This window comes from Ulvibacter sp. MAR_2010_11 (assembly GCF_002813135.1).
GTDB lineage: Bacteria > Bacteroidota > Bacteroidia > Flavobacteriales > Flavobacteriaceae > Altibacter.
In genome coordinates this window covers 576,545-634,215 of sequence record NZ_PHTY01000001.1, presented here as the reverse complement: position 1 = coordinate 634,215, position 57,671 = coordinate 576,545, and the positions used below count along the sequence as shown (strand labels likewise).

The 57,671-nt window shown below is 39.0% G+C and carries 49 protein-coding genes and 1 tRNA gene (1 of these 50 cut by a window edge); 21 read left to right on the top strand and 29 right to left on the bottom strand.

Annotated elements, in window-relative coordinates:
• The 4 genes from ATE92_RS03030 to ATE92_RS03015 form a co-directional block, all read left to right on the top strand.
• Nucleotides 1-853 carry the end of a heavy metal translocating P-type ATPase gene (locus ATE92_RS03030; RefSeq protein WP_100802293.1) on the top strand. 1,655 nt of this gene lie to the left of the window's left edge, so only the last 853 of its 2,508 coding nucleotides appear in the window; the start codon falls outside the window, past its left edge; it ends in the stop codon at nucleotides 851-853.
• A 13-nt stretch (nucleotides 854-866) separates the two neighbouring features.
• Nucleotides 867-3,152 carry a carboxypeptidase-like regulatory domain-containing protein gene (locus ATE92_RS03025; protein WP_100804336.1) on the top strand — a complete coding sequence of 762 codons (2,286 nt, stop codon included), beginning with the start codon at nucleotides 867-869 and terminating at the stop codon, nucleotides 3,150-3,152.
• A gap of 6 nt (nucleotides 3,153-3,158) precedes the next feature.
• Nucleotides 3,159-3,524, top strand: a complete 366-nt coding sequence (locus tag ATE92_RS03020) for a heavy-metal-associated domain-containing protein (RefSeq protein ID WP_100802292.1) — start codon at nucleotides 3,159-3,161, stop codon at nucleotides 3,522-3,524.
• 300 nt (nucleotides 3,525-3,824) lie between these two features.
• Complete coding sequence (locus tag ATE92_RS03015; protein ID WP_100802291.1) at nucleotides 3,825-4,037, top strand: hypothetical protein; 213 nt, start codon at nucleotides 3,825-3,827, stop codon at nucleotides 4,035-4,037.
• Nucleotides 4,038-4,051: 14 nt separating this feature from the next.
• Here the strand turns inward: ATE92_RS03015 and ATE92_RS03010 are convergent, their stop codons facing one another.
• The 9 genes from ATE92_RS03010 to miaB form a co-directional block, all read right to left on the bottom strand.
• Nucleotides 4,052-4,291 carry a hypothetical protein gene (locus ATE92_RS03010; protein ID WP_157809542.1) on the bottom strand — a complete coding sequence of 80 codons (240 nt, stop codon included), beginning with the start codon at nucleotides 4,289-4,291 and terminating at the stop codon, nucleotides 4,052-4,054.
• A gap of 261 nt (nucleotides 4,292-4,552) precedes the next feature.
• Nucleotides 4,553-6,181 (bottom strand): chaperonin GroEL, encoded by a 1,629-nt coding sequence (gene groL, locus ATE92_RS03005; RefSeq protein WP_100802289.1) that lies wholly within the window; start codon nucleotides 6,179-6,181, stop codon nucleotides 4,553-4,555.
• A gap of 42 nt (nucleotides 6,182-6,223) precedes the next feature.
• Nucleotides 6,224-6,574: a four helix bundle protein gene (locus ATE92_RS03000; protein ID WP_100802288.1), complete on the bottom strand. Its 351-nt coding sequence runs from the start codon at nucleotides 6,572-6,574 to the stop codon at nucleotides 6,224-6,226.
• A gap of 33 nt (nucleotides 6,575-6,607) precedes the next feature.
• Nucleotides 6,608-6,883: a co-chaperone GroES gene (groES, locus tag ATE92_RS02995; protein ID WP_100802287.1), complete on the bottom strand. Its 276-nt coding sequence runs from the start codon at nucleotides 6,881-6,883 to the stop codon at nucleotides 6,608-6,610.
• Nucleotides 6,884-7,033: 150 nt separating this feature from the next.
• Nucleotides 7,034-7,387 (bottom strand): preprotein translocase subunit SecG, encoded by a 354-nt coding sequence (gene secG, locus ATE92_RS02990; RefSeq protein WP_232729105.1) that lies wholly within the window; start codon nucleotides 7,385-7,387, stop codon nucleotides 7,034-7,036.
• Nucleotides 7,384-8,271, bottom strand: a complete 888-nt coding sequence (locus ATE92_RS02985) for a hypothetical protein (protein WP_100802286.1) — start codon at nucleotides 8,269-8,271, stop codon at nucleotides 7,384-7,386. Before ATE92_RS02985 ends, secG begins: the two co-directional genes overlap by 4 nt.
• A gap of 3 nt (nucleotides 8,272-8,274) precedes the next feature.
• Nucleotides 8,275-8,787 carry an LptE family protein gene (locus ATE92_RS02980; RefSeq protein ID WP_100802285.1) on the bottom strand — a complete coding sequence of 171 codons (513 nt, stop codon included), beginning with the start codon at nucleotides 8,785-8,787 and terminating at the stop codon, nucleotides 8,275-8,277.
• The gene (locus ATE92_RS02975) at nucleotides 8,787-10,058 is read right to left on the bottom strand and encodes a sigma-54-dependent Fis family transcriptional regulator (protein WP_100802284.1); all 1,272 of its coding nucleotides are present in this window, start codon (nucleotides 10,056-10,058) and stop codon (nucleotides 8,787-8,789) included. Before ATE92_RS02975 ends, ATE92_RS02980 begins: the two co-directional genes overlap by 1 nt.
• Before the next feature lie 63 nt (nucleotides 10,059-10,121).
• Nucleotides 10,122-11,570, bottom strand: a complete 1,449-nt coding sequence (gene miaB, locus ATE92_RS02970; protein WP_100804335.1) for a tRNA (N6-isopentenyl adenosine(37)-C2)-methylthiotransferase MiaB — start codon at nucleotides 11,568-11,570, stop codon at nucleotides 10,122-10,124.
• Nucleotides 11,571-11,825: 255 nt separating this feature from the next.
• Between miaB and ATE92_RS02965 the strand changes: the two genes are divergently transcribed.
• The 8 genes from ATE92_RS02965 (at nucleotide 11,826) to ATE92_RS02930 (ending at nucleotide 22,212) form a co-directional block, all read left to right on the top strand.
• A complete protein-coding gene (locus ATE92_RS02965) occupies nucleotides 11,826-12,605 on the top strand; it encodes a hypothetical protein (RefSeq protein ID WP_100802283.1) in 780 nt (259 codons plus the stop codon).
• Nucleotides 12,606-12,703: 98 nt separating this feature from the next.
• Nucleotides 12,704-15,202 (top strand): type I DNA topoisomerase, encoded by a 2,499-nt coding sequence (gene topA, locus ATE92_RS02960; protein WP_100802282.1) that lies wholly within the window; start codon nucleotides 12,704-12,706, stop codon nucleotides 15,200-15,202.
• A complete protein-coding gene (locus ATE92_RS02955; RefSeq protein WP_100802281.1) occupies nucleotides 15,202-16,365 on the top strand; it encodes a formimidoylglutamase in 1,164 nt (387 codons plus the stop codon). Before topA ends, ATE92_RS02955 begins: the two co-directional genes overlap by 1 nt.
• A gap of 114 nt (nucleotides 16,366-16,479) precedes the next feature.
• Nucleotides 16,480-17,853, top strand: coding sequence for a gliding motility lipoprotein GldK (gldK, locus tag ATE92_RS02950; protein WP_100802280.1), 1,374 nt, complete (start codon nucleotides 16,480-16,482; stop codon nucleotides 17,851-17,853).
• Between the two features lie 55 nt (nucleotides 17,854-17,908).
• The gene (gene gldL / locus ATE92_RS02945) at nucleotides 17,909-18,550 is read left to right on the top strand and encodes a gliding motility protein GldL (protein WP_100802279.1); all 642 of its coding nucleotides are present in this window, start codon (nucleotides 17,909-17,911) and stop codon (nucleotides 18,548-18,550) included.
• A 46-nt stretch (nucleotides 18,551-18,596) separates the two neighbouring features.
• Nucleotides 18,597-20,156 carry a gliding motility protein GldM gene (gene gldM / locus ATE92_RS02940; RefSeq protein ID WP_100802278.1) on the top strand — a complete coding sequence of 520 codons (1,560 nt, stop codon included), beginning with the start codon at nucleotides 18,597-18,599 and terminating at the stop codon, nucleotides 20,154-20,156.
• A 17-nt stretch (nucleotides 20,157-20,173) separates the two neighbouring features.
• Complete coding sequence (gldN, locus tag ATE92_RS02935; RefSeq protein ID WP_100802277.1) at nucleotides 20,174-21,073, top strand: gliding motility protein GldN; 900 nt, start codon at nucleotides 20,174-20,176, stop codon at nucleotides 21,071-21,073.
• Between the two features lie 98 nt (nucleotides 21,074-21,171).
• A complete protein-coding gene (locus ATE92_RS02930) occupies nucleotides 21,172-22,212 on the top strand; it encodes an FAD-binding oxidoreductase (RefSeq protein ID WP_157809541.1) in 1,041 nt (346 codons plus the stop codon).
• A gap of 9 nt (nucleotides 22,213-22,221) precedes the next feature.
• On the opposite strand, the gene ATE92_RS02925 is transcribed toward ATE92_RS02930, so the two are convergent.
• Nucleotides 22,222-22,593, bottom strand: coding sequence for a DUF983 domain-containing protein (locus ATE92_RS02925; protein ID WP_100802275.1), 372 nt, complete (start codon nucleotides 22,591-22,593; stop codon nucleotides 22,222-22,224).
• A 79-nt stretch (nucleotides 22,594-22,672) separates the two neighbouring features.
• Between ATE92_RS02925 and ATE92_RS02920 the strand changes: the two genes are divergently transcribed.
• From ATE92_RS02920 to ATE92_RS02900, 5 genes are all read left to right on the top strand, one after another.
• Nucleotides 22,673-24,589: an ABC-F family ATP-binding cassette domain-containing protein gene (locus ATE92_RS02920; protein WP_100802274.1), complete on the top strand. Its 1,917-nt coding sequence runs from the start codon at nucleotides 22,673-22,675 to the stop codon at nucleotides 24,587-24,589.
• A gap of 85 nt (nucleotides 24,590-24,674) precedes the next feature.
• Entirely contained in the window at nucleotides 24,675-25,814 is a 1,140-nt protein-coding gene (locus ATE92_RS02915; RefSeq protein WP_100802273.1) for an efflux RND transporter periplasmic adaptor subunit, read from the top strand.
• A 2-nt stretch (nucleotides 25,815-25,816) separates the two neighbouring features.
• Entirely contained in the window at nucleotides 25,817-29,011 is a 3,195-nt protein-coding gene (locus tag ATE92_RS02910; protein WP_100802272.1) for an efflux RND transporter permease subunit, read from the top strand.
• The gene (locus ATE92_RS02905) at nucleotides 28,998-30,320 is read left to right on the top strand and encodes a TolC family protein (protein WP_100802271.1); all 1,323 of its coding nucleotides are present in this window, start codon (nucleotides 28,998-29,000) and stop codon (nucleotides 30,318-30,320) included. Before ATE92_RS02910 ends, ATE92_RS02905 begins: the two co-directional genes overlap by 14 nt.
• Nucleotides 30,320-30,502 (top strand): CPXCG motif-containing cysteine-rich protein, encoded by a 183-nt coding sequence (locus ATE92_RS02900; RefSeq protein WP_100802270.1) that lies wholly within the window; start codon nucleotides 30,320-30,322, stop codon nucleotides 30,500-30,502. The genes ATE92_RS02905 and ATE92_RS02900 overlap by 1 nt, the downstream gene beginning before the upstream one ends.
• Here ATE92_RS02900 and ATE92_RS02895 read toward each other — a convergent pair whose 3' ends face one another.
• Entirely contained in the window at nucleotides 30,503-32,056 is a 1,554-nt protein-coding gene (locus tag ATE92_RS02895) for a hypothetical protein (protein WP_100802269.1), read from the bottom strand.
• Nucleotides 32,057-32,278: 222 nt separating this feature from the next.
• Between ATE92_RS02895 and ATE92_RS02890 the strand changes: the two genes are divergently transcribed.
• Together ATE92_RS02890 and ATE92_RS02885 are read left to right on the top strand one after the other, a co-directional pair.
• A tRNA-Met gene (locus ATE92_RS02890) sits at nucleotides 32,279-32,351 on the top strand.
• A gap of 1,246 nt (nucleotides 32,352-33,597) precedes the next feature.
• Nucleotides 33,598-33,879, top strand: a complete 282-nt coding sequence (locus ATE92_RS02885; protein ID WP_100802268.1) for a DUF2188 domain-containing protein — start codon at nucleotides 33,598-33,600, stop codon at nucleotides 33,877-33,879.
• A gap of 125 nt (nucleotides 33,880-34,004) precedes the next feature.
• On the opposite strand, the gene ATE92_RS02880 is transcribed toward ATE92_RS02885, so the two are convergent.
• The 8 genes from ATE92_RS02880 to ATE92_RS02850 form a co-directional block, all read right to left on the bottom strand.
• Nucleotides 34,005-34,487: a hypothetical protein gene (locus tag ATE92_RS02880; protein ID WP_100802267.1), complete on the bottom strand. Its 483-nt coding sequence runs from the start codon at nucleotides 34,485-34,487 to the stop codon at nucleotides 34,005-34,007.
• Between the two features lie 5 nt (nucleotides 34,488-34,492).
• On the bottom strand, nucleotides 34,493-35,386 hold the full coding sequence (locus tag ATE92_RS02875; RefSeq protein ID WP_100802266.1) for a hypothetical protein: 894 nt from the start codon (nucleotides 35,384-35,386) through the stop codon (nucleotides 34,493-34,495).
• A 1-nt stretch (nucleotide 35,387) separates the two neighbouring features.
• The gene (locus ATE92_RS02870) at nucleotides 35,388-35,768 is read right to left on the bottom strand and encodes a hypothetical protein (RefSeq protein ID WP_100802265.1); all 381 of its coding nucleotides are present in this window, start codon (nucleotides 35,766-35,768) and stop codon (nucleotides 35,388-35,390) included.
• Nucleotides 35,768-37,603 carry a DNA adenine methylase gene (locus ATE92_RS02865; protein WP_100802264.1) on the bottom strand — a complete coding sequence of 612 codons (1,836 nt, stop codon included), beginning with the start codon at nucleotides 37,601-37,603 and terminating at the stop codon, nucleotides 35,768-35,770. Before ATE92_RS02865 ends, ATE92_RS02870 begins: the two co-directional genes overlap by 1 nt.
• Nucleotides 37,604-37,817: 214 nt before the next feature.
• Nucleotides 37,818-38,564 (bottom strand): hypothetical protein, encoded by a 747-nt coding sequence (locus ATE92_RS02860; protein ID WP_100802263.1) that lies wholly within the window; start codon nucleotides 38,562-38,564, stop codon nucleotides 37,818-37,820.
• Nucleotides 38,565-38,715: 151 nt separating this feature from the next.
• Nucleotides 38,716-38,892, bottom strand: coding sequence for a hypothetical protein (locus ATE92_RS13960; protein WP_157809540.1), 177 nt, complete (start codon nucleotides 38,890-38,892; stop codon nucleotides 38,716-38,718).
• A gap of 232 nt (nucleotides 38,893-39,124) precedes the next feature.
• Complete coding sequence (locus ATE92_RS02855) at nucleotides 39,125-41,326, bottom strand: DUF262 domain-containing protein (protein WP_100802262.1); 2,202 nt, start codon at nucleotides 41,324-41,326, stop codon at nucleotides 39,125-39,127.
• A gap of 278 nt (nucleotides 41,327-41,604) precedes the next feature.
• Nucleotides 41,605-42,051: a hypothetical protein gene (locus ATE92_RS02850; protein ID WP_100802261.1), complete on the bottom strand. Its 447-nt coding sequence runs from the start codon at nucleotides 42,049-42,051 to the stop codon at nucleotides 41,605-41,607.
• 19 nt (nucleotides 42,052-42,070) lie between these two features.
• Here ATE92_RS02850 and ATE92_RS13955 point away from each other — a divergent pair, with 19 nt between their 5' ends.
• Nucleotides 42,071-42,271, top strand: a complete 201-nt coding sequence (locus ATE92_RS13955) for a hypothetical protein (protein ID WP_157809539.1) — start codon at nucleotides 42,071-42,073, stop codon at nucleotides 42,269-42,271.
• Between the two features lie 69 nt (nucleotides 42,272-42,340).
• On the opposite strand, the gene ATE92_RS02840 is transcribed toward ATE92_RS13955, so the two are convergent.
• The 8 genes from ATE92_RS02840 to ATE92_RS13950 all read right to left on the bottom strand — a co-directional run bounded on the left by ATE92_RS02840 (nucleotide 42,341) and on the right by ATE92_RS13950 (nucleotide 49,078).
• Nucleotides 42,341-42,877, bottom strand: a complete 537-nt coding sequence (locus ATE92_RS02840; protein ID WP_100802259.1) for a thermonuclease family protein — start codon at nucleotides 42,875-42,877, stop codon at nucleotides 42,341-42,343.
• 10 nt (nucleotides 42,878-42,887) lie between these two features.
• On the bottom strand, nucleotides 42,888-43,796 hold the full coding sequence (locus tag ATE92_RS02835) for a hypothetical protein (protein WP_100802258.1): 909 nt from the start codon (nucleotides 43,794-43,796) through the stop codon (nucleotides 42,888-42,890).
• Between the two features lie 10 nt (nucleotides 43,797-43,806).
• Nucleotides 43,807-45,147 carry a hypothetical protein gene (locus ATE92_RS02830; RefSeq protein WP_100802257.1) on the bottom strand — a complete coding sequence of 447 codons (1,341 nt, stop codon included), beginning with the start codon at nucleotides 45,145-45,147 and terminating at the stop codon, nucleotides 43,807-43,809.
• A complete protein-coding gene (locus ATE92_RS02825) occupies nucleotides 45,137-45,529 on the bottom strand; it encodes a TerB family tellurite resistance protein (protein ID WP_100802256.1) in 393 nt (130 codons plus the stop codon). Before ATE92_RS02825 ends, ATE92_RS02830 begins: the two co-directional genes overlap by 11 nt.
• 75 nt (nucleotides 45,530-45,604) lie before the next feature.
• Nucleotides 45,605-46,327 (bottom strand): hypothetical protein, encoded by a 723-nt coding sequence (locus ATE92_RS02820; protein WP_100802255.1) that lies wholly within the window; start codon nucleotides 46,325-46,327, stop codon nucleotides 45,605-45,607.
• Between the two features lie 212 nt (nucleotides 46,328-46,539).
• Nucleotides 46,540-47,205 carry a response regulator transcription factor gene (locus tag ATE92_RS02815; RefSeq protein WP_100802254.1) on the bottom strand — a complete coding sequence of 222 codons (666 nt, stop codon included), beginning with the start codon at nucleotides 47,203-47,205 and terminating at the stop codon, nucleotides 46,540-46,542.
• Nucleotides 47,206-47,208: 3 nt separating this feature from the next.
• Nucleotides 47,209-48,873, bottom strand: coding sequence for an ATP-binding protein (locus tag ATE92_RS02810; protein WP_157809538.1), 1,665 nt, complete (start codon nucleotides 48,871-48,873; stop codon nucleotides 47,209-47,211).
• A gap of 46 nt (nucleotides 48,874-48,919) precedes the next feature.
• Nucleotides 48,920-49,078, bottom strand: coding sequence for a hypothetical protein (locus tag ATE92_RS13950; RefSeq protein ID WP_157809537.1), 159 nt, complete (start codon nucleotides 49,076-49,078; stop codon nucleotides 48,920-48,922).
• Nucleotides 49,079-49,436: 358 nt separating this feature from the next.
• Here ATE92_RS13950 and ATE92_RS02805 point away from each other — a divergent pair, with 358 nt between their 5' ends.
• Nucleotides 49,437-50,090, top strand: coding sequence for a hypothetical protein (locus ATE92_RS02805; RefSeq protein WP_100802252.1), 654 nt, complete (start codon nucleotides 49,437-49,439; stop codon nucleotides 50,088-50,090).
• Nucleotides 50,091-50,834: 744 nt separating this feature from the next.
• On the opposite strand, the gene ATE92_RS02800 is transcribed toward ATE92_RS02805, so the two are convergent.
• Both ATE92_RS02800 and ATE92_RS02795 read right to left on the bottom strand, forming a co-directional pair.
• Nucleotides 50,835-55,304 carry an HYR domain-containing protein gene (locus ATE92_RS02800; RefSeq protein ID WP_198515592.1) on the bottom strand — a complete coding sequence of 1,490 codons (4,470 nt, stop codon included), beginning with the start codon at nucleotides 55,302-55,304 and terminating at the stop codon, nucleotides 50,835-50,837.
• 1,003 nt (nucleotides 55,305-56,307) lie between these two features.
• Nucleotides 56,308-57,036, bottom strand: a complete 729-nt coding sequence (locus tag ATE92_RS02795) for a hypothetical protein (protein WP_100802250.1) — start codon at nucleotides 57,034-57,036, stop codon at nucleotides 56,308-56,310.
• Between the last annotated feature and the right edge of the window lie 635 nt (nucleotides 57,037-57,671).

Genomic DNA, 57,671 nt, shown 5'->3' with positions numbered 1-57,671 from the left:
TGCTTCCGTTAACGAATTGAGTGAACATCCTCTGGCTGAAGCTACGCTGCGATATGCCAAAGAACAAGAAGTTGAAGTTAAGAAGGCTTCAAATTTCAATTCGGTAACCGGAAAGGGTGTGACGGCTATTGTCGACGGAAAGAAGGTTGCAGTAGGCAACGAAAAGTTGATGCAGGAGGTAAAGGCTGAAATTTCAGAAAAGATTCGCAATACGGTTGAAGCAGAGCAGCGAAAGGCGAAGACAGTTCCGTTTGTTTCGGTGGACGGAAAGGTAATAGGATATGTTGTGATTGCCGATAAGATTAAGGAAACCAGTAAGAAGGCTATTTCCGCATTACAGGAAATGGGTATCAATGTGATTATGCTTACCGGGGACAATCATGACACTGCCAAAGCGGTTGCCGCTCAGTTACATATGAAACAATTTAAGGCCGAAATGTTACCGCAAGACAAGCTGGCTGAGGTTGAAAAATTGCAAAATGAAGGACATAAGGTTGCTGTGGCGGGTGATGGTATAAATGATGCTCCGGCGCTTGCAAAAAGTGACGTTGGCATCGCCATGGGAACAGGAACCGATGTGGCCATAGAAAGTGCTGCCATCACACTTTTAAAAGGTGATTTGCAAGGCATTGTAAAAGCGAGAAATTTAAGTAAAAAGGTGATGCGAAACATAAAGCAGAACCTGTTTTTTGCACTGGTATATAATACTTTAGGGATTCCGGTAGCTGCAGGATTGTTATTTCCCTTCTTCGGAATTTTGTTATCACCCATGATTGCTGCCCTTGCCATGAGTTTTAGTTCGGTTTCGGTGATTTTTAATGCGTTGCGACTGCGCAGCGCGAGTATTGATTGATAAAAAAATAAAAATGAAATATATTATATTCTTATTGCTATCTCTTCCAACAATACTGTTCTCACAAGAACAATTAACCGGTGTTATTCTGGAGGTAAACGAAAAGAATGAAAGCATTGGAATTCCGGGAGCAAACGTATATTGGCTGGACACTTCCATAGGAACCATTACCGAAATTGACGGGAATTTTACCATTCCTTATAATGCCGAACATACCAAATTGGTGATTAGTTATGTAGGATATAAGACTGATACATTGACGGTGAAAACACCCAAGCCTATTCGTCATGTGTTGCATTCTAATAATAGCCTTGATGAAGTTACGATTCGAAATCGCCGGAAATCGAGTTCACTATCGTATCTCACTGCCGAAAATGTAACCAATGTTAGCAGCGATGAATTACTGAAAGCTGCCTGTTGCAATCTTTCTGAAAGTTTCGAAACCAATCCGTCTATCGATGTGAATTTTGCAGACGCAGTTTCAGGGGCGCGACAAATTAAGATGTTAGGACTTACGAGTCCGTATATTTTAATTGCTACCGAAAATATCCCTTCCATTCGAGGCGCGGCCCAAACTTACGGACTCAGTTTTATTCCGGGAACCTGGGTAGAAAGTATTCAAATTACAAAGGGCGCCGGAAGTGTCACCAACGGTTTTGAAAGTATCGCGGGGCAAATTAATGCCGAATTGCAAAAACCCACCACCGACGATAAGTTGTTTGTAAACCTCTACGGTGCAACCAACGAACGTTTCGAAATTAACACCCACCTCAATACAAAAGTGAGTGATAAATGGAGCACCGGATTGTATTTGCATGGCAATAATAATGACGGGAAACACGATGAAAACAACGATGGTTTTTTAGACATGCCCATGGCACAACAGATTAATGTGATGAACCGATGGCAGTACACCAACCTCGAAAAAGGATTTGTAAGTTTTCTTAATTTCAGGTACTTAAATGATGAAAAGGAAACGGGACAGCTTGGTCATATTCTGGAGGATGATGGTGGAAATACCGGTGGACATGGAGTTGATGACGGAAAAATTTCGGGACGGGCAGTCGAGGATCTGTGGATAAGTGAAACTAAGACAGAGCGGTATGACATTTCGGCCAAATTGGGCTATGTAAATCCCGAAATTCCTTATCAAACAGCCGGTTTGCAAGTTGCATTCAGCAATCATGTGCAGGAATCGTATTTCGGATTAAAAACCTATGATATTACACATCGAAGTTTGTATTCGAACGTTGTTTACAACTCCATTATCAGTGATTCGCGTCATAAAGTTAAAACAGGAGTAGGTTATACTCACGATGACTATATTGAGTGGGTAAACGGTACCGAATATTCCCGGGAAGAGAATTCGGTGGGAGGATTTTTTGAATACACCTACGATAATCTTGGGAATCTAAATCTTACTGCCGGAGTACGGCTAGACCACCACAATTTGCTTGGCACATTCTTAACGCCACGACTACATGCGCGTTTTACGCCTTGGGGTAAGTCGGCATTACGGGGTTCGATTGGAAGAGGAAAGCGTAGTGCCAATATTTTTTCTGAAAATCAGTCGATGTTCTCTACAGCCCGAACCATTTCTATTTTAAGTACCGGTGGAAGTATTTACGGGTTAGATCCTGAAATAGCTTGGAATTACGGAGTTTCATTTTTACAAGGGTTTAATTTATTTGAAAGAAAGGCAGATATCACTTTCGATTTTTACAGAACCGATTTTCAAAATCAGGTGGTGGTAGATAGGGAAGACAGAACTCAGGTTCGCTTCTATAATTTAGCGGGAGAAAGTTTTGCCAATAGTTTTCAGGTTGAGTTCAATATCAATGTTTTGGATCGGTTAGATCTTCGAACAGCCTATAAGTTTTACGACATTCAAACCGATTATAGATCGGGCAGATTGGAAAAGCCGTTAACGCCCAGCCATCGTATTTTTGCCAATGTTTTTTATGAAACTGAAATTCAGCCCAACGGCTCGCAGTGGAAATTCGACATGACTTATAATTGGCTCGGAGAACAACGATTTTCAAAAACAAGCGATAACCCTGTTCCCTACCAATTACCCGAATATTCCCCAACAGTTGGCACGCTCAATGCACAAATCACCAATGTGTTGTCTCATAATTTTGAATTATATTTCGGAGGAGAAAACATTACGGATGTAAGACAGAACAACCCTATTATTGCGAGTCAGGATCCGTTTGGACCAAATTTTGATACTACCTTTGTGTACGGCCCAATTTTTGGGAGTATGTATTACGCAGGTTTACGTTTTAGATTAAATTAATTATATATGAAAAAAGGACTTATTATTTTAGCAGTATTACTTACAACTGCCATTACGTATGCACAAGACAAAAATGCAAAAGCTTCTTTTGAAGTTGATGGAATTTGTGGAATGTGTAAGCAACGAATTGAAAGAGCGGCACTCAATACCAAAGGTGTAAAATCGGCAGTATGGAATGTCGACACCCATGAGTTAAAACTTATTTTTGATGAGCGCAAAACTAATTTGACAACCATCAAAACCAGTATTGCCAATGTTGGTCATGACACCGAAGAGATAAAAGCTTCGGAAGAAGCCTATAACAGTGTACACGATTGCTGTAGATACAGGGATGAGGGTGTTATTGATGACCACAATAAGCACGAAAATTAGAAAGGTTTTGCAATAGAATTGGGTAAAAATATTGTTCATAATTCGGTTCATATCTTAGTTAAATATTCGCCAAAAAAAAAGCGGCGAATTGAAATGTGATGTACATTTATCTAAATCTTTAAATCTTATAACTATGGCAACACCTAAAAAAGCTCCTGCTAAAAAAGCACCGGCTAAAAAGGCTCCTGCGAAAGCTCCTGCAAAGAAGAAGTAATTCGCGGATGGTTTATTCAGTTAAACCCAATTTAAAAAAAAGTATTGCCACCCCTAAAAAAGGTGGCTTTTTGTATTTTTATACCTATGAAAAATATTAAATCGTTTTTGTTATACGCTATCACGGTATTCGCTATTGTCGCTTCAATAATCTGGGGATACTATGAAAGACAATGGGAAGCCTCGCTGCCTGAAGGTGGAGAAGCAGTGTTGCGTGTAGACCTGTTTGTAATTTATCCGGTACTAATTACATTAATTGCTTTGTCATTATACCGACTTTTTGGAAAGAAAAGAGAATAGGTGAGACGCCAATCTTAATCGATAGCCATTGTAAGTACTGCAAGTAACGAATCACAACTTTCTATTCCTTTTTTGGTGGCATTCAGTTTCAACTGAAAGGCTCCATGCATACTTTGAATAATATTTTTTAAGAGTTTTTCATCCCGGAAGCCAAATTGCCCGCTCCTCATAGCGTCATAGTCCACATTGTGAATAAAATAATTTCCCAAATACTCCTTGTGGATAATCTCTTGTCGCTCGTAATCTTTCATCATTATTTTGTAGTTGGAGTAATCCAAATAAAGGCAGGTTTTTAACCACCCCTAAGTCCCCTCCTTGATAAGGAGGGGAAATTAAGATCTCGTTAAATAGGAAATCTCTTTTATCCATAGCTGCATTTTTTTAGGATAGTGGCTTTTTTAACCACCCCTTAGTCCCCTCCTTGATAAGGAGGGGAGAAAAAAAAGCCTCAACAAAATGTCGAGGCTTGAGGCTTGAGTAAGAAGTTACTCAAACGTATTTTAAAGCTTTACAGCTTACATCATTCCCGGCATTCCGCCACCCATTGGAGGCATTGACGGACTGTCTTCCTTAATATCTACCAGGGCACATTCGGTGGTAAGGATCATTCCTGCTACCGAAGCTGCATTTTCCAAAGCGATACGGGTTACTTTTTTAGGATCAATTATTCCTGCTTTCAACATGTCTACATAGGTTTCGGTTTTGGCATCGTATCCGAAGTTTTTCTTTCCTTCCAATACCTTGTTAATCACAACCGAACCTTCTCCACCTGCATTTTCAACTATGGTGCGCAAAGGAGCTTCAATGGCGCGAGCCACAATCTGAATTCCGGTTGCTTCGTCCAAAGAAGTGGTAGTTAGCTTTTGCAATACGCTAATTGCACGCACCAAAGCTACACCCCCTCCGGCAACGATTCCTTCTTCTACTGCCGCACGGGTAGCATTAAGGGCATCGTCAACGCGATCTTTCTTCTCTTTCATTTCTACTTCGGAAGCAGCACCTACGTACAATACAGCTACACCTCCGGCAAGTTTTGCCAAACGCTCCTGTAATTTTTCCTTGTCGTAGTCGCTGGTAGTGGTTTCAATTTGTGCTTTTATCTGTCCTACTCTTGCTTTTATGTCGCTTTTGTTTCCGGCGCCATTTACAATGGTAGTATTGTCTTTGTCTATGGTAATTGTTTCGGCAGAGCCTAACATTTCAATCGTTGCATTTTCCAGGGTAAATCCTCTCTCTTCCGAAATAACAGTTCCTCCTGTCAATACTGCAATATCTTCCAACATTGCTTTTCTTCGGTCACCAAATCCCGGAGCTTTTACTGCTGCAATTTTTAACGATCCACGAAGTTTGTTTACCACTAAGGTAGCCAGTGCTTCGCCGTCAACATCTTCAGCAATTATCAACAAAGATTTTCCTTGCTGAGCTACAGGCTCTAACACGGGAAGTAAATCTTTCATAGAAGAGATTTTCTTATCGTACAGCAAAATCATTGGATTTTCCAATTCGGTTTGCATCTTTTCGCTATCGGTAACAAAATATGGAGACAAATAGCCTCTGTCAAATTGCATTCCTTCAACCACGTCTACGTAGGTGTCGGTACCTTTAGATTCTTCAACAGTAATTACACCTTCTTTGCCAACTTTTCCGAAGGCTTTGGCGATTAGCTCCCCAATTACATCGTCGTTATTCGATGAAATGGCAGCTACCTGCTTAATCATTTCGGAAGAATTTCCAACCTTGGTAGATTGCTTGTCCAGATCTTTTACGATAGCCTCAACAGCTTTGTCGATGCCTCGTTTTAAGTCCATGGGGTTTGCACCTGCTGCCACGTTTTTTAGTCCTTCCTTTACGATGGCCTGTGCCAAAACGGTAGCGGTGGTGGTACCATCACCTGCAAGATCATTGGTTCTGGAAGCTACTTCTTTTACCATTTGCGCTCCCATGTTCTCCAGAGCATCTTCCAGTTCAATTTCTTTTGCTACGGTTACCCCGTCTTTGGTTACTTGTGGTGCCCCAAATGATTTACTGATAATTACGTTACGTCCTTTAGGACCTAAGGTTACTTTTACTGCGTTTGCCAATGCATCTACACCGCGCTTAATTGCGTCACGTGCTTCTACATCAAATTTTATATCTTTTGCCATGATTATATGCTTTATGCTTTATGCTTTACGCACTAAGCAGAGTTAATTTAGTTTTTGTTTTAATGAGTATATTTTCATTTTAATAGTATTGATATCGCTATGCAATTTTTCAGATACAGAAGTATCAATATAATTTAAATCCTTTGAAAGTAGAATTAGATATTCTGTCTCTGAAGCTGAGCCTAAAGCTATTGTTAAAAATCTGTTGAATTCGGAATCGGAATCTCTGCCACAACCTTCACTTATGTTTGTTGGAATTGAAAAGGCTGCTCTTCTAATTTGAGCAGAAAGTCCATATAATTCGCTATTCGGGAAATTAGTAGAAAATTTATAAATATCTAATGTAAGTTGGTGACTTAACCTCCACACATCATATTTTTTAAAATCTCTCATAGCTTAAAGCCTATAGCGTATTGCTTAAAGCAGTTATATTATCGCAAGAATATCATCCTCTCGCATGATGAGGTAATCCTTACCATCAAACTTTAATTCACTTCCGGAGTATTTTCCGTACAAAACAATATCACCCACCTTTACGGTCATTTTGTGATCTTCTTTGCCTTTTCCTACGGCAACAACTTTTCCTTGTTGTGGTTTTTCCTTAGCAGAATCCGGGATAAAGAGTCCGGATGCGGTTTTGGTTTCTGCCTCTTGAGGCTGTACCAAAACTCTGTCTGAAAGTGGTTGAATTTTTAACGCCATTTTCAATATAATTTTTAGTTGTTAATTTTATAATTAATGCTTCGGGAGTCTAATAGACAGAAACTGTGCCAGTGCCTAAAAACTGACACATTTAAACAAAAAATGCCAGCTTGTCAGAAGCCGGCATTTGTAATTTATATAACAAAAATTTTAGTTGTTATCTCCGTCGGTAGTTGTACCGTCGGTAGAAGTGTCTGTTGTTGTATTAACAGGAGGTGTTGTGGCATTTTCAATAAGATTCTCATCGAAAGTATCGTTTGCCTCCATTCCTTCCATTATTGGAATGTTCGACAATAATATCAATGCCAATAATAAGGTTGCCAACGTCCAGGTACTTTTGTCCAGGAAATCGGTTGTTTTTTTAACGCCACCCAATTGCTGAGTTCCACCACCTCCGAAAGAAGATGACAATCCGCCTCCTTTTGGGTTTTGAACCATTACAACCACTACTAGCAAGAAGGCTACGAAAATAATTAAAATCAAAAATATTGTAAACGTACTCATTGTTCTTCTGTATTTATCAAATTTTTTACTGCCCGAATTTGGTCTGCAAAGTAACCACTTTTTTCGGGATATTTCAAAATTAATATTTTATAAGCTTGAATGGCTTTAGTATAGTTTTTTTGCTGCACATACACCTTCGCCAAAGTCTCTGTCATTAAGGCATCCGACGATTGTGTGAAGGGTTCGGCAAGATCTTTATTTGCCGAAGAAATTTCTACAGGTTTCATTTTCGGCTTTTGCTGAATAAATTTTTCAATTAATTGAAACTTTTTCTCCTGCAGACTTACTTGTTCACTTTCCTCAGTGCGCTGTATGGGAGCTGCGGTTGTTAGTTTTAACCATTCCCCGAAGGAATGTGTATCGTCTTTGGTAAACTCCAGGGGCTTGTCCATTTCCAACGATACTTCGGAAGCAGGAAGCGCAGTGGGTTCAGATTCCGGTTGGGGAAGCGGAACAATTTCTTTTATTGATTCCAACTTACGCTGAAACAATTCGGGGTTAAATATGGCATCCGCCTTTTTCAATTCCACCTTCATCTGCTTGTCGAGTTCCAAACTTATGGCTTCGGAAACACTTTCGGCAACAACTTCCATTTCCAACACCGACGCATCGTGTTGCTGAATTACCTGCGCTATTTCATTCTGAACAAAGTGCTTGGAAGTAATGTAATCGAACAAAATGTCACGATCGGTAGTATAGGCTGCAGTTACTTTTAAGGCGTCGTTGTACAAAAAACTATTTTCATTTTTCAAACCCTTTAACTGGAGCGCTCTCGCGCTTTGAAAATACGGATACTTTTCAATCACAGTCGACAATTGAGAAAGATTTTCCTTGCTAATTGTCTGTGGATTTGCCAGTAGTTGTATGTAGGTTGCTTTGTCCAATTGTTACCAGTTTGCCAGCGATTTATTAAAAATATCCTGTGTAATACGTTCAAAAATAACATTTACCGCATCGTCCAATCTCGAGCCGGTAAGTTGTGTTCCTCCCGGATAATCGAAGTAAAACGAAAAACGCTGTTCGAAATCTTTCTCTTCGTTCTGGGTATTGAAAAAGCGCACATTTATCGAAATCGTAAGACGGTTTTGCGCTGCCGTACTCTGCGAAGTTGCTGTAATTGGCGCGATGTAGTATTCGGTGATTTCACCTTCGTAGACCAGATTACCATTGGCATTTACCAGATCCAAACTGGTCTGATTTAATAATAAATCCTGTAATTTTTGCGTAAAATCTCTTGCAATACCCGGTTCTACAATAGGCGCATTGTTTTGGAAATAATTTACCTGGAAGGTCTTTGTTTTCGAATAATCGATATCGGCTCCCGTAAGTGAATAAAATTTACAACCCGCCAACAAGGCACATGCAAAAAGCAGAATGAAACTAATTTTTAGGTGGCGCATTAGAGGTTGTATTGTTTAATTTTTCGATACAGTGTTCTTTCCGAAATACCCAGCTCATCTGCTGCATCTTTTCGTTTTCCATGGTATTTTTCAAGGGACTTTTTTATGAGTTCCAGTTCTTTTTCCTGAAGCGACAGATTTTCTTCTTCCTGAATTTCTTCAGCAAAATCGTAATTCCCTTTTTTAACTTCCTGATTATTTTCGGAAAGTCCCAAAACCTCCACATCCTGTGCATCCTGCGCTTCTTCCATTTCAGACAGCATTTCCTCTTGGTTATCGTTTTCTTCCGAATAAATTTTATTGATCAAAGACGATTGTTCTTCCTTTACTTTGGCCGTATTTCCGGTTTTCATCAACTCCAATGTGAGCTTTTTAAGATCGTTTACATCGCGTTGCATATCGAATAATACCTTGTACAAAATTTCACGTTCACTGCTAAAATCTCCCTGCGATTTCTTGGCATTGATTACAGCGGGAAGGTTACTGCCAACATCGGGTAAATAATGTTTTAGGGTAGCATGTGAGATATTTCGATTTTGTTCCAATACCGAGATTTGCTCTGCTACGTTTCGCAACTGACGAATATTTCCGCCCCAGCGGTATTGCAACAAGAGGCTTACGGCATCATCGTCCAACTTAATGGTTGGCATCTTGTATTTCTGTGCAAAATCAGCCGAAAATTTCCGAAACAGCAGGTGAATGTCCTCACTTCGTTTGCGCAAAGGTGGTAAGTTGATTTCGACGGTACTCAAACGATAGTACAAATCTTCCCGAAACCTACCTTTGTCGATGGCATCGTTCATATTTACATTGGTGGCAGCCACAATACGCACATCGGTTTTTTGAGATTTTGAAGAACCTACTTTTAAGAATTCACCATTTTCGAGTACCCGTAATAATCGCACCTGGGTTGGTAGCGGTAATTCCCCAACCTCATCCAGGAAAATTGTGCCGCCGTCTGCGACTTCAAAATAACCGCTTCGGGTTGCGGTAGCTCCTGTAAAAGATCCTTTCTCGTGCCCGAAAAGCTCACTGTCTATGGTTCCTTCGGGAATAGCACCACAGTTTACAGCAATGTATTTCCCGTGTTTTCTATGTGAAAGCGAATGGATTATCTTAGGAATACTTTCCTTTCCCACACCACTTTCACCTGTCACTAACACACTAATATCGGTAGGAGCCACCTGAATGGCTTTTTCTACCGCACGATTGAGTTTGGGGTCGTTCCCTATAATTCCAAATCGTTGTTTTACTGCTTGTATGTTTTCCATATAAACTAAAATAGTTTAAAGTATTTTTTTGCCAACAGCCTAAAGCCTACAGCTTAAAGCCAATCAATTGTATTCACTATAACCAACCGCCTCACCAATAAGGGTAGCACTGGTACAAGCGTTTATTTTTACATTCACAAAATCCCCCGGTTTGTAGTTTCCTTTTGGGAATACTACAACTATACTCTGTTCGTTTCGACCGCTCCATTGGTCTTCATTTTTCTTCGATTCTTTTTCTATCAATACTTCGGTGGTCTTACCAATAAACTGTTGTGTTCTATAGGCGCTATGCGAGCGTTGTGCGTCTACAATTTCCGTAAGCCTTCTTTTCTTGGTTTCTTCCGGGACGTCATCTTCAAACTTTCTGGCAGCCATGGTCCCCGGTCGTTCGGAGTATTTGTACATATACCCGAAAATAAATTTTACTTCGTCCAATAGCTTTAAGGTGGCCCGGTGATCCTCTTCAGTTTCGCCGGGAAAACCTACAATAACATCTTGCGAGATACTGGTGTTTGGCAAGATTTCCCACATTCGGTTTACCAAATCTAAATATTCGGCAGCGGTGTGCTGTCGGTTCATTTCTTTAAGTATCCGGTCACTACCACTTTGAAAAGGCAGGTGGACGTGATTACAAATATTGTTGTATTTCGCCATGACGTGGAATACATCTTCGGTCATATCCTGCGGATTGGAAGTGGAGAACCGAATTCGCATTTTAGGGAAGGCTTGTGCTACCATTTCTAACAACTGTGCAAAATTTGTTGACGTTGCTTGCGCCATCTCGGTGGCATTTTTAAAATCCTTTTTGAGTCCGCCGCCATACCACAAATAACTGTCGACATTCTGCCCTAAAAGTGTAATCTCTTTATAACCTTTTTCAGCTAAATCAAGTACTTCTTTAAGGATACTCTGCGGATCTCTGCTGCGTTCTCTTCCGCGTGTAAAGGGAACCACACAAAACGTACACATATTGTCGCAACCCCGAGTAATACTTACAAGGGCGTTGATGCCGTTGGTGCCTATGCGTACAGGTGAAATATCGCCGTAAGTTTCGTCTTTTGAAAGCAATACGTTTACTGCGTCACGGCCTTCATCCACTTCTCTTACCAAGTTGGGAAGATCCTTATAGGCATCCGGACCTACGACCATGTCTACAATTTTTTCTTCTTCTAAGAATTTTTCCTTTAAGCGTTCTGCCATACAGCCCAAGACGCCCACCTTCATACGGGGGTTGATACGTTTTACGGCATTGTATTTTTCGAGCCGTTTTCGTACGGTTTGTTCGGCCTTATCGCGAATGGAACAGGTGTTCACCAATACCAAATCTGCCTCTTCCAAATTGTTGGTTGTATTAAAACCTTCATTAGCAAGAATGGACGCCACAATTTCGCTGTCACTGAAGTTCATTGCGCAGCCGAAGCTTTCAATAAAAAGCTTACGTGTATTGCCTTCTTTTGCTTCCAGAATTAAGGATTGTCCCTGTTTGGTTTCGTCTATCACTTTCTCTTCCATAAATCGAATAAAATAACCGATGGTGTAATCTATTGTCAATAATAACGCCAGTCTTAGGCGAGCAATTGCAAAGATACAATTAAAATGAAGTTTGTGACAAAGTGGCAGACTTCTTTTTTGTAAATTTGCGTTTAGTGAATGGTGAGCCGTGAGTAGTGAATAGTAATTATTGATTCAACCAACGAATCAACGAATCAACAAAACAACAAATCAACGAACTAACAAATCAACATACTAACCAACCAACACTTTCCTATGGAACATCCTATTTTTCAGAAAATAGAAAACGCCAAAAAACCCGATTTTGGTGATATTCTTTCCAAAAGTTTCGAATTGTTTAAAAAAGTCTGGGAACAGGCGTTGTATCATGTACTCATTACGCTGGCAGCCGTTGTGCCCATGATCCTTTTAGTTTATATTCCATATATCGCCTTTTTTCTATCAATGGGAGCTTTGGATACGCAAGGGAATTACGACTATGTGGAGCCCGATTTAATGGAATACTTGCCGCTTTTAATTGGATATATTATAGTAGTACTTGCACTAATTTTTGTTGTGCAAGCCTTTGTTTACGGAATTACGGCACACTTTATTCGAGTATTGAAAAAGGAAGATTTGGGTACAAACGAAGACGTTGGAGGATATTTGTCGCTACTTAAGGGAAACTATAAAAAACTGATGTTGCTTTCTTTGGCAACATTCGGGATTGCACTATTGGCAACGCTGGCGTGTTATCTGCCTATTTTCTATGTAATGGTACCGTTGCAGTTGTTAGTAGTATTCTTTGCTTTTCATCCCGAACTTACCGTTTCTGAAATTATCAAGGCTTCGTTTAAATTGGGAAATAAGTATTGGTTAATCATTTTCGGACTGGTGATTGTCTCTTCTTTAATCGCACAATTGGGTATTATACTTTGTATTGTAGGAGTATTTTTTACTGCGTATTTTGTGCACATTCCCATGTACTATATCTATAAAGATTGTATTGGTTTTGATACTGTTTCGGAGGAAAATGAATCGCTCATTGTTTCTTAAAAGCAACTGCTTTGCGGTGTTAAGAGAAACCTAATTTTTTGAGGTTCAAAGTCACTATTAAAAAAAAAAGATACTTTTGTACCCCAAACAAATTGAATATGGCAAAGAATTTAGTGATTGTTGAGTCGCCTGCGAAAGCAAAAACCATTGAAAAATTTCTCGGAAAAGATTTTAAGGTAGCGTCCAGTTTCGGGCACATTGCCGATCTGCCTTCCAAGGAGTTGGGCGTAGATGTAGATGGCGATTTTACACCTAAATATATAGTCTCGAGCGATAAGAAAGCACTGGTGAAGGAACTAAAGGCACTCGCCAAAAAAGCCGATATGGTTTGGCTGGCAAGTGATGAGGACAGGGAAGGAGAAGCCATCGCGTGGCACCTTGCCGAAACTTTGGACTTGAAGGAAGACAAAACCAAGCGAATTGTTTTTCACGAAATTACCAAGTCGGCCATTTTAAAGGCCATTGAAAATCCACGTCAGATAGATTACAATCTTGTAAATGCACAACAGGCCCGAAGAGTTCTGGATCGTTTGGTGGGATATGAATTGTCTCCTGTTTTATGGCGTAAGGTAAAGGGTGGCTTGTCTGCCGGGAGAGTGCAATCTGTTGCGGTGCGTTTAATTGTAGAACGCGAACGTGAGATTGAAGCGTTTACTGCTGTAGGTTCGTATAGAATTGATGCCGAATTTATTACTTCGGAAGGGAATAGCTTTAAAGCAAAACTGCCTAAGAATTTTGATACCGAAGCGGAAGCGCGAGAATTCCTTCGGAAAAATATAGGAGCCTCGTATAAGGTTTCAGATTTGGTAAAAAAACCGGCCAAAAAATCTCCGGCACCTCCTTTTACAACCTCAACCCTGCAACAGGAAGCAGCCAGAAAATTATATTTTTCAGTAGGGAAAACCATGACCATCGCACAACGTTTATACGAAGCGGGTCTCATTACCTATATGCGTACCGACAGTGTGAATTTGTCGAACGAAGCAAAAAACGCAGCTCAAAAAGAAATTGAATCTTCCTACGGAAAAGAATACAGCTTCCCGAGAAATTTTAAAGGTAAATCGAAGGGTGCACAGGAGGCTCACGAAGCGATTCGTCCCACCGACATGTCACGACAGTCTATTGAAGGCGAATACGACCAGACCAGATTGTACGATTTAATTTGGAAGCGAACCTTGGCATCCCAAATGAGCGATGCACAACTGGAACGCACCAACGTTAAGATTGCTATAAAAGCTTCGGAAGCGGTTTCGGAACATTTTACTGCCAACGGGGAGATGATAAAATTTGACGGTTTTCTTAAAGTATATCTGGAAGGAACCGATTTTGAAGAAGAAGAACAGGAAGGGATGCTTCCCAAATTATCCAACGGCGATGCTTTGGATAATGAATACATCACGGCAACAGAGCGATTTACACGTCCGCCGTATCGCTATACCGAAGCTTCATTGGTAAAACAACTGGAAGAGCTGGGAATTGGTCGTCCTTCTACCTATGCACCTACCATTTCGACGATTATCAATAGAAATTATGTAGAAAAAGGAAGTATAGAAGGTGTAGAACGAAAATATCTTCAGCTAACGCTAGCTAAGGAAAGCGTAAAAGAAAAGAATTTAAAGGAAACTGTTGGAAGTGATAAAGGGAAACTGGTTCCCACCGATATTGGTCTAATTGTAAACGACTTTTTGGTAGATCACTTCGAAAATATTCTCGATTATAATTTTACCGCCAAAGTCGAGCAGGATTTTGATGATATTGCGGAAGGAAAAGAGGAATGGAAGCAGATGATGAAGGATTTTTACGGCAAGTTCCATCCCCGTGTAGAAGATGTTTCCGAAAATGCCGAACGTGAAAGCGGGGAGCGTATTTTAGGTGACGATCCTGAAACAGGGAGACCTGTTTTGGTGCGTTTGGGTAAATTTGGTCCTATGGCACAAATTGGAGCCCCCGATGACGAGGAGAAAAGATTTGCAAGTCTCCGCCCCGATCAGCAGTTGCATTTGGTGACTTTTGAAGAAGTGATGGATTTGTTTAAACTACCAAAAGACCTGGGAGTGTTTGAAGGAGAAGAAGTAGAGGTGAATAACGGCCGATTTGGACCTTATGTGCGGTTTGGTAAAAAGTTTATCTCCCTGCCAAAAGGAATCGACCCCTTGGATGTGGATATGGCGATGGCAAAAGAATTGATTGCCGAAAAGAAAAAGGCCGATGCACCTATATATGTATATGAAGGATTGCCGGTTCAGAAAGGAACGGGACGTTTCGGACCCTTTATTAAATGGAATGAAATGTTCATTAATGTGAACAAAAAGTATGACTTCGACGATCTTTCCGAAGCAGATATAAAACAGCTTATTGAAGATAAAAAGCAAAAGGAGATTGATAAGTTGATAAACGAATGGCCTGCAGAAGGTATCCGAATTGAAAAGGCACGTTGGGGACGTTTCAATTTAATAAAAGGGAAAACCAAAGTAGAATTACCAAAGTCTACCAAAGCCGAAAAAATTACCTTAGAGGAGGCGCAGGAGTTGTTGGAGAAAAAAGCCCCTAAGAAGAAAAAAGCTGCTAAAAAGAAAACCACAGCCAAGAAAAAATAATGATAGAATTTCTCAATCCTATTTCGAAGTCGGTTCTGGCGCACAGAGAAATCTTGCCCGTTGGTGTATTGGGGAAACAAATTGCAGGACATTATAAGAAAGGAGAGCTTCCCGATCTTACCAATGTAAAATTTGCACTACTGGGAATACGCGAAAATCGTAACGACGTAAATTTTATTGGAGAAGAAATCTCCTTTGAAGCCTTCCGAAAAGCATTTTATGGATTGTATCCGGGCAACTGGTCGCATAAAATTGTGGATTTGGGGGACATTGTAAAAGGTGAGACGGTAAACGATACCTATTTTGCCATGCGAACCGTGGTGGAAGCCTTGCTGAAAAAAAAGATAATTCCCTTACTACTTGGAGGCAGTCAGGATTTGCTATATGCACAGTACAGAGCCTATGATACCATAGGAACTATGGTGAATATGGTGAATGTAGACTGTAATTTCGATTTGGGAGATGCCGATAAGCCTATTTCAAACAAATCGTATGTTGGAAAGATTATCGTAGACAAGCCTTATAATTTATTTAATTATAGTACTATTGGGTATCAGTCTTATTTCAATCCGCCGGAAGAGATTGGACTTATGGAAAAATTGTATTTCGATGCCTACAGGTTGGGGGAAGTAACTGCAGATATTACCTTGGTGGAACCTATACTGCGCAATACCGATATAGTTGCGATAGATGTTACGGCAATAAAAAGTGCAGAATTAAGTTATAAAAATAGTGCGAGCCCCAATGGTTTTGATGGAAGAGAGATTTGTGCCATAGCGCGTTATGCCGGAATAAGCAATAGAGCCACCTCATTTGGAATCTATGAATTGTCCGATTACAGTGGTTCGGAGAGTGCCGCCATGTTGGTGGCGCAGATGCTGTGGTATTTTGTAGAAGGTGTAAATTTCAGAATCGCCGATGAGGCATTCGATAATGAAAAATTGTACACTACTTATAAGGTACCGGTAGACGACGAGGTGTTACTATTTAAAAAAAGTAATAAAACAGGCCGTTGGTGGATAGAATTACCTTTTATTTCAAATGTTAATAATAAATTAAAAAGTAGAACGTTATTACCTTGCACTTATGGCGAATATTTGAGTGCAACAAATCAGGAGATTCCTGAGCGGTGGTATAAAGCCCGCCGAAAGAATGAAGTATAACCAAACGAACTAAGTAAAAGAAGCTTTAAGGGTTTTTTAAGAAAATTGTTGTTTTTTTAAAATTTTATAAATAGGTTTACGCCCTTGAATCTCGAAAATTTAACCTAATTACCTATGAAGAAGTTTATTGCATTAACTGCGATTGTTGCGTTTTTGTTTAGTTGTAACTCTGGAGACAGGGGAGAACTTGTAGGAGCAAAAGGCAAAAAATGGTATCCACAAAAGCCTTACGGAATGACGCTTGTCCCTGGTGGTTCTTTCATCATGGGTAAGGCAGACGATGATTTTGTAGCGGTAAACGATGCCCCCACGAAAACGGTAACGGTTAGGTCTTTCTATATGGACGAGACCGAAATTACGAATGCAGAATACCGCCAGTTTGTAAACTGGGTGCGGGATTCTACGGTTCGACTAAAATTAGCCATTCTGGCCGATGAGGTAGGTGCCACTCCGGGAGACGGAGGTATTGGTGATTTTGCCTTTGTCGATCAAGAGAATGAAGAAATGACCCCATACGACCAATACATGTACGACAACTACTACGGTATGGGTGAAGATTACTATGCCGGTAGAAAAATTAATCGGGATATCGATTTATTTTGGGACACAGCCGAGTATCCCGATGAGTACTATTCTGAAGTAATGGATACTATGTATATCCCTGCCGAAGAAGCCTACAACGGGCAACGTACCATCGATGTGGAAAAATTGAAGTTCCAGTATACGTATATGGACATTCAGGCGGCTGCAAGAGATAAGACTAAAAGAAGAAAAGACTTTATTAAAAAAGAAGAGGTAAGTATCTATCCTGATACTACCGTTTGGATTAAAGATTTTAATTATTCCTATAATGAACCCATGCACAACGATTATTTCTGGCATGAGGCTTATGGGGATTATCCTGTTGTGGGTGTAAACTGGAAGCAGGCCAAGGCATTCTGTGCCTGGAGAACATTATATAAGAACTCATACCAAAAATCGAGAAAGCGTAACCATGTAAATTCATTCCGTCTTCCGGGTGAAGCAGAATGGGAATATGCCGCTCGTGGTGGTCTGGAATCTGCCACCTACCCTTGGGGTGGACCGTATGCTAAAAACGACAGAGGTTGTTTCCTGGCAAACTTTAAACCATTACGAGGTGATTATGCAGCAGATCAGGCACTGTATACTGTTGAAGCAGACGCATACGAACCTAACGATTACAACCTGTACAATATGGCAGGTAACGTAAGCGAATGGGTGGCTTCTTCTTACGATGCTGCATCTTATGAGTATACCTCTACAATGAACCCTAACGTAAACGACGAAGATAACGCTCGTAAAGTAGTACGAGGAGGATCATGGAAGGATGTTGCTTACTTCCTACAGGTAAGTTCTCGTGATTACGAATATGCAGATTCTGCAAGAAGCTATATTGGATTCCGTACTGTACAAGATTACATGGGAACCGATGTAGTACTCAATGAAAAACTAGGAGACGCTAGATAACCTCTCAACAACATAGAAAAAACTAAATCTTAACTTAACTAAAAACTATTGTATTATGGCACAATCAAGATCATCAAAGAAATTATTTAATATGGCCTACGGGCTTGGAGCTTCTATTGTAATTTTAGGAGCTTTATTTAAAATTCTTCACTGGGAATTAGGACCCCTAAATGGAGGTCTTTTGTTGGCAATTGGTTTAATTACTGAAGCTATTATTTTTGCTATCTCTGCTTTCGAACCGGTAGAAGATGATTTGGACTGGTCTTTAGTTTATCCTGAATTAGCAGGAGGTATGGCCGGTGAGAAAAAACAAAAAGAAGATCCTCAAGGCTTGCTGTCTAAAAAATTAGATGAAATGCTGAAGGATGCCCGAATCGATTCAGAATTAATGAGTAGCTTAACCGATGGTATCCGTAATTTCGAAGGTGCCGTGAAAGGAATGGCCCCTACTGCCGAAGCTATGAGCTCAACAAAAAAATACAGCGAAGAAATGGCCTTGGCCGCTGCGCAAATGGAATCTTTAAACAGCTTGTATAAGGTTCAGGTTGAATCTAACAGCCGTCAAGCAGAAGTAAACGAACGCGTTGTTGAAAATGCAGAACAACTAAAACAACAGATGGAGCACTTGGCTACCAACCTATCTTCCTTAAATGGAGTATACGGTGGAATGCTTTCTGCTATGACCAATAGAAATTAATTTCCTATTAGACTAACTTTTATTAACAACAAAAAACTAAAAGAATATGGCTAAAGGAGCTTTATCACCAAGGCAAAAGATGATTAACCTGATGTATCTGGTTTTCATCGCGATGCTTGCATTAAACATGTCCAAAGAAGTTCTATCTGCTTTTGGACTACTCGACAAAAAAATAGCAGAAGGAAACGTTGCCACCACAGCCCGAAATAACGCCTTTATGGAAAGTTTGGGTACTAAGGCAACCGATGCCCCCGAACAATATGCTGCCTTAAAGGTTAAGGCAGATCAGGTGAGCACTATTTCGGACGAATTAGACGTTTATCTTGAAGGAATTAAGTCTGAAATGATGGGAACATTAAAACCTGAAGATGCAGACGATTATGAGGTACAGGACAAACCTGACTTTTTAGATCGAAAATTCTTCCAGGGAGACAAACTAAAACCGGACGGACAAAAATTTATTGATAATATCAATAAGTATAGAACCGAAATGTTAGCGGTATTAGGAGATGATTATCCCGATTTGAAGAGTTCTATCGAAGCGAATTTCTCCACAACTCCTGTTGCCAACAGAGATGGGAAGAAAATCGATTGGATCAATTATAATTTTGAAGGTTTCCCATTAGTGGCTTCCAAAACAAAATTAACTCAAATCCAGTCCGATGTTAAAACCACTAAGAGCGAATTACTTGGTAAAATGTTAGCAGGTCAACAGGCAGATGCCTTGGCCCTTAAAAATTACGAGTCGTTTATGACCGTAAAGAAAACTGCATTTTATCCCGGAGAAACTTTTGATGGCTCTATCATCCTAGGACGTGTTGATCCCAACACAGTACCAAAAAGAGAAGAGTTAACTTTAGATGGACGTAAATTAGTACGTGGAACCGACTACGATATTGCCGGAGGACGTATTGTGATGAAAATTGGAGCAGGAAGTCCCGGTGATCACAAGATCGAAGGAATGCTATACTATGGAGAAGAAGGTGAAGAAACCGAAGTTAAAGTGGAAACAGGCTTTGCTACTATTGCCTTACCAAATTCGGCGGTTATTGCTGCCGATAAGATGAACGTGGTATATCGTGGTGTTGATAACCCAATGACGGTATCTATTCCCGGTATTCCCGACAATAAAGTTCGTGCAAGCGGTACCGGTTTATCTCCAGTAGGAGGTAGCAAGTATGTAATGCGCCCCGGAAGTGGTAGAACTGTAAATATTACAGCTAGCGGTACTTTACCTGATGGTAAGCCCGTAAGTTCTTCTTCCGAATTCCGTATTAAAGATATCCCGCCACCACTTGGAGCTATTCGTGGAGAAACAGGAATTGTACGTATGCAGCGTCAAGGATTGGAAATTTCAACCATCTCTGCTGTATTACCCGACTTCGATTTCGACGTTAAATTGAACGTTACCGGATTTAGCTTTAAAGTATCAGGTCAGCCAACTGTTCGTGTAAATGGAACAAGATTGGATGGTGCTGCACAAGGCGCCTTGCGTAGAGCAGGACGTGGTGATGCCGTTCAAATATTTGATATCAATGCAAAAGTAGAGGGAAGTTCTGTTGTTCTTAAGAAAACATCTCCCGTAATTATTGAATTGACAAACTAGTAATAAATCTGTTTTTTATGACTTTTAAGAATGTTGTTTTATGTGTTTTTGTAACTCTGTTAGGCTTTAGCGCTTCTGCGCAGCTTAATATATTGAATGCAAAAACTCCCGAAGAGATAGGCAAAAAAACTGAAGCACAAATTGCCTACGATAATGACAAGCCGTTGCCTTATGGTTATACGGATGAGCGTGATGTGCTATGGTCCAGAACAACATGGGAAATAATCGATCTCGATGAAAGAGTGAACTTCCCGTTGTACTATCCTATCGATACAAACAACATTGGAGCCGATAGACGGTCACTATACGATGTGCTAGTTAAAGCCATTAAGAATGGTGAAATAGAACATGTGTATGCAGATTCTTACTTTACTGAGAAACGTACCCTAAAGGATATTGAAGCTTCTTTGGTATACAGCGATACAACCGATTTAGGTATTGAGCAATTAAATGCCGAAGGTACTGTAGACGAGCAATACGTGAGAAAATTCAATCTGGATGCTGGTGATGTTGAAGAATGGAGAATACGTGGATACTGGTATATGGACAAGCGTCAGGGGGAATTAAAATACCGCCTATTGGGTATTTGCCCAGTTGCAAATGAAGCCCGATCTAAAGCTTTCCCCGATGACAACATCGACAGTAAAGTAGAATTGTTCTGGGTATGGTTTCCGGCAGCACGGGATGTGTTACATGAGGCCAAAGCGTTTAACCGTAAGAATACATCGCAGCCTATTACCTTCGATCATTTGTTGAACTCCAGACGTTTTCACGGTGTGATTTACAAGGAAGACAACGTACAAGGTGATCGTAACGTATCAGACTACATCAGTGATAATGCATTGATGCAGTTGTTGGAGTCCGATAGAATTCTGGAACAGATTAGAAATATCGAAATTGATATGTGGAACTACTAAAGTTCACAAGTTAAGTTATAGTTGAAACCCTCTAAGGCAAATGTCGAAGAGGGTTTTTTATTGGGCTTCATTTTCAAGAAACAAAGTATCTTTGGTCTGTGATAAAAACAGATTACATTATTGTTGGGCTGGGCATCGCAGGTCTTGCCTTTTGCGAACAGTTGCAAAAGCACGGCATATCGTTTGTGGTGTACGATTCGGACACTTCGGGGTCTACCGAAGTTTCCGGGGGAGTTTTTAATCCGGTGGTGTTAAAGCGATTTACCGCAGCATGGAAGGCCGGGGAATTTTTAAAGGAAGCGCTTCCGTTTTATGAGTCCTTATCTGTAAAACTAAAGGAATCCTTTGTCCAGATGCAGCCCGTATTCAGAATACTTAAAAATGCCGAAGAGCAAAACGACTGGACCGTTGCCGGTGATAAAATTGCCCTGGCTCCATTTTTGACTTCCAAAATTGTTCCGAATACATTTAACGCTGTCAATGCACCCTTTGGCTTCGGAAAGGTGAGCGTTTCGGGAAAGATCGATACAGTTCAATTGCTTCAGAAATACAAAGCATACTTGCTGAAAAACCATCAGTTAATAACCGAAGCATTTCAATACGATGCGCTCCGGGAAACTCAAAATTCACTTCAATACAAAAACCGGGCTGCGGCAAAAATCGTTTTCACCGAAGGCGCTGCAGCACTTCACAATCCCTTTTTTCCGAAGCAACTGCTCATTCCGAATAAAGGAGAGTATTTAATTATTGAAGCACCGGAGCTTCAGCTGGATGCCATCCTAAAAGGGGGAATGTTTATTATTCCATTGGGCAACCATTTGTATAAGGTAGGCGCTACCTACAGCAGGGATGACGTTTCGGCAACACCCACCGAAGCTGCAAAAGAAGAAATTAGCTCGAAATTAAATCAAATGATTCGCTGTGACTTCAAAATAATTAAACAGGTTACAGGAATTCGACCTACTACAAAAGACAGACGCCCTTTGTTGGGTACCTTGTCCGGAGATTCAAATAAGGCGTTTTTAAACGGTTTGGGCACTCGAGGCATCCTTATGGCGCCTTTGCTGGCCAAAATGCTGTACGAGTACTTAGAAGAGGGTATCCCACTTCCAAAGGAACTGGACATCGGGAGATTTTAGAAACTGCTATTACACCTTAGTTTCGTCGAAACTAAAGAAAAAATTAATCCAGATATTTCGGGAAAGACGCATTATTAGCGGAAATAAAACCCCCAACGAGATAATAATTACTGCAAAGGTTTCTAGTCTTCCCATGCCAAATAGTAGATTGGCAATTATAAAAGCCGCAATGGCAATTGCCACTCCCACACCATAGCTCACGTACATCGCACCGTAGAAAAAGGAAGGTTCAATCTTAAATTTTGTATCGCAATGCCGGCAATTGTCGTGCATTTTTAAGGTTTCGGAAAAGCGGTACGGATTGTTTGTTTTGTACATTTTCCCGGTTTGACACACGGGACAGGTACCGGTAAATATACTGTAGAGTTTGGATCCTTTCATATTTATTTCTTAAGAAGGAGGGAAGCATTTTTTTTGCACTGCAAAATTAAGCATCTTTGCAAAAATTTTTGCCTTTATCATGCTAAACATTCATAATCTTTCGGTTTCTTTTCAAGGAGACTATTTATTCGAAAAAATTACCTTCCAATTAACGCCGGGAGACCGCGTAGGATTGGTGGGTAAAAACGGAGCCGGAAAATCCACCTTATTGCGCATTATTGCCAAAGAACAGGAATACGACGGGGGTTCTATTGCAACCGATAAAGAAATTAGCATTGGATTTTTAAAGCAGGACATCGATTTTACCAAAGGCCGCACGGTTTTGGAAGAATCCTACGAGGCTTTTACCGAAATTAAAAAGCTGGAAAAGCAATTGGCAAACATCAACACCCAATTGGCAACCCGTACCGATTACGAGAGTGATATCTATCACCAACTCATGGTAGATCTCAACGAAATTCAGCATCAGTATGAAATTCACGGGGGCTACAATTATCAAGGAGAAACCGAACGGATTTTGCAAGGTTTGGGTTTTCTTCGGGAAGATTTCGGGAAGCTCACCGAAACCTTTTCCGGGGGATGGCGTATGCGAATTGAATTGGCAAAACTCTTACTTCAGAACAACGATATTTTATTGCTCGATGAGCCTACCAATCACCTGGATATAGAATCTATTTTGTGGTTGGAGGAATTCCTGAAGAACTACCCGGGCGTTGTGGTTGTGGTTTCTCACGATAAGATGTTTTTAGATAACGTCACCAACCGCACCATCGAAATTTCCCTCGGAAAGATTTACGATTACAACAAGCCCTATTCGAAATATTTAATTCAGCGTGCCGAATTGCGGGAACAGCAATTGGCTTCACAAAAGAATCAGCAGAAGCAGATAGAACAAACCGAAAAGCTTATTGAAAAGTTCCGTGCCAAAGCCAGTAAGGCTACCATGGCGCAGTCGCTTATTAAAAAATTAGACAAAATAGACCGTATTGAGGTAGACGAAGACGACAACAGTGTAATGAGTCTTACTTTTCCTATTTCGGTAGTTCCCGGGAAGGTGGTGATTGAAGCCTCGCATATTTCAAAAAGTTACGGCGAAAAGGAAGTGCTTAAAAACATCAATCTGTTGGTGGAGCGCGACAGTAAAATTGCCTTTGTGGGGCAAAACGGACAGGGAAAATCTACCCTGGCCAAAATTATTGTCAACGAAATAGAACACGGCGGAAAGCTGAAACTGGGACACAATGTGCAGATTGCCTATTTCGCTCAGAATCAGGCTGAATATCTGGATGGCAGCAAAACGGTATTGGATACCATGATCGATGCCGCCAACGAAAAGAACAGGGCGAGAGTTCGGGATATACTGGGCTCCTTTTTGTTTAGAGGCGACGAGGTAGACAAGTATGTGCGTGTGTTGAGTGGGGGAGAGCGCAACAGATTGGCACTCGCCAAATTGTTATTGCAACCCTTTAATGTGTTGGTGATGGATGAACCTACCAATCACCTGGATATTAAGTCAAAAAACGTGTTGAAAGAGGCTTTGAGAAAATTTGAAGGCACCTTGCTTTTGGTTTCTCACGACCGGGATTTCCTGCAGGGATTGGGGAATAAGGTATACGAATTTAAAGATCATAAGATCAAGGAATATTTGGGAGATATCGATTACTTCCTGGAACAACGTAACCTTCAGAATTTACGAGAAGCCGAAAAACGCACCGTGAATGCTTCCGAAGCAACTTCAAAAGAAAGCGGCGGGAAGCAAGATTACGAAAATCAGAAGCGCCTAAAATCGTTTACGAACAAACTCAGCAAGATTGAGGCCAACATCAATAAGTTGGAACGCGAAATCAAGGAAATTGATATGGAAATGATTATCAATTACGATCGCACTATTGCCAAGCCGCACTTTTTTGACCACTATCAGGCGAAGAAGGACAAACTAAAACAGCTTATGCAGGAGTGGGAGGAAGTGACGCTTAAATTGGAAACTTTGGCGTGACTAAAGGCACAGATTTAAGATAGTTTTAACTTTTGCTGTTGCAACGCAACCTATTTTTGAAAGTCTAAGTTGTAAAATTTCACATGTGCGTAAAATTATAAATATTTTTATTGGAGCTGCGTTGATTGTGGGTGCCATTCTGGGTGCCAACGCCATTATAAAAAGCAATACCAAACAAAGACCCAAAGCCGATAAGGTGATAAAAACTGTTTTTATCGAAACAGTTGAAAACAAAACAATTACTATTTCAATACCCGCCAGCGGAATCCTGGTGGCGAAAAACCGATTGGAATTATACTCGGAAGTACAGGGTATTTTTCAAAGCAGTGCTCGCGATTTTAAGGCCGGACAAGCCTACCGAAGTGGCGAGACCCTGCTGCGTATAAATGCTTCGGAGTATTACGCATCGGTACAAGCTGCGAAGAGCGAGTTTTACAATCTTGTCACCTCCCTGATGCCCGATCTGCGATTAGATTATCCCGAAGCCTTTCCGGTTTGGCAACGCTATTTAACTACTATCGATGTAAATAAATCCACACCTCCTCTGCCGGAGATTACTTCCGATAATGTAAATTATTTCATCACTGGCCGAGGCGTATTTACTTCCTATTACAATATTAAAAATTTGGAACAACGACTGGGAAAGTATGGTATTTCGGCACCTTTTAACGGAGTAGTGACCGAAGCACTGGTAACCAAAGGAACCTTAATTAGGCAAGGACAAAAATTGGGCGAATTTATTGACACCTCCGTTTTTGAGGTCGAATTGGCCATAGAAAAAGAATACAGCGACCTATTAAAACTTGGAGAAAATGTGGCGCTAACTACCTTGGAGGGAGATCAATCTTATATCGGGACAGTGAGTCGTGTAAATGAAAGAATTGATCAGGCAACACAGACGATTAAGGTGTTTGTTGAGGTAAAAGGTGAGAATTTAAAAGAAGGCATGTATCTGGAAGCCCTTTTGCAGGCCAAAAGCGAACCCAATGCTATCGAAATATCCCGTAAATTATTGGTGGACGAAACGCAGTTATTTATAGTAAGAGACAGTATTCTGGATGTGGTAGAGGTGCAACCTGTACATTTTTCTTCTAAAACCGTCGTGGTAAAAGGAGTGCCTAACGGAACTCATATCCTTTCGAAACCCATACCCGGAGCCTACGCCGGAATGTTGGTAAAGGAATTCAAGGAAACAGCTACAGACTCTCTGGTAAAACCCGAATAACTATGCGAAATGTTATCGCTTATTTTATAAAGTATCACGTGGCAGTGAATGTAATTGTTATTGCATTCTTGTTGTTTGGACTTGCCGGCGCATGGTCGTTAAATTCGTCATTTTTTCCCTTGGTGGATTCCAAAAATATTTCGGTAAGCATTGCCTATCCGGGAGCATCACCACAAGAGGTTGAAGAAGGTATCGTCCTAAAAATTGAAGACAACCTCAAGGGTTTGGATGGGATAGATAGGGTTACTTCCACATCGAGAGAGAATAGCGGAACCATTAATATTGAAATTGAAAAGGGCAAGAATATCGATTTTATGCTCTTGGAGGTAAAAAATGCGGTGGATAGAGTGCCTTCTTTTCCTGTAGGCATGGAACCTTTGGTGGTGGCCAAACAAGAAGCGATACGTGAGACCATTAGTTTTGGTGTGAGTGGGAAGGACATTTCACTAAGTACTTTAAAGCAAATAGGGAGGCAGATAGAAAACGATTTGCGAGCTATTGACGGTATTTCACAGGTGAATATAAGCGGATATCCCGAGGAAGAAATAGAAATTGCAGTTAACGAGAGCAGCCTCCTGGCCTACGGAATGAGCTTCGAGGAAGTATCTCAAGCCGTTAGCAATGCCAATATTTTGGTGACGGGAGGAACCATAAAAACCGATGCCGAAGAATACCTTATTAGAGCCAATAATCGCTCCTATTACGGGGATGAGCTTTCTAATATTGTAGTACGAGCAGATGCTTCAGGTAGAACGGTACGTCTAAAAGATGTTGCTGTAATTCGCGATCGTTTTTCTGAAACACCCAATGCGACCTATTACAATGGCGACCTTTCAGTAGAGATATCGATTACCAGTACCAATACCGAAGACTTAATTTCTTCAGCAGACAAGGTAAAAGAATACATAGCCGATTTTAACGATAAGTACAACAATGTGCAGCTAAATGTTATAGACGACCGCTCCATAACACTGGTACAGCGCACCCAATTATTGTCTGAGAATGCCATTATTGGAATGATATTGGTGTTGGCTTTTTTATCACTTTTCCTGAATACGCGCCTCGCCTTTTGGGTGGCATTTGGACTACCGGTAGCCTTTCTGGGAATGTTTATGCTGGCAGGATTTTTTGACGTGACCATCAATGTGCTTTCGTTATTTGGAATGATCATCGTAATTGGAATTCTTGTAGACGACGGAATTGTAATTGCGGAAAATATTTATCAGCATTACGAAAGGGGGAAACCACCTATTCAGGCTGCCATCGATGGAACCATGGAAGTAATTCCTCCCATCGTTTCGGCAATCATAACCACTATTCTGGCATTTGGGATCTTTTTATTTCTCGATGGTCGGATTGGTGATATTTTTGGGGAAGTTTCGGTAATTGTAATACTTACCTTAGGGATTTCCTTGATCGAGGCACTAATTATTCTACCTGCGCATTTGGCGCACTCAAAGGCCTTGCAGCCGGTAGATAACTCCCCCAAAAAGGGCATTGCCAAGGTTTTTTCAAAATTGCGTTATATCAATACCTTTGGGGATAAGATTATGCGATGGTTGCGAGACCGTATCTACAGCCCTATGTTGCGTTTTTCTCTGGAAAACAAATTTCTTACATTTTCATTTTTCATGGTTTTCTTGATCCTTACGTTGGGAAGTATTGAAGGCGGAATTATACGTACCACCTTTTTCCCTCAGATTGCGAGCGACAGGGTACAGGTTACGTTGAATATGCCTAACGGAACCAATGAGAAGGTAACAGACAGTATTATTTCTTTTATTGAAGAAAAGGCTCGGTTGGTGAATGAAGAGATGACCAAAGAGTATTTGGAAGGCACGGACAAGGAGTTGTTTAAAAACATTATCAAGAATGTGGGTCCGGGTGCTTCGGCGGCTTCACTTTCCATCAACCTGCTACCGGGAGAAGAACGCCCCGATGAGGTGAGTTCTGAATTGGTTACCGGCAGACTTCGCGAGTTGGTAGGTCCCGTTTTTGGTGTGGAAAGTCTCGTTTTTGGTGGCGGTGGAAATTTTGGCGGAAGTCCGGTTTCGGTATCCTTGCTTGGAAATAACATCACCGAGTTGAAAGCGGCTAAAAAGGAACTGAAGGAGGCCATGGAAAGCAACGCCTTGCTTAAAGATGTAACCGATAACGACCCGGCAGGTATCAAGGAAATTAGACTGGAACTGAAGGAAAATGCATATTTACTGGGGCTTAACCTTCGCGAAATTATGTCGCAGGTACGGGCGGGCTTTTTTGGGAGTCAGGCGCAACGTTTTCAACGAGGACAGGATGAAATTCGTGTGTGGGTGCGATACGATCGTGAGAACCGCTCTTCCATAACCGACCTGGATGCAATGCGCATAACAACCCCAACCGGCAACCGGGTTCCCTTAAGTGAAATTGCCAATTATACCATCGAAAGAGGAGATGTGGCAATAAATCATTTGGATGGAAGACGGGAGATTCAAATTTCGGCCGACCTAAAAGATGTTGAGGAAACTACTGCCACAGAAATTCTGGAAGATTTGAAGGTAAATGTCATGCCCGAGATACTTTCAAAATACCCAACTGTGAGTCCGTCGTATGAAGGGCAGAACAGAGAGGCAGGAAAACTAATGGGCTCCCTAAAACCGGTAGGTCTTACTGCCTTATTGCTCATCTATATTACCATTGCGTTTACCTTCAGAAGTTATAGTCAGCCGCTATTGTTGCTGTTGCTTATTCCGTTCAGTTTACCGGCGGTAGCCTGGGGACACTGGTTTCACAATTTCCCTATTAATATTTTATCGATGTTGGGGATTATAGCTTTAATTGGAATTATGGTCAACGATGGGCTGGTACTCATTGGAAAGTTCAATATAAATTTACGCAACGGGATGAAATTCGACGACGCTATTTACGAAGCCGGGCGTTCCAGATTCAGAGCTATCTTTTTAACTTCCCTAACTACCATAGCCGGATTGGCACCATTGCTTTTGGAGAAGAGCAGGCAGGCACAGTTTCTAAAGCCTATGGCGATTTCGATAGCCTACGGAATAGGATTTGCCACCATATTAACGCTGTTGCTGTTGCCGTTGTTTTTATCCTTTAGCAATCGATTTAAAACCACGTCGAAGTGGCTAATTACAGGGAAAAAAGTGACGAAAGAAGAAGTAGAACGCGCGATAAAAGAACAAAATGAAGAACATTAATATAGCCCTTTTTCTATTGTGTTGTGTGAGTGGGCTTATGGCTCAACAGTCGCCCTTACTTACCAAAAAAGATGCTGTTGCCGAAACGCTGGAGCGCAATTTCGGGATTGTAATCGCCAGGAATAATGTGGCTATTTCCGAAAATAATAAAAGTGTGCTCAATTCGGGGTTTTTACCTTCTCTTACAGGGAATGCGGGTGCCAATTATAATATAGAAGATCAAACGGTTACTTTTCAGGACGGAAGTGAAAGTACGGTGCAGGATGCCGAAACAACCCGGTACAATGCTTCGGTAAATCTGGCCTATACCTTATTTGACGGCATGGGGCGTTATTACGATTACAAACGTTTGAAGGAAGAATACAATTTGGGTGAATTACAAGCCCGGGAGACCATAGAGTTGACAATGCTTCAGCTGTTTACGGTATATTTTGAAGTAGCCCGGCTTTCTGAAAATGTCACTGTGTTGGACGAAACCTTTCAGAATACAAAAAATAGATTGACCAGAGCCCAATACGCCTTCGAATACGGACAAGTAAACAAACTGGAAGTGCTTAATGCCGAAGTGGATATTGTGACAGACAGTATCAATTTAATGAATGCGAAGCAGCAATTGGAAAATGCCAAGCGGGATTTAAATGTGGTAACCAATGAAGAGAATTTGGAGCGGCAATTTAGTGTCGATACCACCGTTGCGTTTTCCAATCCGTTGCAGTTGGAAGCCTTTATTCGGGCAGCAGACACCAATAATGTAAGGCTGTTGCAGGCCAACAGGAATATTAAAATTAGCGAATACGATTACAAGGCGAGCAAATCTATCTATCTTCCCTCGGTTGGGTTAGCAGGTGCTTACGGTTGGAATGAGGGGAATTTTCCGGCTACAAACTTTTCGAGCTCCAGCACCACCACCGGATTTTCGGCGGGGGTTACGCTTCGGTGGAGTCTGTTTGATGGAGGCAGTGGTATTACCGCTGTTAAAAACGCGCGGATACGAACTTCGAACGAGGAGTTGTTTAAAATGCAGATTATTTCAGAAGTAAAAAGAGACATTGCCAATGCCCGGGGAGATTATGAAAATAGATTGGCGATTTATAGACTTCAGGAAAAAAATGTGCTTACGGCGACCAATAATTTTGAACGCTCTAACGAACGATATAAGCTGGGACAGATTACTTCGTTGGAACTTCGGCAGGCACAGATAAATTTATTGAATGCCCGAACCAATAAAAATTTGGCCAAATACGAAGCCAAATTGGCTGAATTGGAATTACTGCAATTAACGGGGCAACTTTTGAACACCGAATTGTAATGGAAGAGCATTTTTTTCAATGTCCGTATTGCTGGGAAGAGATTTCGATGTTACTGGATACTTCAGTGACTCAGCAAACCTATATTGAGGACTGTGAGGTATGCTGTAATCCCATAGAAGTTTCACCTCGATTTGAAGGCGGAGAATTGGTGTCGCTTTCGGTAAAAAATATAGAGCAATAGTTAGCGATCTCCTCCGGTAACGGCACTTTTCAGGCCTTTTTCGGCATTTAGCCAGATGTAATTAAAGAAAGATTTGTTTTTGGTCCGGACGATTTCACCATTTCCGTGTCTAAACGGATCCCCGTCGTTATCACTGTTCTTTTTAATAATAATATTTGCAAGCATGGAGGTGAGCCATTTTTTCCGTCTGCCGTCCTCATTCACCACAGAGACTTTAAATTCGTCGTACTTGATTTTTAAATCCACGTGAGACATATTTTTATCACCCGAAACGGTAAAGAAGGTTTTGTCGGCTTCCCCTTCCAGAAGCACTCTTAGGTTGGGTTCGGTGAAGGTGTTGAGTTTTTCGGCCGCTAATTTACCAATGGTGGCCTTAAAGATAAAGGTATCGGCAGGATCATTCACATCGAAATTCCAAGCTACATGAAAAGGCGTATTTTTCATAAAAAGGGCCTTGATATCGATATTGGTTTTGGTGGGTGCCGAATAGGTGTTGCTCACGTTTGACAGTCCGGCGTCGATTTCAGAAAACTGAATCGTACCTCCCTGGGTATCTTCTTTTACCTTTTCGGTATAGTGAATTCCGGCCTTACCAATGGCAACCGAATCTAGTGTGAGGGGAAAGGGTAGGTTGCGCAGCATTTCGCTGTACATGGGCTTTATTTTTAGGTCGTCGGCCACCAATTTGTTACGATAGATGTCCAGATGCGGATTGCTAAGACGCAGCAATGCACTCTTCAAATAAAATTGAGGCGATGACAATCCGAAATCGGGTTGCAGCAAGCTAAGAGAATCTACGGTAAGGTAAAAATGATCTCTTTCTTTCCCAATGGATTGGGTGAGTTGGCTGCGGCTCATTTTCGTTTCCATAAGGATATTTGTACATCCTGCGACACGGTTGTTGATGGAAATATTTTTTGCTGAAAGATTTTCGTACAGACCAATTTTTACAAAGATTGAATCACTTTTTATGGTGTATTCTGAAAAGTTAAACGGCACGTTATTGGCTAATGTTTCGCCGGTTATAGCCACATTTTTAATCGATACTGAAATATTTTCGGCAACCATCACTAGCGAATCCTTTTTACGCTCCAGGATTGTGAGTCGGCCATTGTTAATTTGAAACGATTCGATGCCGAAAGTCCGTTGTAGGATTTCGACGGAAGGCGGAACGGAATCTATGGTGCGGGCGTTTTTGTAATGTACAATATTGGGGTTGTCGAATATGATTTGGTTAAAATTGATGGCATCATTGAAGAGATAGTCCCAATAGCTGAGGTGGTCGATGCTTGTTTTGGGGACGTTAATACGGGTATGTGTCGCAACCGAATCTTTTTCTTTAAAGCTGAGTTGTATGTTGTCCAAGCTAACAGAGCCGTTCCACCAGTGCACATTTATGTGTTCGTACGAAACGGAGCGTTCTGCGGTAGAGGCTTTTTCGAGTGCGTCTTGCAATTTGGATTTTAGCAGGAAATTTAGGGAAATAGAAATAGCGACCCATACCAGAAAGAGTATAGCAAGAATTTTTAAAAGCAGGGAAGTTTTGTTTCTCATTGCTTAAAAATAGCAAATAAGCACCTGCTGCAGAAAACTTTATGATAGTATGTTAAATTTTATGAAGTAACTTCTTGGAATCCACAAAATCCTTTGTATCTTTGCCGTCCACATCGCGGGATAGAGCAGTATCCCGTAACAAGTACGGGACAGGGTACCTACCGGTTTAGTACTTAAAATAACAAACAAAGAGAAAAGTTTAATTCTCTTGCAAAGACACATCGCGGGATAGAGCAGTAGGTAGCTCGTCGGGCTCATAACCCGAAGGTCACTGGTTCGAGTCCAGTTCCCGCTACAAAGAAAACCAGTTACGGGAGTAACTGGTTTTTTTGTGCCTTAAAAAAGCGAAATTCATTTCAGCTTTTTTAAGGCATAAAAAACCATAAAAGCGCTTCGCGCTTTGGTTTTGTTTGGGCTGTTTCCCATATTCTGGTCCAACGACTGAGTAAGCGAAGGAGTTAATCCAGTGTCATCAATAATTATTTAATTTCAGCTTTTGAGGACGCACAAAAAAGCCTTTAAGCGCGAAGCGCTTTGGTTTTGTTTGGGCTGCCATCCCTCTGGCCCATCCCGACTTGTTGGGTCGGGATGAATCCAGTCATCTCGTTTACGTATTTTGATCTTCTTGAATGATGAACGACCTAGGTTTTGTTTGGGCTGTTTCCCATATTCTGGTCCAACGACTGAGTAAGCGAAGGAGTTAATCCAGTGTCATCAATAATTATTTCATTTCAGCTTTTTTAAGGCATAAAAAACCATAAAAGCGCTTCGCGCTTTGGTTTTATTTGGGCTGCCATCCCTCTGGCCCATCCCGACTTGTTGGGTCGGGATGAATCCAGTCCCCAAAAAAAGCAAATACGGTTTCTTCAGAAACCCGATTTTTTATTTTGAAAAATGGGAAGTATACTTATAGATTTTTTTGAAATAAAAAATCGTTACCCTGTATCGGATTTGCTTTTAAACCCCACCATTGTGGATCATCCCGACTTTTTAGAGTCGGGATGAATCCAGTCTCTTTCGTTAAGATTTTATTTCAGCTTTTGTAAACTTAACTTTCTTTTTCTGGTCAAAAAGAAAGTTACAAAGAAAACGACCTTTTTCCTTTTGCGAGGAATTTCTTGGCGGAGCCAAGAACCGCGCCCAAAACTTCGCGTCATTCGCATTGGGCGAATTCCTGGATTTCGAAGCTTTTGGCCGCCTATTCTGCGCAAAAGGAAACCTTCAAATAATTACTTTCTAAAACTCCGCGTCCGTCTCTGGCGGACTGAATCCCTGCCTGCCGGTTTACATGCCGAAGGTATGCAGGCAGGTCGGAGCTTTGCGGCACCTATTCTGCCAAAAGGGAATTTCTTTGGAATAGGGATTGGTTAATTAGTTAATTAGTTAATTAGTTAATTAGTTAATTAGTGAATTAGTTAATATAATAGGAAATAATTTAGCTTTACTCATTACTCATTACTCATTACTCACTACTCACTACTCACTACTCACTACTCACATCTCACTAAAATAACTATCTTCACAAAACCAACCCATAAAAAATGTCTCAAGGAAAATCATGGTTAAAAGCGCTGCTGGAAATAATTAAAGTGCTCTTTGAGAGTTCGCGGAAAAATGCAACGCCCAGAACCTGGCATCAACATGTGGTGCCTTATGAGGGTGATTGGGCGGTACGCCGTGAAGGCAATAAACGCATCACCACCAAACACCGCAAACAAAGCACAGCCATTGATAATGCCAAGCGCATTGCACGAAAAAAGAAGGCGGATGTGATCATCCACAGAGAAGATGGGACCATAAGAGACAGGGTGAGTTTTGATTGAAGTAGTGGATTGAGCTAGTATTAAGAGTTCTCTTAATTGGATTAATAAGAGAATAAATCTATAGTTATATTTTGAATTATTCTATCTCGACTAGTTTGTATGTAATTTCAAAAAATACTTATTGATTATATAACACTATTCATTCGGTCAATATCCTTTTTATTAAAATCCCATTTTAATACTTGGATTTTTCTATTTGGTCTAAATTCCAAAATATCTTTTCTATTGAATGATGTAAGTAATTTTACCAAAGTTGTACCCATTCCTTGTGGTGCAATGAGAATTGACAAAATTGGCAAAGCAATACAGGAATATCCAATTAATTGAGAAAGATTTATTAAAGTTAAGTATCCGTTTTTGCACTCAACAAATACAAGTTCCACTTTATCTTCATATTCTATAAACCCAGTGATATCTTGCCTAATTTTGAAGGTTGTAAATTCAGGAAAATATTTTTGATACTTAAGATTAATTATGAAATTTAACAAATCACTATCGTGAGTATCTAAAACAATTATTTTCTTTGATTTCTTTCCAAATTGTTCATTTAAACGTTTCTCTAACCAGTTGATAATGTCTGGGTACATTTCGATTTCGTTGGCGTACATTTGCTCTAATTTTGTTTATAGCAGTAAAGACATTTACAGATTTCTTTAAATCCATTAAAATGCTTGCCTTGTAGTTCTTGGGGTAATTTTTCGTGTGTTTCGTGTGGGTGAATTCTCTTAGAAGCTTTTCTTTGTGATGTTCCATCACAAAGTTTTTGGCTATTTGTAAAGTTTTTTTTGTTGTAAACAGACAATTCTTGTAAAACCTCATTTTTGTGAGAAATATAGAAACCTACTTTTTCAAAATCTTCTGCGAAGATTTTCATTTGATGTTCTTTTGCCCAAGAAGTAGTAGTTGATTTGGATTTTGAGCTTCGTAAATTTGGATGCCCATAACCAATATATTGGACAGCAATATTTAACGATTGAAATAATTGGCAAAGTTGGGGTGGGATATACCAATTCTTATTTGAAATTTCAATATAAACACGATGTTTTCCTCTTTGGTCTTTATTAGAATCTCTTACATAAGCCGTTACGTCAGATAAACCTCTTAAAAACTCCTTTTTATTTGTGTCTGATGTATCAAAGATTGGTTCAGGGATTTGAAAATTGTGATAACTAAATCTTGTTCCATTTATTAAAAATTTGATGAAGAGCCAAGATATGTCCTCTTTTTCCCATTTGAGGGCAAGTGATATTTTTTTGTCAGAAACATCTTTTTGAACATTAATTCCCATATTCTGCAATCTTATAACAACACTGTCAAGACTTGTTTGAATATGTAATTTTTGGTCTAATGATAGGCTTCCAGCGATAACTTTTTGAGTTTTATACTCAAAATCAATAACTATTCTTTTAATATCAACATTGTATTGAATTTCTCCTCTGCCTGTAATTAAACCAAGTAAATAGGAAATATCTGGAGTTAAAAAATTAGATATTTTATTTTTCTCCATATTAATTTGGACCTAAAGTGAAACCATTTGCAAAAAGATCCCAAATTAGTTTGTTATAATTAATTCTTTTATCAAAATGCTTATAACCGTGTCTACTATTATTTTTAGCCCTACCCATCAATACAACAGGAGCAGTATTGTCAGATACAAAATATATGCGAAGTTCAATTCCCCATTTTGAATTTGGGTCGGCATGAGGAGCCCAAACGTAATATGGTGGTGCGTTAGAAATAACTGGTACAGCTACTCCTGTTAATAAAGTATATTTGGTGTCAAATCGGCTTTTATCTATGTGTCTCATTTCTGCTTCTATAAGAATTCGATTAGAATTTCTTATTGAATTAAAATAAGTTACTGCTTGTTGAATTTCTTGCGGTGTCATTACTCTGGCTTTCTTAAAATGATTAAATACTCATGAACTTTATTTACTATAAATTTATATGGATAACCTAATGGTCTCATATTGTTATATTCTTGTTGTCTATCCCAAATAATTAAATCTTCTAAATTAAATCCAACTTCTTTAGCGATAGTTATTGTGTCAATGTGTAAGGGATAAAATGTGCTTTTTTTTCTTAAATCCATTACATTCAAAATGTAATAAGATTTTGGCTTTAGAACTTTAAACACTTCACTTGAAACTTCTTTAAGTGCCTTTAAGAATTCATTATAATCTTCGATGTTTCCTAAATCTTCATAATCTTCTGAGTAATTTATATTTTCCTTATTATCAGCTGTTCTCTTTCTATTTAAAATGTCCCAATAAGGTGGCGAAGTAATACATAAATCAACAGAATTTTCATGAATATCATTTGATAAAAATCTGGAATCATTTATGATATATTTTGAGTTCAAACCATAATTATCGAAATTATATGATTCAGTCACTCTTTTAATAAATAAGTCTTTAAATTTTTGGCTCAAATCAAAACCAACTACATTCTTTTCTTTTAATAAACCAGCTATTAAAGTTGTGCCAGAGCCAGCAAATGGGTCTAATACTAATCCGCCATTTGGTTTGCAGAAAGTATCTATTAATTTAGATGCCAATTTAATTGTAAAAATAGCAGGGTGTTTTAATTTTTTTTCTTCTTCGGATTTTCCTAATTCTCTCCAAATACTAAAAGAATTTTGCAGCCATTCTTTACCGGATAAGTTGTTTACTTTATTAATGGTCTTCTTTGTTTTAACTTTAAAAACATATTCAAAAGTTAGTTGTGGATCTTTTACTGTTTGATTTATACTTTTATAACGCTTGTGATTTTTTGTTAAGGTATCAACCTCGCCAACTCTTTCGAGAGCTTTTATGATTTTGTGATGTTCTATAACACCTTCATTATTGTAACTTAAAAATATATATTTAGCTTTTGAACTGTTTAATACTAAATCTTCTAAAGCACTTAATGCATTAACTTTAGAGCAGTATTCTGATTTTTGATGTTCATATTCTCGCATCCCAGTAACTCCATAAATATTGGGTTCTTTTTCAAACCAACCTTCTGCAATTAGTTCAAGGATAAAGTAATTAGAAGCGTATTGACGTGAATTATATGGGGGGTCTAGATATAATAGATCCGGCTTAATTTCTTTGATTAAATCGTTCGCATCTCTTTTGAATGCTTTATTTTTAGTAGTACTTTCTATAATTGGAACTTGCTCTAATATTATAGGGTTTAATGCTCGTTTATCCCAAGTTTTTAAAAATGCACCATAGGTTCCAGAAACATTACTTACCAAATTAACCGAGCGTAATAAAGACGTAATTAAATAGTAATACTCTAATTCGTTAATAAATTTGTTTTCTTTCCATTCATGTATAATTGCTCTGAATGTATCTATTTTAAGAGCGTTTTCATCTGTAAAATATTTTCTTTCTCCATTAGGTGAATAGTTTTTGAAAATAAACCCCTCTTTAAGCTCATCAATCGAATTCAAATAATCAAAAATAAGTTGATTGTTGTCTTTAATCTTTAGTTTGCTCTTAAGCTTTTTAAAAGTGGGTAGTTGATTGGTTTCAATATATGTTTTTGAAAGAGCATATGAAAACTCAAGCATATCATTTGAGTAAACAGTATATCCTAATTTTTTAAAGTGTTGTCCTACAGCAGTCGTGCCAGCAAATAAATCTACAAAATTAGAATCTCCATTAACTCCAGTTGCTTTTACCGCCTTCTCAATAAAAGGTAGAAGTTTGGTCTTTGCTCCGTAATATCTCATATTTTAAACATTTACTTTTTAGAGCTAAATTTTTGATGCTTGATAAATAGTTTTTTTCTCCAAGCCAAATATAATGTAAACACAAACCCATTCAAAGAAAGTTAACTGCTAAAATTAATAAATCAGGGAGAAGTGTAAATTTATGAATATTCTTTGGTATAAATCATAATTATGATACGAACTGGCATTTACCTTTTTTTAGTAACTAAGGTTTTTAAACTGTTTTGTTTTCCGACTTCCATTGGTCAATATCATAACTTGAGAAAATTGCTGCGTCCAATTCACAGGGATAAATTTTGGCGTTTTCACATAATTCATGTATCCCGTCTAACACAAAATGATAATAATATTTGTCACTCAGAGCCGCAGCTGTTAGACTTACTGGAAATCCAAATTTATTGAGCCAGCTTATTATTCTAGAGTCAATTGGAATTTCATATTTGGTCAGGCCGAGTGCTTGTAAAAAATTTCGAGATTGCTTTGGACCAAATCCCTTAAATTGGTCGTTCAAATAATCAGCCATTTGCCTTTCACCTAATTTTGATGGATTTTCATTTAAATATTCTAACTTATCAATTAACTTCCAGTCATCTTTTACAATCTTTCCAATGTTGTCGGAAAAGTATATACTGATTTTATTAATATATCTAGTTAGTCCGTTGTCCTGAAGTATTTGTTTAATAAACATTTCTGTGTTTTCAGTTTCAATAATTTTTTTGTTCGTTATTGGAAAAGGTTTCAATTGTAAAAATTTTCCAACTAAAGAATTTGGACTCGAACGTTGTTGAGAAGTCAATAAGCACATTAATAAATTTTTGATAATAGCATCTTTACTAAGTTCCACATTCTTTTTTTCGACATTAAGTTTTATTCTACTTTTTACAAATTCATTATTATTTTCCTTTAAAACTTTTTTAATTTTATGAATATCGGTTGTATTAATAGTCCAAGATATTTTCATTTAGTTTTCTTAATCATATTGAAGTGGTTGTAAAATATCATTATTAACAAAGAAATAAAGTTGCCTGGATAGATATAATAAATAGCAACTGGAATATATATAGTTTAGTAGGTATTAATTTAAATATTGTTGTCAATTATTCTAATGTATGTTAAATTTCATTTTTCTCTAAGTTAGCATTCAATTCTGGGAATTTCATTATAATATTATTGACTAATTCCCATGTTCCTTTTCCATGTTGATTACTAAAGACATAGGTTTTCTCATTTGTTTGAGAAAAAGTGAAATTTGCAATTAATAAAAGAACTATTAGTAATTTTTTTTTCATTTTTCTAAAATTATTGCCAACGGTTTAGTCTAACATTTCGGCGGGACTGCTACTTTTGTGAGTGTGCTTCAGAAACAGCACACGGTGCTGCGTGCTATTCGGAAGGACGAACAAAAGTAGGTATGCGTATTAGTCGGAACCTCTTTAGTTTTTTAAATGTAGTAATTTATAAATTATTGACCATCTAACCGCTGAATAGTTAGCCAGTGTTAGGTGCTGCCTTATTCATTCGTTATTTCAATTTTATTTCAACAGAGTTTTCTGGCATATTAAATTTTTGCATAACATTTCCAATTCTTGTCATACAAGCTGATGCTGATATATTTATGTGTATAAAAAATAAGTCATCATTTAGTTCTTTTTCTTTATCCCATACTTTTCCGTTAAATGTTTTAAAACGACTTGATAAATCCACCTTAGCATCAATTAGTTCTTTTAAAGAAGACCATTTTATAATTGTTTCATCTCTTCTAAATAATTCTGTTTGATTATCAAGTATAAATTCGAAATCAAAACCTGGATTATCCCTTAAATATTTTAGAAATTTAATAAAAACATCTTGCCAAGTTTTAACTTTAATGACATCTTCATTGATAAGAAGCTCCACAGGCTTGTTTCCTTCAGCCATTTCGCCAGCGTCCGTATCCAAAGGGGAAAAAGAAGTTTTTTCAATTTTTTGGGTGTTCCAATTAGCTTTGTCCTTATATTCTTCTGGCAATGGAAATGTCGATAAGAACCAGCTTATCATATTTGTCTGATGTTGTTTTATGCTATCTTCATTCCAAGTATTTCTACTAATTATATCTAATCTAAAATTTAGAGAAGAAGTTGCTAATTTTCGTTTCTTTTCTTCAAAAGATTTGTTACCAATTTCACTGTTAAATTCAGTAAGTATTAAATTTCCAATATTATGTAAGTAAGTTTTATGAATTTCGTTAAAATGTTCACCTAATTCTACTTTCCAACTATTCTCTAATGTTTGAGGCATAATATGTTCAATTGTTATTTTTTTATCACGAAAATCTACGGCTACTTTTGTATTGTGTTCTTCTATCTTTCCTAATATTAATTTTGAGTATTGTTTTAAACCTTCATAATAATTCATTGAAGCTAAAGTGTTTTTCATCTCGTTATCATTAGGTAACCTAAGTCTGTAAAACATATTAGTCAATAACTCAAGCATTGAAACAGTTCCATTTGATAAAGATTCGATTTTTTTACTCAGAGTTACTATATTTTTGTTCTCTCCTTGTGTTAGTCCTAAAATTCTTCTTCTAATTAGATATGTTCTTATTGTTCGTAAAGTGGATATTAGAGTTTCATCACTCAGCCTCCTATCGTTCACAGTATATTGATGATATTCCAATAGACCTAAAACAAATGGTTTAAATGCTTCTGCTTTTATATCGTGGAAGATATTTCTAAGTAACTCCTTAATTATTCTATCATTCGAATTATTTGATGAAATTGATTCAATTACAATTTCTGTAATTATCCATTTATAACATTTAACAATGCGAACAATATCATCTATAAAATCATTATGACTATCAAATTCAGTTTCAACAAAATCTTTAAATTGTTGATACAACTCTTTTGTGTTATTATCACTAACAACCTTTAATGAGCTCGCTGTTTTGTACTGTAAATAGTCTCTAAAAAATTTTGAAGTATTTTCATAAAGAATTTCCTCAATTTTTGGATGCCAAATTTTTTCGTATATATCCGATTGCTTATCGCTTTCCATATTAAGCAAAACAAAATTTCGCACAAGGTCAGATAGTGTAAGAGGCTTACCCAAAGAATTGAGTGTTTCAAATATTATTTGAGGGTCTTCGCCTTTAAATGGTCTTTCATCCAAGAATATTACTGCAACATTCATTCTTTGAATTGCCGTAATATATTGCTCAAATTCTACTTGAGGGTTTAGTCTTTTCTTTTCATTAATAAGTTTTTTCAATAAGTCGTAAGCAATACTAATTACACCTGGACTTGGCTCTGATTTATTCACTAAAGCCCTATAAGAATCCCAATCTTTTGTTACTTGTTTAAGTTTGATCTTATCTTGAAAAGACGAGGCGTTATTGGTTAAATAGTTTTGTTTAATAAAGTCTTTTTTTAATGTGTCTGTTTCAGAATCACGTAATGCAATTAAAAATATGAGTGTTGTTGTTAATCGTTGCTGACCATCAACTACAACTGATTTGTTAGCAAAACCTGCTTTTTCTTCTTTAATTACAACTGTTCCAAAAAAGTGCTCTAGTTTATCGTATTGTTTATCGTCTAATTCTGATTCTATTATTCTTGAAATATCACTGAAATATCTTTCAATTTCAGGTCTTCCCCATGCATAAGCTCTTTGAAAGGGTGGAATAAAAAAAGAAGTTGCATTTTTAGCTAAAACATCATTTATTGAGTGACTTTCTGTTTTCATTTATTTCTTATGTTTTTCAATGTTGGTTGTTTCTTTAAGGTTGCACTTAACACGTTTTTAGTTTCAAGTTGTTATCGCTATCCTCTTTAAATGCTATCCTATTTAAATGCTATGATAATTAAATTGGTTACTCAAAAATAAAATATTCCCATGCAGCGGCAAGGGGGAACTAGTGTTATATTGAATTAATTAGGGAGAGGAGTAAATATATGCAAATTGTTTGTTTTTTATAATGTTAGGAGTTCTAGTTCTTGGTTATAGTAATGTTCGCATTAATTTTAATACTTACTTTTAATTTCATTCAAAAGCCTGTAAACCTTTTGTCCATTTTCTATATTGTCAAATGATATTACGCCTTCGTTGCGGTAACCATAAAGTTGTGGATCGGCAGGGTCTGTAACACACTTTTCATTTTTTTCACATTTAAAATGAATAATTGCCATTTCAGGGCAGATATCAGAACACCCGGGGCGTTCAGGGAGAATTTCTAATGAGATAAATACCTCTGATAATTTACCAGATACTCGGCCAGTCCTAGCGGCCCCGGTGTCAAATTTAAAGTTGCCGAAATTATCGATATCAGCATTATAGATAACCCCGTCAAATAGCCCTTCAAGTTCAGTGATTAACTCTTTTAATTCAGGTTCTTTTGTATTAGCATTTTCCTTTTCTTTACAAGCATTTAAAAAGATAAAAACTGACAGTATTACAATTACATTCCTCATGATATTTTAATTTTCCGTTATGAAATCAATCCTCCCACCCACACAATGTTCTTCCTATATTCTTTGCCTCACTCAGCGAAACCGTATAAATGTCAGTGGAGCAGTTGGACAAGCCTCTGCAATCCTTTTTATAATGGTACTTTTTGCTATAGTTGCCTTTACAGATATAGACATCTGTCACTACGGTATGAAACGAGCTGCTCAACATGCCTATTATTAAAAGGCTGCCTACTAAAGCTTTACCGGGGAGTCTCATGATATTGGTTATTTAGTAAATTAAATATACAATTTATTTCTTTCTGTCGGCCCGCCATTCCCACGGAGGAATAGGGTTGGGGTCCTGCCATAAACCTAGCTTGGCGGCTCGTGCTGCATCTTCCAATTGCTGTAAGCTAGGATCGTCCGAGTATTTTACGAAATGCCAGGCATAACCGTGTTTTAATAATTCTTCATTTAGGATCAATCCCTTCCCATATTTCACATTGGCAATTAAGCGTTTATTTCGGTCTTTACTTAGCACTGTAATGGTCACTTCTTTGCCAAAGATCGCATCCGATACAAATTGTTTGGCGCTTTTAGAAAAAGGCTGCTTTTTCTCGGGGCAATCGATGTTCGCCAACCGCACTCGGTGTAGTATAGAATCTTGAGTCAAGAGCTTAAAAGTATCGCCATCGGTGATGGAGACTACTTTGCCGGTGAGGGTATCCGTTTTAAAACTTGCATTGTATACTTCGGTTCCATTCCCACTACTATTAACACATAGCCATGATTGTAAAAGTATACTCAGGAAAAAAATATAAGGGTTTATGTTTCCGAATGAAATCATAGAGATTCTATCAAAATAATTGGCGCAGTACTGATTTAATGCCGTTTAGATCATTTGAAGTTCTCACAACTTTAATTTTATTGTCTTCAGCCCCCATATCTAAAAACCAATTTGTCCATAATCTTTCGAGGATTTTATATTCATCAGGACATTGTTTTAATGGTTTTATCTTTGTTCTAGGCGTTAATGAGTTTTGAATACAATCGGGGGTTATTTCTAAAAGAGTAATAGTAGTGTTACTTTTTAATTTATTTCCTGAACTAATTATTTTCCAGTCTCCCATTTTAAAATCTTTTTGCCAATTTGAACTCGATCTTAATGGGTCTAGTATTGACCCCTCTAAATGTCCTACAGAATTTCCAACTCTTTCGGGGTTTTCCCCTGCCATATACATATACCCATCTGTGAAAATAATAATGTGGTTTTTGTAACCATCTTTTAAATAATTATCAACACTGTAACTAAAAAAGTCGTAAATATTTGAACCAAAATAATTTGGATTTTGCTTTAATGCAATTTCATAAACTTTATCAAATGTTGTTAGTATTTTTGGATTTCCCTCCTTTGGAAATTGATTTATAAAGTATTTAAGTCTTGTTTTAAAATCTCTCCCGCCAAAATCAATATTCATTGAGCTTGTTAGCGACAAAATATTCTCATCTTCTAAATCAGGGTAAAAAAGAATGTTCAGCTTATCTTCAGAATAAATATAACCACTTCTGTACATGCTTTCAACCTTTTGTCGAAAATTAGTGATGATGTACTTCATTAGTTCCTTATCCTTTTGGGGTTGATTTGAATTTTCAATCCGTGAGGAAAAATCAAAGAATATAATATAATTGGAAGGTGTTGGAGTTTGTCCGTAAACAACTATTCCCAAATTTGAAATAAGTAATAAGAATAAAAATATTTTTTTCATGTTATTTATTTTAATTGAGCGACACTAATGAAATTTCTTCATTTTTAACTTGATCGATGTCTCGTAATGTAGCGGAAGAACTAATGAATTTATTAAGTTCATTTTTTACTAAACTTATTTTTTCTGATGCCCCGAAATCACCATATTTATATTGAATATATTGATTCCACCCAATTGTAAATTGAATTAATGCATTTCTTAATTTATCCTTTCCACCAATCCGTATGAGTCTGATAGACTGTTTGATGTTGCCGATTTCTTTTTCAAGCTCTCTTATTTCATCAGGGATTAAATGACTAGCCTTCTTCAGTAAATAACTTCTCTCTCCTTGAACTCTTTCAATTTGTTTTTCAAATCGTCTCAATTTTCTGCGCCATCGATTTTCAGGGTCTTTCTTTTCGTATTCTTTACTTGCTTCATGTGTTATTAAACTCCAGATGATATATCCAACAAAACCCAAGCCCAGTATTAACAGAAAAGCTGGTTGTTTATAACTATATTTTAATTGCTCAATTAATCCTGTTGGAAATTGATTGCCAAAAACACCTCCAACACCTTTCCAGTTAAATAATCGTTCCTCGAATTTAATAGCAAGAATAATATCCAATCCCAAAACCAAAACAAGAAAAAGTGAAATACCAATCCACGCTTTGTATTTTTTACCTTCTTCATAAATTAGGTTTTCTAATTTGAAATGGATTAGAATTGCTATGGCTAGAAATAATATCGGAAGTAATAAAGGCCCAATACTTATAGCGACTTTGCAACCTCCATTCCCAAATAATTGGTCCAATGAATTCAAAACTTCGGGATGACAATCAAACGCTATATTCGGCGAAAATACGGCAGGAAGATCAAATAATACATACCCCAGATTAACATAAAAATAATAGATAAATAGTATTAATAGTAATGAAATAAATGCACCTGTATAAAAAAGCCAAGGTTTATATTTGGGGCCGGTATCTATCACTTCACGTGGATCCTGAGAAGCAAGATCATCACGTTCTCTCTTTAAATTATTAATTTCCTCCTCTTTGTCTTTAACCTTTGCCTCTTTAATTTGTTTAATTTCTACAGTCTTATCTTTTATCTCGTTTTGAATGCGTTCAATTTTTTGTTCTTTTTCTAAAATATCATTTCGTTGCTCTTGTGTGTCTTCTTCTTTTTTGACGATATGTCCGCTTTCAATTTGTCTTAAGTGAATGGTATACATTTCTAAAGATGCTTTGCATTCCTCAGAGGAATCCCTGCCAAACTTTGTAAAGGATGTAACATATTTGGCAACAATACTATTGTCAACTGATGATTTTGAATCTGAATTAAGTAATTGACTCCTATTAAATTTCATCTTCAAAGTATTTTTTAAAATAGGTTTCTAAATCTTCATGTTCTTTGACAGAATTCATCATAGAACTGTAAAGGTCATTGTATAAAGTAGAGTCGAAATTAAATTCCTTTAAATATTTATAAAAGATTTGTTTCTCGCTATCATCTACTTTTCCATCAGCGAGGATAACGCACATTAAATCATATAAAAAATGAATACGTTCTTCCACGGTCACCGGATAAATAACTAATTCGGGTTCCGGGTTTCTGATTAACTTTAGAATATCTTCACCTGAAAGGCCTAGGTCTTTAGCTCTTTCATTAATAATAAAAAGTTCACGGCTATCAAAAAAACCGTCTGCATACGCCGTTACCAGTAATGCTCTTATTCTAGATATTTTCATTTGTATCATATCAAATTATCTCAAACTTACGTGCCAATTTTATTAATTCCTTACGGAATACCGTAAACAGAAATTCTAATCCTCCCCATAAAAGAAGTCATGGATCTTAATAATATCATCCCGTCCAATTTGTACAAGGTTCTGTGTTTCTTTTAGATAGATGCCCAAGGTGCGTTCGTTATAGACAAACTTCATGGCGTCGTTATAATTACGTACTGTATACATATCGCCTTCCATCTTATAAAAATTGATGGTAGTATCAAAGCGTTCTTTAACGCCTCTATTAACGATCTTTCCGTTGCGCAGTCGTTCCTTGATACTGGCTTCATCCCGTTCAGAAGAGGCTGTTTTTACATAGACTGCCATCATATTCAACCATTCTTCGGCATCGATTATCATCCAGCGTACCTTCGAGAAATCTACTCCGTATTCATTCACCCATCCGTAACTTGTAAACCCGAACAGAACGAACTTTTTTCCGTCCAACTCAGGCTTTTCTGCCAATTGGAATTCTTGAATTTTGTAGGTGATTAATGAGGTGGCCGACATGTCTTTGCCTTTCTTTCCATCAAAATCGAGTGTTTTAAGTGAAAAACTGGTCATTTCAGGTTGATAATTCAAAACCCATTCTGTAGCCTTCAGCTCGGCTTGTTCCTTCATCTGTTCAACGGCTACAATAGCCCCACCAATGGCGGCTAAGCCGGCTACTGCTGCAACTATTCCTGCTCCCTTGTCTTGTGCTTGTGCTTTGGGTACTAACAACAGGGCCAATAGTAATAAAACAGTTATTTTTTTCATAAGAGAAATATTTGGTTGTATCCCCAAACCTAATTACAACCACAATAATTTCCTTACGGCTTTCCGTAACCTCTTAAAAACAACAAAAGGCACTCTTTCAAGTGCCTTTATATGCTCCCCGGCATTCAATTAGTAAACTAACCAATTGCTATAACAAGACTAAAACAAAATGAAACAACTTCCTTACGGGATTCCTTAGCAGCGCAATTTTTTTATATAAGTCCGATGTCCTTGACGATCGCTACCAAATGAATGGCGTTATTAGCCTTAAACTGTATGCGGAGTTTGTTTAATCGCTTTTCGATAGAACTCAAACTACTGGGGGAGATGTTACTGTTTTTAAAATGGGAACTCACCTCGTCCTGAGAAAGCCCCCGGGACAACAATTGCAATAAAACAATGTCGTAATCGTCAATTTCTAACGCCTCCCGGTCGTTTAAAGCATGTGCTATCTGGGGGGATAAATAGGTTTTCTCTTCATCCAGCGCTCTAATGGCATGTGATAATTCTACCAATCCCTTGCGACCCTTGCATACATAGGCATCGGCAAAGTTGTTTTGCATAAGACTGCGTACACGTTGCAGTCGGTCTTCCACGGTATAAACAGCAATCTGTAAATTTGGAAAGGCTTCACGAACCGCTTTTATCAAGGCATCTCCCGAAGGGTATTTTTGTTCGCGATGGTCCATTTTAAAGGAGAGGTCGGTGATAAGCAGATCAAAAGGTTGGCCATCTGCGGCTGCTTTTTTTAGTTTTAAATAGGCATCGTCGCAATACTGCACCTGTATCACTTCTTGGATCCCCAAAGAGGCAGCCACGGTCATCACCCCGTGATTTATACTATCCAGATCGTCCGATATCAATACTTTGGTAAACATAGGCTACAAGATAATGGTGGCTTTAAACCCCTTTTCGTTATCCGATTCAAATCTAATATGCCCTTTGATGGTTTCCATACGGTTTTCCGTATTCAGCAAACCGCCTTTCTTTTTTAGATCGCAACCTACGCCGTTGTCGGAGTATTCTATATGGAACTTTGATCCTTTTTGTGAGAAGCCCACCACTACTACCGAAGCAGCGCTATGCTTTCGCATATTGGTCATTAATTCCTGAAGCACCCTATATAGCGTAGTTTTCTTTAAGTCGGAAAGACCCTCCCAGTCAGGTTTTGCGATATTTCTGGTGATGACAGAAACCGAAGCACTTTGATAACTTGCCAACAGATCACCGAGGATTGTGTCAAATGGGTCGTGAAGCTCTATGGCGCTGCTCTCTTTCGAAATATCCCGTGTTTTGGTATAGATGTGCTCCAAATCGTCCAAAACCCCTTCGTTGGCTGCGGAAGAATTTTGAAGCTTCGTCATTACGTGATACACATCGTTGGCTACCTCGTCGTGTACTTTTTTTGAAATTCGGGTTTCGGTCTTAAACACTTCCTGAAGTGTTTTTTTCTTATGTCGATTTCGCAGTAAAAAGAAAAGAAATACCCCACTTAAAATTACCAATCCTCCTATGGACTGAGACACGATTTTCGAACGCTTTTGTCTTTCTTTTTCGAGTTCATTCACATTGGCGCGTTCCTGCTCCTTTTCAAAATTAAATTTGATGCCTGCGTATTTATTCTGCTTCGCCAGATTGGCTTTGGAAAGACTATCGCTCAATCTCAAGTAATTGCTGAAGGTAGCATCGTTCTTACTCTTTAACAGATTGATAAGCGCATTTTCAAGATAAGAAGCACTCCTAAGCGCGGTGGCTGTTTCATACCCTTTTTGAGCGTACTCCTGTGCAACTTCAAATTGGTTCCTATCCATGTGGTATTCGGCAAGATGCCGGTAACTGGAATAGGTTCCGGTAAGATCATTTTTGGCAAGCCGAATCTGCAATGCTGCCTGCATGTGATCCAGCCCCTGAGGCATGGCCAATTTGCTTTGTACAAATCCCAGATTATCCTGTGCCTTTGCGATGGTAAGGGAGTCGTTTTGCCGCATCGTGAGCTGATAGACCAGTGCCAATTCTTCCTGTGCCAATTGATACTCCTTTGCATCGGAATGTACATTCGCTTTATTGTTTAAGATTATGATGCTGTCACGTGCGGTACTCGCTGCTGCCAAAGCCTTGTCGTAATAATATAATGAGGTAGATGTATTCTGAAGGGTTCGGTATACGCGTCCTAATTGAATATAAAAGGCATTTTTAGCTTCCGAAATAGTTTCGGAAGGTGAAAGTTTATCCAATAACTGAAGTCCTGTTGCTGCGGTTTCTTCACTTTCGTAGTAATAGCCCAGTTCGTATTGTCCAACCATCACCAAGCGCAACGCCTGTGCTGCAGACAAGCTGTCGTTTCGCTTTAAATAATCGGTCGCGTTTCTCTGAAAAAAAGCAATGGCTTTGGTAATATCCGAGTTAGAGTCCGGCGTATAGATCACCTTGGAATAGTAGGCAGAACTGTCTGAAGTTGCTTGAGAAAACCCAATACATGGAATGCTCATTACAGCCCCAAATAAGAGATAAAAGAAAAAGAGGGATGTAAATGACAGCATTTTCATCCCTCTAAAGTAGTGACAAATTCTTAATGATTATCACTTCCGGTTTCTATCCTCCCGGTGGTGGAGGTGGAGGGGGTGGTGGCGGATTAAAATCGTCACCACAACAAGCTTGTGGGGTTGCTACTTGTTCTAATGCCTGTGGTGTACAGGCTTGCATTCCCAAATAGAGCATTGCAGCTCCCAGAATTATTATTGTATTTTTCATCTTTATTGATTTAAAAATTAGAAATAGGAGTTGCTGTCCGAGTTTTTACTCAGCTTATTCTAGTTGCTTGGCAACCCCATACATGTTGAAGAGAATTCCCTTCTTTTTTGAGAAGTAGGGAGTGTAGAAGAAAAGCGATTCGATTACTTCTCAACTGGTCTAGCCACTTTACTTTACAGCTCCCGTTTAACATTAAAGAGAATCGTAAACCCTATTACGCTTGGGTGTTCTTTAATGTTGAGACAAATATCTGGTGCAATCTAGAAAGGTGGTTAGAAAGAAGATAGAAACGTTTTAGAAGATCGTTGGAAATGTTTTTTCTAACTATTTTCCAAAAAGAAATTGTAATTTTCGGGTGATGATGCAAAATTCCACTATTCAGAATAAACTATTGGAGAAGCTGTTTGAGCAGGCCTTATCAGAAGGGGCTCAGGACAACCCGCATGGTTTGGCTACCCATATTCATAATGAGATGGATAAGCGGTCTTTAAAGCCACCTACACCAAAAACGATAAGCACCTATTATCAAAAATTAGAGGATAAGGAAGTATTTACTATTACTCGACACACGCTTGATGCTTTTTCAAAATATTTAGATTTTATAGATTACAATGATTTTATAAAAAGGAATTCGACCGAAACATCAAAGCGCTGTCTGTATGTGATTATTATTTTGCTTGGTATTATAGCTTTTCTGGGATATGAAAATTTTAGAAAGAAATGTATGCGATGGGAAGAGGATAGGTTTGTTAGAGCGCATTGTGATGAAGATGGAATAACGAAATTTGATCCTGGGCTTTATCACAATTTTAAAAAGCTTAAAGCTCAGTGTGATAAGACCTTCTTTTTTAATACAGATGGAAGTCCAAAAGTTTGGTATTATAAACGGGGAGAAAAAGATTTGGAATTATTCTCATCTTCCGGAGTGCATCCTTTAAAACGGAACGATCTCAGGAAAATCAATGTGGAAATGATTAAAAAGCATATCTGTCCGGATTTCAAGGGGAGTTAGAAGTTAAATTTTAATTTTCTAACATCTAACATCTAACATCTAACATCTAACATCTAACATCTAACATCTAACATCTAACATCTAACATCTAACATCTAACATCTCACATCTCACATCTCACATCTCACATCTCACATCTCACCGCTAACAGTGAAGAGTGAATCGTGAGTAGTGAATAGAAAGGAGGGATTAGGAATTAGGGAATAGGGAATAGGGATTAGCGAATTGGTTAAGAGAAAAGAGAAAAGAAAAGAGAGAATAGAATTTAATTTTGCTCACATCTCACATCTCACTGCTAAAAGTGAAGAGTGAATCGTGAGTAGTGAATAGAAAGTAGGGATTAGGAATTAGGGATTAGTAATTAGGGAATAGGGAATAGGGAATGGGGAATAGGGAATGGGGAATAGGGAATGGGGAATTAGTGAAGAAAAGGAAGAAAAGAATTAAGAATTAATAATTAATAAGTTTTACTTTCAACTCACAAAAACAGTGAAGAGTGAATCGTGAGTAGTGAAAAGAAAGCAGGAATCAACGAATTAGAGAATTGGCGAAGAAAAGGTAGAAAAGAATTAAGAATTAATAATTAAGAGTAAATTAGATTACTTACAGCTTACAGCTTACAGCTTACAGCTTACAGCCTATTGCCTATTGCCATTCAGCTTACAGCATATAAACTACGAGAAGTAGATAACAAAAAAAAGACCGCTCATTGAGCGGTCTTTTTTGATTATATAACTAACTTATTTATTCCTTAATAAGTTGTTTGGTCATTTGACTATCTGTTCCTTTTATAACGAACATATACGTCGAACTGGCCAATTCTGAAACATCGATGGTTTTCTCTGCGTCCATATTTACCAGGTCGATTGTTTTAATCAATCTTCCGGTTAGGTCGTAGATGGCCACACTTTGCAGTTCCACATTATTTGGATTGCTTAGCATCACATAGTCCGTTGCCGGGTTAGGATACAATACAATGCTCGAAATATCGGCTGTTGTATCTCCTATACCTAGTATCGTATCTACGGTAAGCTCGAACGTACAGGTGGCTACATTGCCATATTCATCTTCGGCAGTGATAGTTACTGTGTAGGTTCCATCAGGTAGTAATGTTCCTGCTGCAGGATCTTGTGAGGTAATCACCACAGGATCTGTACAGTTGTCGGTAGCCGTTGCTTCACCAAGGGCGAAGTAATCAGGTACTTCATAGAACAAGTTTCCTGCTCCCGGATCTACAGTCTGATCGGCCGGACAAGTAAGCACAGGAGCTAACAGGTCTACCACCGTTACAACTGCGGTACATGTACTTAGGTTTCCGTTTACGTCCTGGCTAAACACCTGAACGGTAACCGGAGTCCCTATATCACTACAATCGAATTCGAAGATATCTACAGCAATCGTTAAAACACCACAGGCATCGTCGTTGGTTGCGATCACATCTTCAGGAACAATAGTAGCAGTTCCATCTGCTCCCAGTTCGAGAGTGATGTCCATACAAACAAGATCGGGAGAGGTGTTATCCTCTACCGTTACAACGGCAGTACAGGTACTAACGTTTCCGTTTACATCGGTTACCGTAAGTACAACCGGATTGTCTCCAACATCGGCACAGGTAAAGGTGTCGATATCTAAATCGTAAGAAGCAATACCACAGGCATCGGTAGATGCTCCGCCTATATCACTACCTAAGATAGTAACTGTTCCTGTTGGGTCCAGTTGCACAGTAATATCCATACAAACAGCCACCGGATCTGTTACGTCTTCTACTGTTACAATAGCAGTACAAGAGGATACATTTCCGTTGACATCGGTTACGGTAAGTACCACAGGATTATCTCCTACATCACTACAGTCGAAGGTATCTACATCGATAGTCATTGTGGCAATACCACAATTATCGGTTGAACCACCGTCCACATCGGCTGCAACAATAGATGCATCTCCAAATTCATCTAACTGAATAGTGATATCCATACAAACCGCCATAGGCGCTTCGTTATCGGTTACTGTGATGGTAAAGCTACACACGGAAGTGTTTCCGTGAATATCTGTTGCAGTATACTCAATGGTAGAAACTCCTACAGGAAACTGACTTCCACTAGGTAAGCCGGCTGTTTGCACCACAGAAGCAACACCACAGTTATCAAATGCAATGGCATCCGGGAAGGTAACAATAGAATAGCATTGTCCCGGATTGGTATTCACCGCCACATCGGCCGGACACGCAATAACCGGAACTTCATTATCTTCAATAGTAATGACAGTAGTACAGCTTGCCGTTTGACCATTTCCGTCGTCTACCGTCCATATTATGCTGTATACACCGGGCGCTAGGACTTCTCCTGCCATGGTATCTGTTGAGTTAAAGTCGTTGATGATACTTCCATCAGGACAGTTGTCTGTAAAGGTTGCATCAAACTCGGTTCCTACGACAGTGTATTCACACACTCCCGGATCTGTATCTCGTGTTCCATCGGCAGCACAAGAGATTACAGGGTCTTCGTTGTCTTCAACAGTTATAACAGTAGTACAAGTAGCTGTTTGCCCGTTTCCGTCATTTACAGTCCATATAACGGTAGTGACTCCCTTAGGAAGCACTACACCTGCCATGGTATCTGTTGAGTTATAATTGTTAAATATTACACCCGAAGTACAGTTGTCTGTAAAGGTGGCATCAAATTCGGTTCCTTGTACTGTATAGGTACAAACTCCCGAATCTGTATCCCGTGTTCCATCGGCAGCACATGTAATTACCGGATCTTCGGTGTCTTCCACAGTGACTGAATCTGAATCACTGTTGGTACATCCATTAGCATCTGTATAGGTATATGTTAATATATGTGTTCCGTTTCCAGAAGCTCCGGCATCAAATGTATAGGTCATTCCGTTACCGTCATCGGTAACACCGGGACCGCTATATACTCCACCTGTAGGGGAACCGCCACCTTGGGCAATCAACACATCTCCCGGACAAACAGGGCTTGGAGGTGCTGTAAAAGTTACGGTTGGTAGGGCAAATACTTCAACATCGTCTGAATCGCTAGCGGTACAACCATTTGCATCGGTAAATGTATAGGTCAAGGTGTGCACTCCAACACCTGCAGCAGCAGGGTCAAAGCTATAGGTCATTCCGTTACCATCATCGGTAACACCGGGACCACTATATACTCCACCTGAAGGTGTTCCACCACCAAGACCGGCCTGTACACCTGCATCAATACAAAGATCGGCCGGTGCTGTAAAAGTTACGGTTGGTAGGGCAAATACTTCAACATCATCTGAATCGCTACCGGTACATCCATTTGCATCGGTAAATGTATATGTCAAGGTGTGCACTCCAACGCCTGCAGCAGCAGGGTCAAAGCTATAAGTCATTCCGTTACCATCATCGGTAACACCGGGACCACTATATACTCCACCTGAGGGTGTTCCACCACCAAGACCGGCCTGTACACCTGCATCAATACAAAGATCGGCCGGTGCTGTAAAAGTTACGGTTGGTAGGGCAAATACTTCAACATCATCTGAATCGCTACCGGTACATCCATTTGCATCGGTAAATGTATAGGTCAAGGTGTGCACTCCAACACCTGCAGCAGCAGGGTCAAAGCTATAAGTCATTCCGTTACCATCATCGGTAACACCGGGACCACTATATACGCCACCTGAAGGTGTTCCACCACCAAGACCGGCCTGTACACCTGCATCAATACAAAGATCGGCCGGTGCTGTAAAAGTTACGGTTGGTAGGGCAAATACTTCAACATCATCTGAATCGCTACCGGTACATCCATTTGCATCGGTAAATGTATAGGTCAAGGTGTGCACTCCAACACCTGCAGCAGCAGGGTCAAAGCTATAAGTCATTCCGTTACCATCATCGGTAACACCGGCGCCACTATATACTCCACCTGAGGGTGATCCACCACCAAGACCGGCCTGTACACCTGCGTCAATACAAAGATCGGCCGGTGCTGTAAAAGTTACGGTTGGTAGGGCAAATACTTCAACATCATCTGAATCGCTACCGGTACATCCATTTGCATCGGTAAATGTATAGGTCAAGGTGTGCACTCCAACACCTGCAGCAGCAGGGTCAAAGCTATAGGTCATTCCATTACCATCATCGGTTACACCGGCGCCACTATATACGCCACCTGAGGGTGATCCACCACCAAGACCGGCCTGTACACCTGCGTCAATACAAAGATCGGCAAGTGCTGTAAAGGTTACGGTTGGTAGGGCAAATACTTCAACATCATCTGAATCGCTAGCGCTACATCCATTTGCATCGGTAAATGTATAGGTCAAGGTGTGCACTCCAGCACCTGCAGCAGCAGGGTCGAAGCTATAGGTCATTCCATTACCATCATCGGTAACACCGGCGCCACTATATACGCCACCTGAGGGTGATCCACCACCAAGACCGGCTTGTACACCTGCATCAATACAAAGATCGGCAAGTGCTGTAAAAGTTACGGTTGGAGGGGTAAATACAGTTACATCAACCGTTCCGCAAGCTCCGGGGACAACACATCCACCTTCCCCTCTGGCATAATAGGTTGTAGTTGTTACCGGATTCACTACAAGAGAAGTTCCAGAACCTATAGAGGTGCCTCCACAAGAGCCGGTATACCATTGCCAATTGGTTGCATCATTTAAAGTACCCGTAAGACTAAGCGTTACGGCACCACCTGGACAAACACTTGATGGAGTAGCTGAAAGTACTGGTATCGTTGGGTCTGTACAAGCCAATGCCGCAACAGTTACGACCAAAGTCCAGGTTGTGTTAAAAGCAGTACCATTATCAACACTTATAACGCCGGGTGAACTGGCAATTGGCAGAGTACCCGGAAAATCCCAAGCGGTTATTGGGGTGGCTGGCTGACCAGGAGGAGTCCAAGAATCTGAAGGATTACAGGTTGAAAATGGATTCCAACACATGGTACCCGACGATACAGAAGCCGGATCGGTTACGCCAAGGGTAACATTGGTAATCTCCATGGCAGCTGGTAATGTTAGATCAAACCATTGTGAAATGGACGGTCCCGATGTCGTTACGGTACTTGAAATAGTATTTGTTCCAACTCCAAGTACCAGCGGTGTTGGGCTGGCCGAACTGCCGGAATACGGACCACTATACGTAATTTGTCCAATGGCAGAGCTCAGGACAAACACAAATAGCAGTGTTAATAATAGAGTAATTTTTTTCATAGAATTGTTTTTGGAATTTTTTTCCCTGAAGCGGGTTCGACTTGTGCAAAAAGTTGCATTCACCAAGGTGGTAAGTCCCTTGGGACTAAGTAATTGTAATAGCATAAGATGGGGGTATTAAATGTATTATTGATTGATTGATTATTAATGGATTAGATATGGCGAATATATCATTAATTAACGCCTAATCAAAGTCAAGATGTAGTATAAATCCGTTAAACGGCTTAAGAATAGGCGCTTAAACGTTAAAATTTAACATTTGGCCGACACAATAAATGTGTATATCGACCATAACTTATAATTATTCTTTTTTTTCTTTCTGAAAGTAAATGAACTTAAATGTAGTTTCAAAAGTTGGTATTTGGTGAGTAGTGAAGAGTGAGCAGTGAGCGGTGAGAAGTGAGAAGAAAATAGATGTTAGAAAATAGAAAAGAGACTCTTTGTTATTAAAATTTAAATATTACTTCGTAAATCGTAAATCGTAAATCGTAAATCGTAAATCGTAAATCGTAAATCGTAAATCGTAAATCGTAAATCGTGAACGGTGAGCAGTGAAAAGTGAGGAGTGAAGAGTGAGAAGTGAATTTTTATTTTTGCTTACTGCTTACTGCTTACTGCTTACTGCTTACTGCTTACTGCTTACTGCTTACTGCTTACTGCTTACTGCTCGCATCTCACATCCCACCGCCTAAAGCTTAAAGCCCATCACCGATTATATAATCAAAAAACACATCTGCCCCGATTATTCTCAGTAGTATTGTTGAGTTTCATTACCAACGGAAGGTATTGCTTTGTTCTTAAGAGGGCGGTTTGGCGCGATACGGTCATAGCCTGTCGCTTTCGATGCTTTTAAAATTTTACTAGGACCACTGTACCACTAGGTTTTTTAAAGAAGCGAAAGTTACTATCTAGTTTTTTATGGATTCATGAATTTTTTACAGATTAATAACGGTCACGGCTATTTTGCAGTTGCCTTAAATTGTTCGATTCATATTAATTGGTATTATTTTATCATGGTTGTTAAAAACGTCTGTATGGCTTCCGATTTGCCAAGGGGTTCCAAAAAACAGGTATATACATTCACTCCTACCGCAAGATAAGTTGCGGGGTGCTTTAATTTTTTGTACTTCAATGCGGCAAGTAAGGTGAGACCAATTATAAATACCTGAGTAAAATAATTGGGCAACATAATATCGATACTTGGCCATTCTGCTATATGCATATCTACATACACATTTTGTATCCCACGAGCCAGAGCCGGCATCATTATTATAAAGACAGTAGTAATGAGCCACCATGCGTGATCTTCCAATTTTTTTCTGTGGAGAATACTTTGTATTACGGCATATCCAAAGGCTATAATCATCGGGATTTCCACAGCAGCAACACCGAAAAAAAACCAGGGTTCAAACGGACCAAAGTTGTCCGGCATCGCCAGAGCCCTTTGTGTTGTCACTATGTCCCTATGCATCATACTGAATGCCGTGAGACACACTCCGCCTGCTAAGAACATTCCAATAATTCCGTTGGTGCGATGCAGAGCCATTTTTCCATGTGTTGCAAAATAGGGTTGAATTATTAAATAGATATACCATATGGTGCCGGTCCAATAATGGACGTGAACCGCCCAGGCGTTGTCTGTAAAATCACCCCAATAGTCTTCGAAAATTCCCAGTTGCATCAATGCCAACGGGATGAGCATCCATATGTATAAATCTTTATACTTTTCCATAATAAAAGTGTCAGTTTTTACTCTTATTCGTACGTCACAATTCTAATTAATTTGCTTTACACTAAAACTATTCAACATGAATTTGCTCGCTATTTCAGTCAGTTTGTTTCATATCTCCGTGCACCGTGCTGACGCACTGTAAAATTCAACCGGATTGGGTAGCGAGATACACTTTTTTTTCTGAAACCAAATTACAAAATTAGGTTTGATAAATGATCGTTGATATTCAAATTGTTGATTTTAACTTCTTCATCTCAAGATGTTTGTAAATTGCGAACAGTGACTCGGGACTAAGGATTAGCGAATTGGTTAAGTAGCGAATGAGAGAATTGGTGAAGAAAAGTGGAAAGGGAAAAGCCAAAAGAGATTAGAGGTTAGCGAATAGGGAAAAGAGAAAAGTAAAGAGAGAATAGACAATAGAAATTAATTTTGCTAACATCTAACATCTAACATCTAACATCTAACATCTAACATCTAACATCTAACATCTCACATCTCACATCTAACATCTAACATCTAACATCTAACATCTCACATCTAACATCTAACATCTCACATCTCACTGCTCACTGCTCACTTTCACCCCCAACATTAGCAAACCTTTCACATAGAATAACATCCCTTTAACGCCTTTA

Coding starts and splice junctions, on each gene's coding strand:
- ATE92_RS02880 (WP_100802267.1), bottom strand. CDS start 34,487: ATGTACGCCAACGAAATCGAAATGTACCCAGACATTATCAACTGGTTA.
- ATE92_RS02920 (WP_100802274.1), top strand. CDS start 22,673: ATGCTAAACATTCATAATCTTTCGGTTTCTTTTCAAGGAGACTATTTA.
- ATE92_RS02795 (WP_100802250.1), bottom strand. CDS start 57,036: ATGGAAAAGTATAAAGATTTATACATATGGATGCTCATCCCGTTGGCA.
- ATE92_RS02825 (WP_100802256.1), bottom strand. CDS start 45,529: ATGAAAATATCTAGAATAAGAGCATTACTGGTAACGGCGTATGCAGAC.
- ATE92_RS03000 (WP_100802288.1), bottom strand. CDS start 6,574: ATGAGAGATTTTAAAAAATATGATGTGTGGAGGTTAAGTCACCAACTT.
- ATE92_RS13950 (WP_157809537.1), bottom strand. CDS start 49,078: ATGAAAAATACAATAATAATTCTGGGAGCTGCAATGCTCTATTTGGGA.
- ATE92_RS02870 (WP_100802265.1), bottom strand. CDS start 35,768: ATGACACCGCAAGAAATTCAACAAGCAGTAACTTATTTTAATTCAATA.
- gldL (WP_100802279.1), top strand. CDS start 17,909: ATGGCACAATCAAGATCATCAAAGAAATTATTTAATATGGCCTACGGG.
- ATE92_RS02910 (WP_100802272.1), top strand. CDS start 25,817: ATGCGAAATGTTATCGCTTATTTTATAAAGTATCACGTGGCAGTGAAT.
- ATE92_RS02840 (WP_100802259.1), bottom strand. CDS start 42,877: ATGATTTCATTCGGAAACATAAACCCTTATATTTTTTTCCTGAGTATA.
- ATE92_RS02835 (WP_100802258.1), bottom strand. CDS start 43,796: ATGAAAAAAATATTTTTATTCTTATTACTTATTTCAAATTTGGGAATA.
- ATE92_RS02820 (WP_100802255.1), bottom strand. CDS start 46,327: ATGAAAAAAATAACTGTTTTATTACTATTGGCCCTGTTGTTAGTACCC.
- ATE92_RS02800 (WP_198515592.1), bottom strand. CDS start 55,304: ATGAAAAAAATTACTCTATTATTAACACTGCTATTTGTGTTTGTCCTG.
- ATE92_RS02980 (WP_100802285.1), bottom strand. CDS start 8,787: ATGCGCCACCTAAAAATTAGTTTCATTCTGCTTTTTGCATGTGCCTTG.
- groL (WP_100802289.1), bottom strand. CDS start 6,181: ATGGCAAAAGATATAAAATTTGATGTAGAAGCACGTGACGCAATTAAG.
- secG (WP_232729105.1), bottom strand. CDS start 7,387: ATGAGTACGTTTACAATATTTTTGATTTTAATTATTTTCGTAGCCTTC.
- ATE92_RS03020 (WP_100802292.1), top strand. CDS start 3,159: ATGAAAAAAGGACTTATTATTTTAGCAGTATTACTTACAACTGCCATT.
- ATE92_RS02925 (WP_100802275.1), bottom strand. CDS start 22,593: ATGAAAGGATCCAAACTCTACAGTATATTTACCGGTACCTGTCCCGTG.
- ATE92_RS03025 (WP_100804336.1), top strand. CDS start 867: ATGAAATATATTATATTCTTATTGCTATCTCTTCCAACAATACTGTTC.
- ATE92_RS13960 (WP_157809540.1), bottom strand. CDS start 38,892: ATGAAAAAAAAATTACTAATAGTTCTTTTATTAATTGCAAATTTCACT.
- ATE92_RS02850 (WP_100802261.1), bottom strand. CDS start 42,051: ATGAGGAATGTAATTGTAATACTGTCAGTTTTTATCTTTTTAAATGCT.
- ATE92_RS02975 (WP_100802284.1), bottom strand. CDS start 10,058: ATGGAAAACATACAAGCAGTAAAACAACGATTTGGAATTATAGGGAAC.
- ATE92_RS02805 (WP_100802252.1), top strand. CDS start 49,437: ATGATGCAAAATTCCACTATTCAGAATAAACTATTGGAGAAGCTGTTT.
- ATE92_RS02860 (WP_100802263.1), bottom strand. CDS start 38,564: ATGAAAATATCTTGGACTATTAATACAACCGATATTCATAAAATTAAA.
- ATE92_RS13955 (WP_157809539.1), top strand. CDS start 42,071: ATGAAATCAATCCTCCCACCCACACAATGTTCTTCCTATATTCTTTGC.
- ATE92_RS02955 (WP_100802281.1), top strand. CDS start 15,202: ATGATAGAATTTCTCAATCCTATTTCGAAGTCGGTTCTGGCGCACAGA.
- ATE92_RS02865 (WP_100802264.1), bottom strand. CDS start 37,603: ATGAGATATTACGGAGCAAAGACCAAACTTCTACCTTTTATTGAGAAG.
- ATE92_RS02905 (WP_100802271.1), top strand. CDS start 28,998: ATGAAGAACATTAATATAGCCCTTTTTCTATTGTGTTGTGTGAGTGGG.
- groES (WP_100802287.1), bottom strand. CDS start 6,883: ATGGCGTTAAAAATTCAACCACTTTCAGACAGAGTTTTGGTACAGCCT.
- ATE92_RS02895 (WP_100802269.1), bottom strand. CDS start 32,056: ATGAGAAACAAAACTTCCCTGCTTTTAAAAATTCTTGCTATACTCTTT.
- topA (WP_100802282.1), top strand. CDS start 12,704: ATGGCAAAGAATTTAGTGATTGTTGAGTCGCCTGCGAAAGCAAAAACC.
- ATE92_RS03015 (WP_100802291.1), top strand. CDS start 3,825: ATGAAAAATATTAAATCGTTTTTGTTATACGCTATCACGGTATTCGCT.
- ATE92_RS02965 (WP_100802283.1), top strand. CDS start 11,826: ATGGAACATCCTATTTTTCAGAAAATAGAAAACGCCAAAAAACCCGAT.
- gldK (WP_100802280.1), top strand. CDS start 16,480: ATGAAGAAGTTTATTGCATTAACTGCGATTGTTGCGTTTTTGTTTAGT.
- ATE92_RS02885 (WP_100802268.1), top strand. CDS start 33,598: ATGTCTCAAGGAAAATCATGGTTAAAAGCGCTGCTGGAAATAATTAAA.
- ATE92_RS02875 (WP_100802266.1), bottom strand. CDS start 35,386: ATGGAGAAAAATAAAATATCTAATTTTTTAACTCCAGATATTTCCTAT.
- gldM (WP_100802278.1), top strand. CDS start 18,597: ATGGCTAAAGGAGCTTTATCACCAAGGCAAAAGATGATTAACCTGATG.
- ATE92_RS03010 (WP_157809542.1), bottom strand. CDS start 4,291: ATGATGAAAGATTACGAGCGACAAGAGATTATCCACAAGGAGTATTTG.
- ATE92_RS02900 (WP_100802270.1), top strand. CDS start 30,320: ATGGAAGAGCATTTTTTTCAATGTCCGTATTGCTGGGAAGAGATTTCG.
- miaB (WP_100804335.1), bottom strand. CDS start 11,570: ATGGAAGAGAAAGTGATAGACGAAACCAAACAGGGACAATCCTTAATT.
- ATE92_RS02830 (WP_100802257.1), bottom strand. CDS start 45,147: ATGAAATTTAATAGGAGTCAATTACTTAATTCAGATTCAAAATCATCA.
- ATE92_RS02815 (WP_100802254.1), bottom strand. CDS start 47,205: ATGTTTACCAAAGTATTGATATCGGACGATCTGGATAGTATAAATCAC.
- gldN (WP_100802277.1), top strand. CDS start 20,174: ATGACTTTTAAGAATGTTGTTTTATGTGTTTTTGTAACTCTGTTAGGC.
- ATE92_RS02855 (WP_100802262.1), bottom strand. CDS start 41,326: ATGAAAACAGAAAGTCACTCAATAAATGATGTTTTAGCTAAAAATGCA.
- ATE92_RS02810 (WP_157809538.1), bottom strand. CDS start 48,873: ATGAAAATGCTGTCATTTACATCCCTCTTTTTCTTTTATCTCTTATTT.